This is a genomic window from Vibrio hyugaensis (assembly GCF_002906655.1).
GTDB lineage: Bacteria > Pseudomonadota > Gammaproteobacteria > Enterobacterales > Vibrionaceae > Vibrio > Vibrio hyugaensis.
Map to the genome: position 1 here is coordinate 746,547 of NZ_CP025794.1, position 57,671 is coordinate 804,217.

Consider the following 57,671-nt stretch of genomic DNA (forward strand, 5'->3'; position numbering starts at 1 on the left):
TGGGGAACCTGTCCATGATGACGATAGCGACTCACCGTAAGTGCTCGTCCATCATCAAGATTGAAAACAAACCAGTCCCAGCCTTGTTGTCCTTCACCGATTAGGCCACTACCCCACTCTTTTTGCGTCCACGCAGCCCCTGTCACTTCAATATCCCGACCATTTAAGGTTAGGTTGCCTTTTACATTTAAGAAAGGCGCACTGAAGCTAAAGGATGCGACAGATTGGAGCGCGTGCTTAACTTGAAAGCCTTTATCGCCATTCACGACGAACGGGCCGCTAGTAGTGGTATTTAAATCCATACCAAAGGTATCCGTTGTCACCTCTAAGTTACCCGGAAAGGGCGTAGAACCTAACGCTCGCCACGTCCAATTATCTATCCACAGACGGAACGGGCGATTCGTCATTCCAGCTTGTCCAATTCCACCACGCGCCACTCTTTGTTCTTTCCATACTTTAGAGCCATTGCTAATCACAATATGGGAGATAAAAAGCTGTGGATTTTGCCAACCTCTGGTATCACGCTCATCTGTTGCAACTCTAAAGTAGCTCCATTGAACGTTGTAAACCTTGCCATGCTTATCTTGTAATTTGGCAAAGTAATTCCACCATTCATGTTGATAATCTGGATGGAAGCGAAAATCCTGAGGAAGCGAGACATGTTCATCTGGCAACACTGGTTCAAAGATCGTTTTGCTTTCTCTTTGTAGTACTGCGCTAATGTCACTCTCTTTCGTTGCCGTCGCTTCGGCCCAATGCGTGAAATACAGCGTCGCACCCGTTAATGCAATGAAAGCAATAAACACCAACACTGATATCGAGAAGATCTTTTTCGGCTTCATATTCTTCGTCACAGAGCATCCCTCAACGACTTCATCGGAGTACTCTTAATCATTCTGATCACTGGCAATGCCCCCGCGATCATGATGGCAAACATCGCCCAAGCAATCGTCTGAACATACTCCCAAGGGATCGTTTGCAACTCTAAAGACCAGCCAAAAGATTGCTTAATAATGATATCAACAATCAAATGTGCCAACGCTAATCCGAGAGGGACGGCAATAATGGCGGAGATCATACCAAAAGCAAACAACTGTAACCCACCAAGGAGGACAAGCTCTTTACCCGACACGCCCATACAACGAAGTAAAGAAAAGTGCCTTTGCCGTGAAAATTCGCCAGCAAGGGTGGCAAAGAACAAGCCAAACACAGCAATAATCAACGTAATGTTGCCTAGTGTGCCTGCAATCGCAAAGGTGTGGTCAAACACTCGCATGGCTTGGTTATAGATATTGTTGTTGTCGAAGACTCGGTCTTGTGACAAGCGGAACACGTTTTCTAAGCGACGTTTCAAACCTTCGCCATTCACATTATCTTCAAGTAAAACACCAAGCCCCACGTTGCCCGAACCAGCAAAGGCATACAGCCAATTTCGATGCGACATCATTACTTGGTTATATGGATTCCCGTAATCGTAGTAAACACCGACGACTTGCCACCCTCCACCTAGTGGCGGCTGAAGATCGATATAGTCGCCAGGACGAATATCGAGTTTCAACGCCATGGATTCACTCACCATAAGACTCTTTGAGTGATGTAAGTGATACCAATAATTAGGCACGCCAAGTTTTACCGTTAGTGAATCAAGTTCTCCTTCCGAAGCACCAGTGCTCACCACTTGAAGTGCGCCACGTTCTGTAGGGACGTCTTTTTCCCAACGCCACCAAACGGCATCGACTTCAGGTTGTTCTTTTAACCAAGCACTCATGCGAGCTGCTGAGTTGTTCGTAGGGTAGATGTAGATATCTGCAGCAAGACGTTGGCTCAACCATTTGTCGGTCGTATCACGGAAACTGCCTACCATGGTCTCAACACCAATGTTCGCCGCAAGTGCCAGCATAAAGGCCATCGTAGCAACACCTCGGTAACTCATGCTTGCCGCCGCATCAGCGAAGAACCAACGGACACGAACCCAACGTAGGGAATAAGAAAAGCTTTGGAACATATGCCACATAAAAAACGGCATAAACAACGCAACACTGATCAGCATTAATGCAATGATCGCAAATCCCGATTCTTGCGTTCTCGGTGCTTGGTAAACCGCTACCGCTGCCACACAGAAAGCGCATGCAGCAAACGCCTGCCAAGAGAATTCACGTCCAGCAAAACGCATGAGTGATAAGCGCGAAGAGAGACGGATCGGTTGAGACTTCAGCAGACGAATCAAAGGCCACAAACAAGAAATCAACGCACCCAATGCCGACATAGCCAAGCTGTACAAACTGGATTCCCACGACCAACCAATGGTTAGACCTACATTGGCATCGTATAAATCACTTAGGCTAGATGACACCGCAGGGATAAGCTCATTCGCTAAGATCAAACCGAAGAAGTTACCACAAGCCCATGCAACTAAGACAAGAATGGTCAGTTCCAGCATCAATGCCTGTGCTAACTGCATACCATTCACACCTGTCTGACGAAGAATACCCACCAAACGCTGGCGTTGAATAAAAGACAAAGACATTGCTTGATAGAAGATAAACAGGCCAACGAGGAACGATAACATCCCCATCGCTGTCAGATTCATATGGAATGCTTTAGTCAGTGACTCTAATTCTGTGCGGCTATTGCGAACAAGCGTCATACCGTTGGGTAGCATGTTTTTTAGCGCCAGAACTTTTTCTTCTGGCATTTCACCACAAGCAATAGCGGACAAGCCTGAACTGCGCTGTAGCATTCTTAACAAAGAGATATCGGTCACTAAACGTGTGCCGGAAAGCAAATTGTCGCTGTCCACCTTTAAAGGCCCAAGTTGGCTACCATCATTAAGCGTAATGAAGTCACCATCACTCCATGACATATGTGAGGCTAAATCTTGGCTGACTAAGATTGGATACGGCGGCTTCATTAGCGTTAGCATTGGAAGGTCTTTTAACGATTTACCTTGCTGTAGCGGCAGCAGTGCGACTGGGTCAATGCCAACCAGCATCAAGTTCATGTCTGCTTTGGTGTCCAAATGAAGGACATCGAATGGCGCACATTGGTTAAAGCCAGCCCGACGAAGCTGGATATAAAAGCCTTGCGGAATTTTGTTTGCGGAGTGTTTAGTGCGAATACGGTAAGGCAAAGGGTTGGAAAAAAGTTTCTCACCGGTTTCGTAGCTTTGTTTAGCATGTTGGTTAATTGAAGTCACACCAACAAGGAGCGAAACTCCAAGGGTTAAACCAAGCCAAACAAGAATAATTTGAAGTGGATAACGACGGTAATGACCGAGTAGCGCCTTAACTACGGGCCATAACATGCAGTTGCCCTCCTTGAAGACGGATACGGCCTTCCATGTGCTCAGCAACCTTTTCACTGTGCGTAACCAACAACAGAGTACATTCAAGCTGACGAGCTAAACTGGTCAATAAGCGCATTACCGCTTCAGCATTTCGTTCATCTAAGCTACCAGTCGGCTCATCGGCGAGCAGGATCTTTGGTTCCATATACAGAGCACGGGCAATTGCAGCACGTTGCTGCTGACCACCAGACACTTCTTCAGGGTAACGACCTAAAAGCGGCATAAGATCGAGAGCAGAAAGAATTTGGCGCCACAAGCCTTTGTCTTCTGGTAAGCCTTTTAATTGGCGGCAGAAGCGGATGTTGTCAGCGATATTCAAGGTGGGAAGCAGGTTGAACTGCTGGAAGATATTACCAATGTTGTTGCGGCGGTAGAGTGTTCTAAGGTGTTCAGGTGCGCTATGCATTGCAAAGCTTGGGTATTGGATCTCGCCCGAATCGGCAGTATCAAGACCTGCGATAAGGTTAAGGAGCGTACTTTTCCCCGATCCACTTTCACCCATTAATGCGACTTGTTCACCTTGTTGTAATGTTAATTCTGCCCCTTGTAGTACAGGATGAAACTCTCCCCCGTCTACATAGCCTTTACATAGGTCTGACAGTTTTAACATTGATTTTGCCGCTCAAATGGTGTTTAAAAATTGGAATCAGAATCTACACTAAAATCCTGTTGGTAGGAAGTATTTTGAATAGTTGATCACACTATCAGAGTACAAATGCAACTTGTCTCGCGACCCTTCCTAAGCATCGATCAAATTTTTCATCCATTTCTTGCTCGCCATGCGGTGTGGGCATGTCCCCCACTTCACCACTTCTTCGGTCAAAAACAGTAAATAAACCCACTGTGACTCAAAGCCTAGGTAGGTAGCGCTAAAGGTTACGTTTAGCTTTTCTGGTTCGCAAGTTCATGAAACGGAGGCATTGAAGTGAAACAACTAGACAGAATCTATCTTAGTTATTATTGGATGCAATCTACTTGTCCACGTCGATAGCAACCGCGGTAGCTTTTGAATCTAGGTCAGAACACATTATGATGCTCATTATGGGTGGCTATAATATTCTCTTACGAAAAGAGGCTCATCCTAAGATGAGCCTACTGAGTAAAAACCCCCTACTAACCTAGGTGTTCAGGGTAAACGTTACGTTTATAGGTAATTCTTACCAAGCGTATGACAGACCTGCACCTACAGAGTAGTCTACTTCGTTGCCGCTCGTACCAGATAGGTTCGCATTGGCAGTCCAGTTCTCGTTGATGCGATGAGCATAACCTACTGCAATCGCGTTTTGTGAACCTGAGTTACCCAAGCCAACGCCAATTGCGTTAGTCTGGTTTGAAGACAGGTATGGACGCGCCGCTGTTACTGCTTGTGATGTTGCCATCACTGTTTCTAAGTCTTCTTCGATCCCGTCGATACGTGAGTTAATACCAGCAATTTGAGTATCAGTGTAAGATTTAGCATCACTCAATGCCTTATCTGCGTATTGTTGTGCCTGCTCGTTACCAGTATTGTATAGCTCTTCAAGACCATTTTGCACATAAGCGACTGCTTGACCTTCACCAATTGAGCCAAGCTCATGAGCCGGGACACCCTGTGATGGTGGGTTGATACCGAAGTCTGGGTCTTGTGGTGCAAGCTTAGAACCTTTCTCTTGAAGAGTCTTAGCGGCACCTTGTAGCTTGTTAACTGCAACGTCCATCTTAGCTTGTAGAGTAGCTGACGCATCACGTAGTGCTGACTCTGCTTCTGGAGAGATACCAGTGCTAGGTACTTGTGGGTTCTCACCGTTCTGGAGTTCAGCAATTAGTTTAGCCTGTTCGTCTAGCTGCTTTTGCATCGCTGCGAACTGCGCTGCCATCTGTTCAGTTGCACTTTGTGCAGCTACTTCTAGCTCAGACTTACCAGCAGTAAGGTCAGTCTTTAGAGTTTGACTAGCTTCCATTAGGTCTTCAGCACCCGCTTTGATACCTTGAGCACCAGCTTGTAGTTTAGCTTTAGACTCTTGGCCTAGTGCCATTAAGTTCTCACCAGCTTCAGTCAGGTTAGTCACTGCATCAGACCAACGTTCACCACCAAGCTTAGGTGCATTGTCCAAGTCGCGCTCTGTCTTACGCTCTGTTTGTTTGGTAAGTGCAGCGGCTTTGAATTCATCAGCAGATACTCGCAGTACGTTACCTTGCTTATCTGTAAGCTCAACATAACTCTCACCGTCGATAGTCAGGCCAGCATCAGTGATTTGGTAGTTAGAATCTCCGCGTTCAAGCATATTGTTAACCAAACGCGCTTTTGATTCACCGTCCATGTTATCCACTTTATGCTTAACAATAACTGTTGCAGCTTCACGGATGTTGTCAGGGTTGCTCTTCATGTCACGGTCAACACGGCGCTCTTGGCGACGTTCTTGACCACGCTCTTTTCTTGCAATTTGGTTGTCATCTTTGTTGTTGTTCCAAGCTTTGAGAAGTAGGTGTTCAACATCAACTTTTTCGCCTTCTTCATCAGTCACGACTAACTCCCCCCCAATGACACGAACATCATACTCGTCAGTCATATCAGCTTTTTCTAGAATAAATTCAACGCCAGCAGCTTTTTGCTCAACAGTAGTCTGACCACCAAACGTTGGCTTTTCAACTGGTAAACCATCTTCAAGTGGAGGATTAATTCCAACTGGCGGGCGCTCTATTGATGGCTCCTCAATGATATCACCAGCAGAGTCACGAACCACGTATGACGTGCCGCCATCGCCATCAGTCGTCATTTCAACTGAACCGTTAGCTCCTTGGAAAGTAACAACACCATCTGAACTTACAGACTTAGCGAGAACATACTCACCACCATCTGAGCCAACCGCCTTCAAGTATGATACTTCGTTACCACTAGCATCCACTGTCTTGTTAACGCTCAGACTACCATCTTCGTTAGCCATCACCTTAGATTGGTATATAGTACCGTTGACGTCTTCCGCCTCAATAACATAGCCATTATCCATAAGCTTTAGTTTAGCTATTTCACCAGTTGTCTTATTAACAAGTGTTAGTTCATTCTCGCCTTCAGCCCCAAATACAATTGAACCAAAACCATTTGAGCCTTCAATAATGACGTTGCCCTTTTCGATGCGGCATTCACCTTGGAACTGATCGCCAAACAAATCACATGGTGTTGCTTGTGAAGCATGAGCCGCACCCATTGTCAAACCAAGTGTTGTTGCTACTGCTACAGAGAGAATTGTCTTTTTCATAATACTTTACCTATATCGTATTAGTACGTTTTAATTTTAAAATAAAGGCGAACGCACTTAAAGAATGCTGTTCGCTATCTACAGGTGGGCATTATAAAGATTCAGCAAAAACCGTCAAGCGTATTAGTACGAATTAGTTTAATTATTTACTAACCAACTGTTCCATATAGATAAAAATTATCTTCCCGAAGACTATTTCCATTGTCTTTCTAGCCTCTTCCTTACCGATATTATTAGACAAGACCGATTCAATCTGATTAATCGCCCTCTTAATCTGCACTGCACCGCTGCCAGAATCTACGACGCTAGTCACTAACATTCTAACAACTTCACGGAACACGTGATCCTCATGATCCCAGTAAGCATCAAACCAACTCCTGATGAATCCTTCACTACTGTTCACATCAAGCTTTTGCATCACATGAGGTAATATTTTCCCCTGTAAGGCCGTAGCGAACATCAACCTATTCTCGTAGTAGCCCTGTAACGTACTTTTGCGGATGCCTAGCTCTTTGGATAGCCTGTCATAAGTGACGTGATCCCATCCCTCTTCCACAAATATACGGAGTACGAGCGCGTCATACTCCGCTTTATTCGAAGCTCTTTGCTCTGCAGTTATACGTGCCATAAATCCTCCTGAGGTTTCCGGTATTATCATGTAAAAAAACCTCCGTCTGGGAGGCTTTATTAACATTGGTTAATATGACTGATGGATGCTGTGGCAGAACATAAACAATGAGAACACGATTCAAACCAATGGAACCGTTCGATCATTCAGTTCTTATTGCGTTCTGACATCTATTATATTCTGTGCTTGCTCTCGTGATGACTCTACACGCTGCAGTTCTGAATGTCTCTCACAATACGTACCGACACACATAAATAGTAAGCAAAACATACAAAGCACTGTATGCGGATACAATATTATTTGCATTCACCCTTAATCATTAGTTTGGTTTTTGACCGATTATCATTGGAGTGCATCCCTTTATAGCTCCTGTCACCCTTGCCCAGCAGATTTGACACCAAAAGCGGTCATTTCCCGTAATGTTCAAGAAAGGAAACAGCTGAATTGCTTTCACCCATTAGTGCAACTTGTCTCGCGAGCCTTCCTGAGCATCGATCAAATTTTTCATCCATTTCTTGCTCGCCATGCGGTGTAGGCATGTCCCCCACTTCACGACTTCTTCGGTCAAAAACAGTAAATAAACCCATTGCGGCTCAAAGCCTAAATAGATAGCACCAAAGGCAGCTAATGGAATACTTATTACCCATTGCGCGATCAGATCTTGGTACAAACAGAACTTCACATCCCCACCTGCGCGAAGCACACCGACAATAGCCATCATAGGAACAGAACGAAGTACCACCCCGACAGCAAGAATCACCATAAACTGTTCAGCTAGGTGGCGCGTTTCTGGCGTCAGAGCCCTAAAGGCATCGAGAATAAGTTGGTTTGAGAGCAGAAGTAAAATCGCGACAACGACGGCAATCAACACATTGAGAATCACGGTTGCCCACGCTTGGTAGTAAACCGGACCAAAATTCTTGGCGCCCAATTGATTACCCACCAATACCGCAGCAGCGTTAGATGAACCGATCATCATAGCAAGAGCAATCGACTCTACCGGCGTCATTACTGACAATGCCGCTAAACCCTGCACGCCTGCTTGTCCCATAATCGCGTGATAAGCAAACAAGCCGCCCGCCCATGCTAGGAAGTTAAATGTTGTTGGAAGAGAAAGTTTTAAGAAACGGGTGATTTTATCCAACACTAAGCTGGCACGAATGTCGTCCAAACCGAAAGCAATGATGTGTTTTTTAAACCACAGGTAACTGAATAAACAAGTTACTTCAATAGCACCACTGATGACGGTTGCAATAGCAGCCCCTTTAATACCCATCGCAGGAAAGCCAAATTGACCAAAAATAAGCACCCAGTTAAGGAAGATGTTGGAAAGAATGCCGATTCCGCTAAAAAACGTACTTAGACCCGGTTGATGCATAGCACGCAGACCCACTGCCATACTTGCGACACAGGCAACAGCAAACATGCTAACCGATGAAATAACGAGATAATCAGCACCAAGCCGAATCACCTCTTTTGAATCCGTCGTTAAGCGCATGATGGGTTCTGGGAACAGAACGAATAACACCACCGTTAGGGCCGCAAATACCATGGAAATCATCCACGTCAGCGATGTGCTTTGCCTTACACCTACTTTGTTTCCCGCTCCCCAGTACTGCGCTGTTAACAACGCACCGCCAGTTGTTACGCCAAGGAGCATGATGGTCGTAACGAATGTCGCTCTTGCTGCAACGCCGACCGCAGCAATTTCCGCCTCGCCCAATTGACCGAGCATCAGTACATCCACCAAGCTTCGGCTGGAGAACATCATGCTCTGTAAAGTTATGGGTAATGCGATGGCAAATAGTCGACGTAAAAACGACTTATCGGCATGAGTAACCAGTTGTGAGAAAAAAGTCATGCACGCTCCGACGACAACTTATTGATAGAACGAGAAAAGTGTCTCATGATTATACCCAGTGGTGACTAATCCACCAGCAATAAAAGGACTCAGAATGAAAAAGGTGTTGGTACTTGGGGCTTCAGGATACATTGGCTCACAGCTTCTTCCACAGCTGCTTGATGAAGGTTACATTGTCACAGCAGCCGCGCGTCATATAGACTATTTAGAATCTCGAACTCAACCACACCCTAATCTCACTCTCACTTATTTAGACCTCGCAGATGCAGAAGCGACACTCGAAGTCGTGAATGATTTTGATTTGGTGTTCTTCCTTGTGCATGGTATGGCGAAAGGTCACGACTTTGTTGAGTACGAATTAAACCTCGCAGAGAACTTCAAGAATGCGCTTGAGAAAAGTCGCGTAGAACACGTGATTTACTTGAGTGCGATTCAGCCCCAAACCGGCAACTCTCAACACTTAGCAGCACGCAAAGCGACGGGAAAGATCATTCGTCAAGCCGGCGTTCCTGTCACCGAGCTTCGCGCGGGAGTGATTATTGGCCCGGGGTCTGCGGCATTCGAGATCATGCGTGACTTCGTCTATAACTTGCCGATTCTGATTGCGCCTAAGTGGGTCGACTCCAAAGCGAACCCAATCGCCCTACCCAACCTCAATCACTACTTGCTTAAACTGGCAGAAACCAAACCAGCAGAAAGTGAAATCTACGAAGTCGGTGGGCCGGACACATTAAGTTATCGCGAGCAATTTGAAGTCATTTGTAAGACCACGAAAAAGCCTTACCGACTTTGGTCAACCCCACTGCTGACACCCCAAATGGCGTCGTATTGGTTAGCTATTGTGACGTCAGTTCCTGCAAGTATTGGTAAAGCGCTGCTTGCTGGTTTGGAGCACGATTACATTGCTGATACCAAAGCCATTCATGAACGATTTCCGCAAGAGTTAATCAGCTATGAACAATCCGTAGCGGACACCATCGCTACGGAAGGGACTTTTGTGCGCAGTAACGTATGGGGGTTTGAACCAGCAGCACTCAAACGTTGGCAACCAGGCTACGGCTATTACCCAAAACAGGCAGGAGCCAGCATTAAGACAAAAGCTTCTGCAGAATCACTTTGGAAGGTCGCACAAAAGATCGGGAGCCCTGAAAAAGGCTATTACTTTGCCAACATCCTTTGGCGCACCCGAGAGTGGCTCGATATCTTCTTTGGTGGAGGGAAACCCATTCGAGTTTCACCACCGGGGCCAGAGCTCAAAGTGGGTGATTTCATTGATTCATGGAAGGTTATTCGCTGCGTAGAGAACCAGTTCCTTTCACTGTTTTTCGGTATGAAAGGCCCGGGACTTGGCCGTTTAGAAATTACGATCAAAGACGATGGCGAAGAGCGCGAATTCGATATCACCGCATGGTGGCATCCGCAAGGCTTCCCCGGTTTGCTTTACTGGTTTGCGATGATGCCTGCGCACCTGTTCATCTTCAAAGGCATGGTCAAAGCCATCGCTAAAGAAGCAGAAGCTTTGGAGAACCAATCTAACAACTAAGGCAGTAAACGGCGGATATTCTCTAGATGCGCGAGTATTTCTTGCTTGTCATAGAGCGTGTCCGCCTTTGCTGATGTGCTTTGTCGTTCAACCAAGCTGATTGGCAATACTTCTGACACAACGCCTTGCCCTTTCTCCATCTGGCTCAGTACTACTTTGACCGCCCTTCGTCCAAGCTCATTGAAATCTTGCTTAACCGTCGTCAGAGGGGGTGAGAAAAATTGGCTGTCTTGAATGCCATCGAACCCAACCACAGAGACAGTTTTAGGTACATTAATACCCGCTTCCGAAAGCGCGCATAACACGCCAAGCGCCATCTGATCATTCGCCACCAATACAGCATCAAAAGGTACACCTTTTAACACGGCGTCTTTAACTGCGTTGTAGCCACTGGCTGCTTGCCAATCTCCCTCATAGTATGCCGCTTGCACCAATTCATGTTGCTGAATCTGTGATTGCCACTCTTGGTAACGAATCTGAGAAGCGGTAGATGCCTTGGGTCCGGAAATGCACACAAAAGACTCGCGTTTGTGCTCAATCAAATGGGAGATCGCCAAATTTGCCCCAGCTTTATGATCACAACTGAGAGAGTTGACGGGCGTCCCCTCTGGTACATCAATAAAAACCAGCGTGAGCTGACTAAACTGCTCCACTAGGTTGTCTGCCATCTCTCTGGTTACCGGGGCGTTGATGATAATGGCATCAACTTGTTGGGCAATGAGCTCTCGGATTGCACTACGGAATTCCTCAATGGAGTTGTCACCTAACACTGCCAGCGCCGTCGCGTAATCCATCTCATGCGCTTGATTGCGAACGCCATTAGCAATAAGAGCCACACCGTGCAGTGAGATATCCAAAGAGACAATACCGATGATCCGCGACTTCGCTCGGCTCAACATTTGTGCCCCTTTATTCGGCACGTATCCAAGCTTTTTGATTGCGTCGTTGACTCGTTTTCGTGTTTCTTCTGCGACGTTATCTGCGCCATTGGTTACGCGCGATACGGTTTGCGTCGAAACCCCAGCTAACCGTGCAACATCTTTAAACGTAACTGCCACTGCGTTCTCCTATTCTGATTTGCTGTTCACTCTACCAAATTCATTCGAATATTCTCGTGAACAATGTCGTAAAAAACATGAAAAAATGTTCCCGAAAACAGCAGATCCAGCACACAAAACCAAGTTCCAAAACCTGTTCAAAGTCACATTTAAACGGCTATTCAATCGAAATAAAACCAAACAAGCGCATGATTATTTGCAGATTAAATGTTTGCGAAAACAGAGAAACAACATGCAAAAAATTGTTCACTTAAAATCCAAGAATCACAGCATGATCATTAAAGTGGATCGTGTTCCTGAAATCCTTCATTGGGGAGCCAAGATCGCTCAGATCGATCCCGATTTAATGCTCTCAACCGAACGTCCTATCTCGCAGGCTCGTCTTGATGTCGACGTACCCTTATCACTCTGTCCTGAGCTTGGTAGTGGTCACTTTAATGCGCCAGGGATTGAGGGGCATCGCAATGGCGAAGACTGGGCGCCAGTGTTCACAACCACATCCATTGAGCACGATGACAACAGCGCGACATTTACTCTGCAAGATGACATCGCTGGTCTTGAATTATTGATTGAGCTACAACTGGACTTTAACAGTGACGTGGTACAAAAACGCATCACCGTGAAAAACACGACTGCCGGTGAGTATTGCTTGGGTAAGCTCTCCTCTACTCTGCCACTTCCTAACCATGCAAACGAGCTGATGACGTTCCACGGGCGTTGGTGTCATGAGTTTCAAACTCAGCGTTTGAGCTTTGAGCATGGTGGCTTTATGCAAGAAAACCGTCGCGGTCGCACCTCTCACGAAAACTTCCCAGGTTTGTTCGCGGGCACTAATGGCTTTAGTGAGCAATTGGGGCAAGTTTGGGGCTTCCATCTTGGTTGGAGTGGTAACCACCAACTTCGTGCCGACGTTCGCAGTGACGGTCGTCGCTTTGTTCAAGCTGGTGAACTGTTACTGTCTGGTGAAAAGCGTCTACAAAGCGGTGAAACCTACCAATCACCATGGCTTTACGCGACATACAGTAACTCGGGGTTGAATGGAATATCAGAGCGATTCCACGAGTTCGTTCGTGCCAATATTATCCAATTTCCAAACAACAAACCTCGCCCTGTTCACTTAAACACGTGGGAAGGCATTTACTTCGATCACAAACCTGAATACATCATGCAGATGGCAACCGAAGCTGCTGAGATGGGTGTCGAGCGCTTCATCATTGACGATGGTTGGTTCATAGGCCGTGATGGCGAACGCGCAGCGCTTGGTGACTGGTACTTGGATGAAACTAAGTACCCAAATGGTCTTGAGCCGGTCATCGAGCACGTAAACAACAACGGCATGGAATTTGGTCTTTGGGTAGAGCCAGAGATGGTCAGCCAAGACTCAAATCTATATCGCCAACACCCAGATTGGGTATTAGGTCTGCAAGGCTACCACCAACCTTCAGGTCGCTGGCAATACGTGTTGGATTTGCAAAACCAAGATTGCTTCAACTACCTGTTTGAGCGTTTGAATGACTTGCTGACTCGCTACAACATCGGCTACCTGAAATGGGATATGAACCGTGAATTGGTTCAACCAGGGCATCAAGGTAAACCTGCTGTGCATGGCCAAACGAAAGCGCTTTACCGCTTGCTAGACGAGCTTCAAGCTGCGCATCCGGCGGTTGAAATTGAGTCTTGCTCATCGGGTGGTGGTCGTATTGATTTTGAAATCCTTAAACGCACTCAGCGTTTCTGGGCTTCTGATTGTAACGATGCGCTGGAACGTCAGGCGATTCAACGTGGTATGAGCTACTTCTTCCCACCTGAAGTCATGGGCGCTCACATTGGTCCTGCAGAGTGTCACTCAACCAATCGTCGCCATGCGATCAACATGCGTGGCGTGACAGCGTTAAGTGGTCACATGGGTGTGGAGCTCGATCCAGTAAAAGAAAGCGCGGAAGAAAAACAAGCGTTTGCTCATTACATTCAACTGCACAAACAGTATCGCGATTTGCTTCATTCGGGACGTACTTTCCGCATTGATCCTGCCGATCAAAACCAGAACATCTATGGCGTTGAGAACGGGCAAGAAATGCTGATTACGGTGTGTCAGTTGGCAATGCCAAATCATGCGCTGCCATCTCCACTTCGCGTTAGCTGTGCGGATGAAAATGCCCGTTACGAAGTCAAGATTGTTGAAATGCCAAAAACCAGCTTCCAGTTGATGAAACAACGTCCGCAATGGCTAGACAAAACCATGACACTAAGTGGCGATAACTTAAAGGAAATTGGGGTAACGCTTCCGATTCTCGACCCAGAATCGGCACTGATTGTACACCTTAAGAAAATGTAAACCTCTATCTATGCCCTCTAGCGACCGGGTTTCAACTTCGCGTTGTTCCTGATAAAACACTCCTATACGCGCTAGAGGGACACCCTATAACTAACAAGCAAAACTTAATTGCTTAACTTGTTAAGGAAACAAAATGTCTATTACAGTATTACTTTCGTTCTTGCTGTTTACAGGCTTTGTTGTGGTGTTCACTTACAGCAAAGTTAAAAACGATAAAAACACCTCTCAAGACGGCTTCTTCCTTGGTGGACGAAGCTTAACAGGCGGGCTCATTGCCAGCTCTTTAATTCTTACCAACCTGAGTGCCACCAGCTTTGTTGGCATGAGTGCGCAATCCTACACCCACAACATGAGTGTGATGGGCTGGGAAGTGGCCTCTGGCGTTACACTGGTTATCATTGCGCTGCTGCTTGTCCCTCGCTACCTTAAGCAAGGCATCACCACCATTCCTGACTTCTTAGAAAGTCGTTACGACATGTCGGTGAAGAAGTTCGTTACCCTGTTGTTCTTGTGCCAATACGTCATCAACATTCTACCTACCACTCTTTACGCTGGCGCAGTGGTACTGGGTGAAATCTTTGATGTACAAGGTTTACTGGGCATTTCTGAATTCAGCTCTATCGCCCTTATTTCTGCCACTATTGGTTTGTTGGGTTTCTTCTACGCGATTTACGGCGGTCTAAAAGCCGTGGTAATTGCAGACACGATCAACGGCGTAGGCTTGATCACCGGCGGTTTGATGATCCCTGTATTTGGTCTAATGGCATTAGGCGGCGGTAACTTTATGGAAGGTTTAGACGTATTGCTGACAGCCGCACCGGAAAAGTTGCAATCCGTAGGTAAAGAGACCGACCCACTGCCTTTCTCTACCCTGTTCACAGGTCTATTGTTGGTGAACTTGTACTACTGGGGTACTGACCAATCAATTATCCAACGTGCACTTGGCGCGAAGAACCTGAAAGAAGGTCAGAAAGGTGTCATTCTGGCGGGTGCGATTAAAGTTATCTCTCCACTTTTCCTAATCATTCCCGGAATCATTGCGTTCCATATGTTTGGCGCAGATGCGGGCAACCCAGATACGATGTACACACGCTTGGTGAACGAAGTGTTGCCTAAGCCTCTTGTTGGTTTCTTCGTTGCGGTCATGTTCGGCGCAATCCTAAGTACCTTTAACGGTGTATTGAACAGCTCAACCACCTTGTTTGCTTTGAACGTTTACAAGCCACTATTTGGCAAAGATAAATCGGATGAAGAGTTAGTCGGGAAAGGTCGTATCTTCGGCGTTATCATTGCGATCATTTCGGTCTGTATTGCCCCTTTCATTATGTACGCACCAGAAGGCTTGTTCCAATATCTACAAATGGTTGCGGGCTTCTTTAGTGTACCTATCTTCACTATCGTGTTTGTGGGCTACATTTCCAAACGTGTTCCTGCTATTGCCGCTAAAGTTGCTTTGGTCGTGTTTGTTAGCTCCTACGCTGCGATGCAATTGGTCTTTGGTACACCAATTCACTTCCTACACCAATTGGCGATTCTATTCGTCGTGTGTACTGCTCTGATGTTTGCGATTGGTTACTTTATGCCACGTGATACTGACTACGTAATGCCAGTGAATGAGAATATCGATGTGACGCCGTGGTCATTCCGCTTCGAAGCATCAGCGGTCATCATCTACATGGTATTGGGTGCTTACGTGATGTTCTCAGACTTTGGCTTTGTCTCAAGCGATCCGACTATCATGCAAGTGTACGGCTTCTGTGGTCTGGTCTTGATGTTTGGTGTGGTTTCTAACTACTTCATCAAACGTAGAAAGCACAAAGAAGTGTCAAAGCTTAATGACATGTACATGCCTTAAGTCGACTTAGGTTGCACACATAAAAATCGGAGCACTGGCTCCGATTTTTTGTATTCCGATGAACAAGTTAGTCCGCTTTAAATGACAGTGGAATTTCTGCTAACTGGTTACCTTCGTTGGCTGGGAAGATCAGGTATTCACCGTGGTACTTCACCATTGACTTGTAATCGGTCACCTTGTGAACCATGTAGCCAGCTTGTGTTGCTTTCTCGACAAATTCAGCGTGGTTACCGCGAACAAACCAACTCATCGGTTTAACAAGCACTTCACCATCAAAACAGCTTTCACATTGGTCTGCACAAAGCGCAAGCGAGTTTTGACCCTCGGTGAAGATTTGTACTTTGCCACAACCAATCAGTTGCTCAGAAGTTGAAACTTCCCATTGAGCTTGCTCCATAAGATCCAAAAACGCTTCAATGTCTGAATCTTTGATCACTTTCGACTCTTCGCCTTCTGGGAAGAATTGTGCGTAATAAGCAGAGATACGTTTGAAGATAAACAGCAAGCCTGCATCGTTCCCTTTTGAACGACCCGCTTTTTGCCAACGCGTTAAATCATCCCCAACAGTGCGACCGAAACGCTGTGATTTTAGCGCTTTGGTTACCCAACGAACCAAGTAATGATTGTTAGCAACTGGCGCATTCGCCAATTTACCTGAACGATGTTCCTGATCCAGTTCTTCCAGAGCAGAGTTAACCAAGTGTTGAATTTCTTTGGTGTAATTAGACATTACGCCTTTCTTCCTAAAGTCCAATAAAATAGTGCAGACAGCACTGAACAAGCAAACATAACGATGATCATCGGCCATGCAACACCGCTCGGCATGGCAGCAACCAGCGCACCAATAAGTGAACCAGTACCAAAACGCAAGGTGCCAGCAAGTGAAGATGCTGTGCCAGCCATGGTTGGGTAACCACTCAACAACAACGCCATTGAGTTACTACCAATCGTAGACAAGGTACCAATAAACAGCACGACAAATGGCACCATACCCCACAAACCAAGGTTGAACATCCAACCAACAAACAGACCAATACCCGCGGTTAATTGCACAGCTAAACCAAAACGAAGCATGGCATGAGAGCCGACTTTTTTCACCAAACGACCGTTGATGCTGGTCATGATGATCATCGCCACGATGTTCAAACCAAATAGATAACCAAATTGGTCCGGTCGAACACCATACAAATCTATATAGATAAATGAACCCGCCGTCAGGAATGCAAACATACCTGAGAACGAGAACGCCCCAGAAAGCATTAAACCTAATGCTTCAGGATTTGAACACAAACGTGCATAGTTGCGAATCGTTGTTCGGAATCTTAATGGCTGACGGTTTTCTGGTTTTAGCGTTTCCGGAATCATCCATAACACCAGCAAAATCACCACAACAGCAAAGATAGCCAATACCCAGAAGATAGAGCGCCAACCGAACCAGATCGCTAAGTGACCACCAATCATAGGCGCAACAAGCGGCGCAATAGTGATAACTAGCGTCACGAACGACATCGCACGCGCAAAGTCCTCGCGATCAAACATGTCACGAACAACTGCTTGGATAATGACAGCTGCCGCTGCACCAGCAAAGCCCTGTGCAGTACGCACATAGGTCAGCGCATCGATACCATTCGTGGTTGCACTGACTACCGCTGCCAAACCAAAAAAGAACACACCTAAAATGAGTACAGGTCGGCGGCCGTAGCTATCAGCTAGCGGTCCATGAAGCAACTGGCCTAACGCAAAACCTGCGGTGTACGCCGTTAACGTAATTTGCACTGCCCCTGCTGTCACGCCTAGATCTTTCGCGATAGTAGGCATAGCTGGTAGATACATATCGATAGCAAGCGGGGTTAATGCACCGATTGCACCGAGAACAAGAAACAATAAAAAACTGATTTGTGACTGGGGAGCACTTTGGGCTTTTTCTGTCATTGATTTACCTCTTGTTGTGGTCCTCCCATCAACATTCCACATTGATTGAGACAGATGAGTGACACTTCTCGAACACTGGCTTCATAACAGAGTTACAAAAAGCAGTGCATAGTATCCATACTATTGAGAAATACAGATGCCCAAGTACTTTTTCACTTTTTTAGTGTCACTTGAGCATTACTGACGAAAGTATACCAAGGCGGTCTTGACTAACTCGACGCTTAAACCTGCATGATGATTATGCGCAGCGACAATATAACCGAGCTAAAACGAAGAGGCGGTGACGTTAACACCGTCTGTACTTATCGTCAGTAAGGACCAACAAGAGAAAAGGTTTTTCTCAGATTAAATACAGTTCAGCCTGCGTTTACGAGCAGCGAATACATGACTGGTTCAGTCATTAACACAAATTTGGTAGGAAACCCCATTCTGAGTGATTTCCTACCAAAACACTAGTTCCTATCTAGAACTAAACAATTTCCCAGAACAGCGATTATTTCCAATCAGAAAGAATTACTTTAATACCGATTCGACTTCTTCTTCGGTTAACACACGGTAATCACCCGGCTCTAGTGCCTCATCCAGAACGATAGAACCAATACGCTCACGGTGAAGGTGTTCAACCTTATTGCCAAGAGCAGCAAACATGCGCTTCACTTGGTGATATTTGCCTTCCACTATCGTCAGAAGCACTTCATTTTCCGCTTCGTTCACGATTTCTAGTTTGGCAGGTAACGTTGCTTCACGCTCATTACGTAGCTCGATACCTTCAGCAAACTTCTCCACGTAGTCTGGCTCAATCGCATCCACCAACCAAACACGATAGGTTTTCTCACACTTGTGCTTAGGTGAAGTAATACGATGAGACCATTGGCCGTCGTCAGTGATCAAAACTAATCCTGTCGTATCGACATCCAAGCGACCAGCAAAGTGCAAGTTTTCTACTTTCGGCTCATCGAGCAAAACGAAAGCGGTTGGGTTGTGCCCATCTTCATGCGAACAAACAAAGTCCGCAGGCTTATACAACATGATGTAACGTGGGCCTGGTTTACCAACGTCACGACCATCCCACTGGACGACACCACCTTCTGGTACTTTAAAGGAACCACTTTTTTGTACTTCACCATCGATGGTGACTTCGCCACTTTTGATGATCTTTGTTGCCTGCTTGCGAGTCGCACCCAGAGCATCACACAAATATTTATCTAAACGCATGAATACCTCATTGAATTATACCCAAATGACCTCTGCCCAAGCCAATTAAGCCAAAGATCGGTAAGTAAAACCGCACTCAAAAGTCACTTGGGTATAAAAGTCGGGTATTATAACGATCCTAATTCGAATAGTTGAGCAATTTCACAGATTTTCATGTACACCCTTCGCCCTTACCAAGCCGACTCTGTAAAAGCGGTGATTCATTATTTTCGCAAACACACCACACCAGCGGTCATTGTACTGCCAACAGGTGCTGGTAAGAGTTTGGTTATTGCAGAACTGGCGAGACTTGCCAAGGGACGCGTATTGGTGCTTGCGCACGTTAAAGAGTTGGTGGAACAAAACCACGCCAAGTACGAAGGCTACGATTTAAAAGGCTCGATTTTTTCGGCGGGCTTAGGCAGAAAAGAAACCGATCAACAGGTGGTATTCGCATCCGTTCAATCAGTCGTACGCAATTTAGATTCATTCAAAAACCAATTTTCTTTGCTGGTCATTGATGAATGCCACCGCGTACCCGATGATAAAGACAGCAGCTACCAAAAAGTCATCACTCACCTAAGAGAGCTCAATCCAGGTATCAAGGTCCTTGGCTTAACCGCAACGCCATATCGTCTTGGGATGGGTTGGATTTACCAATACCACACTCGCGGACAAGTTCGTACCGAAGAACCTCGTTTTTTCCGTGATTGTATCTTCGAACTACCGATTCGTTATTTATTGGATGAAAACTTCTTAACACCTGCTCGTATTATGGATGCGCCAGTACTTTCCTATGACTTCTCGCAGCTTAAGCCAGCCAATACTGGACGATACAAAGAAGCCGAAATGGATATGGTGATCGACAAAGCCAAACGCGCCACGCCACAAATCGTTGAACAGATCATTCAATACGCCAAAGAACGTAAAGGTGTGATGGTATTTGCTGCGACGGTACGACACGCTCAAGAAATTCATGGTTTATTACCTGAAGGGGAAACATCCATTGTGATTGGTGATACACCAACTCCAGAGCGAGATGCGATCATTCAGTCGTTTAAAAACCGTGAGATTAAATACCTAGTTAACGTCTCCGTGTTAACAACCGGCTTCGATGCACCGCATGTAGATTTGATCGCGATTCTACGGCCCACGGAATCAGTCAGCTTGTATCAGCAAATTGTTGGTCGTGGTCTGCGTTTGTCAGAAGGCAAAACCGAATGTTTAGTGCTCGATTATGCCGGTAACAGCTATGACTTATACCAACCAGAAGTGGGCGACCCAAAGCCAGACTCCACCAGCGAGATCATCACCATTCCCTGCCCTGCTTGCGGATTCAACAATAACTTTTGGGGCAAGTTAGACAGTAATGGTTTCTTGCTTGAGCACTTTGGCCGTCGCTGCCAAGGCTATTTTGAAGATGACGAAACCGGAGAACGCGAGCATTGTCGTTATCGGTTTAGAGCAAAATACTGCGGCGAATGTGGGGCAGATAATGATATTGCTGCTCGTATTTGCCATGAGTGCGACGCCACACTCGTCGATCCAGATAAAAAGCTGAAAGAGGCATTGAACCTCAAAGACGCGCTTATCTTTGAATGCACAGAAATGGACTTGTCGGTATTCAAATCCAGTGATGGAAAGTCGCAACTGAAAGTCACGTACTCTGGAGAGTCTTATCAAGGTGAAGGGAATGCATTGGTGCATGAGTTTTGGTCTTTAAACACCAAAAAGCAAAAGCAAACCTTCAAAGATCAATTTGTTCGCCCTCATTTAGCCGACAAGCATCGCCCATTTGAAGAGGCTTCACCAACCAAAGTGGTCTCGAATCAGCATCGCTTTCGCTTACCTCAATTTGTGATAGCGAGAAAGTCTGGACGTTTTTGGAAGTTACGTGACAAGATCTTTGAAGACGAGTTGAAGCAATAAAGCGTAAACCACGGCGTCGAAACTCAGAGTAAGACGCCGCGATTGTCTTTAAAACAGGTCTATCATTTAGAGCGGTACATGTCTTGGTCAGCAAGCTCAATGACATCCATGAGTGACTCATTCCCCGTTGCTTTTGCCACGCCAGTAGTAACTTGAACCTCTACGTCATATTGAGTCAAAGGTCGCTCAGCAATGCTTTCTCGTAAACGCTCAGCTAACCTTTCCGCCGCGTCAAGTGGACACGATGGCATAATGACAACAAACTCATCTCCTCCAAATCGAATCAACCAGTCGCTTTGTCTGAACGTGGCTTTCATCGTCCGAGCAATATGAATAAGCGCTAAATCCCCCGCTTTATGTCCGTGCGTGTCATTAATTTGCTTGAATTTCTTACCGTCTATCAGAATAACAGTGTAACGACCTTGCTTGATCGCATTTTCAAACTCTTTGTCTTCAAAAACTTTTCGATTGTACAAAGAGGTTAGTTCATCTTTACTAGCCCTTTCAATTGCGCTAGCCAGGTGGCTTTTGTGTTGCATATTGGATGAATAAAGTCTATGAATTACCCATATCACGATCCAAGTAACAAATAGCACCCACAGATTATCAATGAGTACTTTAATAATGGGCAACTGATAGACTATAGCAGTGTCACTGTCTATCGGAAGAATCAACCCTCCAGCTAGGTTAGATAAAGGGTAATTATCATAGCCAATCTTATAGTAATGAAAGTCCCCTACCAACTCTGTTCTAATCGTTCGCCCATCTAAATTTTTGTAAGAAATACGGAGATCTATCACGAAATCACCAATGATAGTTCCATCTACATAAACGGGACTCATTATCTCGATAATATCAACATTTGGGTTTTCCGATTTATATATATCTGAAACAACAAGTCGGTCTACCAATTCAGTCTTGTGCATATTGAGAGAGCAAGTTCGAGTGGATGAACATATAAGTGGATCAAAAAGCCGTTCAGAAACAGGGTAATGCTCAGTTGGGGCCGCAGCAAACACTAGCTTTTTACCTACATACGAGCGGTAATAAATATTGACATTTTCCTTACGAGTCAGTTTATCGCTAAACATTAAAAAATCATCTAGCACGTCAAAGGCCACAAGTTCACTATTCGTCATTACAGAGTCATTTAATGATAGAACTCTGTCTGAAGTATCAACTTCTTCCGTTAACTTTATGTTGGAATTATTATCTAATTTGGCTTCCATTAGTAAACCTGCCAACACTGCAGAAGTTTTGTACAAGTCAAGAGTGTTTGCAACAGAGTTAAATTCTCTATTGGTCCTGTCTATCTCTATTATAGAGATAAAAGATACGGCTATAACGTATACAGCCAAGGAAATAAGTGACGATTTTTGGGATAACTTTAAAAATAACATTCTATAACTGCCTTTGTTTGACTTGAAGACGCCTTTCAGCCAACGTCTCCACTAAGTCCCTCCTTAACCCCAACTATTAACAACAATGCCAATTTAAAGCTGGGGTGAAAATATACATGCGACAGCCTCGACAATTATAGGCACGCCAACAAATTAGAGCATCAAAATGCCCAGCAAACCAACTTAAGGCTTTTTATCAATAACTTATAAAGCCCTAGCCATATCAAACGTGTTATCAAACTTATTGCCACATTCACTTTCCATTCATGTACAAGCGGATATAATTTTGCTAACTCTCCCAAAAAGGCTTTGCTATGTCTAAATCCTTCATTACACGCAAGCTTCCTATGCTGATAGGTTTAGTGCCGCTTTTATTGTCCGCGCCAAGCTTTGCAAATCATCACGATCATCATGACGGCAAAGATGGGCATGCCATTGTTCGTGATGTTGAAAAACCGGGAACCCGAATTGAATTCGATGAAGATCAAGATGAAGTCTACCGCGCGGTACAGAAAGGCTATATTCGCCCTTTCTCAGAAATGTACGAAGCGGTGGAGAATGACCTTTATGGGCGTATTATTAAAGTAGAGCTAGAAGAAGATGACGATGAATGGGTTTACGAGCTAAAAATCCTGTTTGATGACAGCGTGATAAAAGTGGAATACGACGCCGCTACGCTTGAAATGTTAGAAATCAAAGGTCGTAACTTCAATAAAGCGCTCAAACCGCAATAATCCATCAAACATAATAAGAAGAAAGAACATGAAAATACTTGTTGTCGAAGATGAACCTCGCCTAGGCGAACAAATTATCGAAACTTTAGAAAATAATGGTTGGGTACCAGAACTTTCCCAAGATGGCATTGATGCCCTTTATCGCGCTACCTCTGAAGAGTGGGATGTGATTGTGCTTGATCTAGGCTTGCCAAAACTGGATGGTTTAACGGTACTTAAAGGGATTCGAGATGAGAACATCAACACCCCCGTTGTCATACTCAGTGCTCGCGACTCCCTATCCCAACGCGTTGAAGGCTTAAACGCAGGCGCCGATGATTACTTGACTAAGCCATTTGAAATGATGGAATTAACGGCTCGCTTACGTGCTCAATTGCGTCGGGCATCAGGTAATGCCTCTCCAGTCATGAAAATTGGAGACTTAAGCTTAGATACACGTTCTTCTAAGGTATTGTGGCAAGGGCAAGCTGTTAGCCTAACTGCACTGGAATACAAAGTGGTCGCATATTTTATGCATAACCCAGAAAAAGTGATTTCACGTACCGAGTTGGTTGAGCATATTTACAAACAAGACTTTGATCGTGACTCGAACACCATCGAAGTGTTCATCGGTCGAATTCGTAAAAAAATTGCTCCGAAGATCATTAAAACCGTACGTGGATTGGGGTATCAGTTGAATGCCGAGTAAAAACAAACTACCAATGCATGTTCTCAAGCGTCTTAGTATCAAAAGCCGCTTAGTACTTGCGGCGGTGGTTTGGCTCACCGCCATGATCCTCGCCGCTGGCGTGACCATTCCAACTCAAGTTTATAACTACATGGTGGATGATACACGTTCACAGTTGAATGTTTATATGGACGAAATTGCCGCCCAGTTAGAGGTCGGCAGTAAAGGCCAACTATCCCTTTCCACCCCGCTTTCCGACCCTCGATTTAGTCGCCCATACAGTGGCTTATATTGGAGCGCCTCCACGGAAACCAGCCTCGAACGATCACGTTCACTATGGGATAAAAAAATCACTTATAAAGGGCTCGATAAAAATGCGTTTGGGGCCCGAGATGAAAAGCTCATCACGTTAAAAAAGACGCTTTATCTACCAGATTATGATGGACCAATCGATGTCATCATCGGCATCGATAAAGACCCAATTGAGGGTACCATTCAATCTTTGACAGGGCAGCTTTGGATTATTTTAGGTTTGCTATTTGCCGGCGTACTTGCCGTTATCTTACTGCAAATTGCATGGTCATTGAGCCCGCTGACCAAGCTGCAAAGAGAACTGGCAGAGCTTAAATCTGGCAATAAGAAAGGCTTGGAAGAAGAATATCCAAAAGAGATCTCTCCTTTGATTTCTGATCTGAATGCCTTGCTCTTCCACTATCAAGAGCTGCTGGAACGTGCTCGTAATCATGCAGGAAATTTATCTCACGCGCTGAAAACGCCACTTTCTGTTTTAAAAAATGAAGTGCAGAACTTAAAGCCTGAAGAACGAGAGCGCCTAAATGCACCGATTAGTCAGATTCAGCAGCATATAGATTACCACCTAGGCCGAGCGCGGATGGCCGGCTCAATGAATATCCTCTCTGTAAAGTCCAACCCTTCAGAATGTGTTGACGCGATTTCTATGGCGTTCGATAAAGTGTATGCCTATAGAGAAGTCACATTAATCAATGAACTTGATTCGGAGTTGAATGTTGCGGTTGAGAAAACGGATCTTGATGAGATGGTGGGTAATCTACTAGAAAATGGTTACAAATGGGCAGCGAGCATTATTCGTGTCCATTCCACGCAAGACAAAGACAACATTCAGATCATCATTGAGGATGATGGGCCTGGTATCCCCGCCGAGCAATTATGCCAGGTCATCAAACGTGGTTACCGATTGGATGAAACCACTCCTGGCTCAGGTTTAGGCTTGAATATTGTGAGTGAAATGGCCCACAGTTATCGTGGCCAGCTTGAGCTATCAGAGAGCAAAATGGGCGGTTTGAAAGCCACCCTAATTCTGCAAAAGAGCCGAGTTTAAATCACACCAGGTGAGAGTTCCGAAATGGCACTTGTCGATGCTTCATCGTTAGGTGCCATTTTTGTGTCTGGGTTCTGGTTGAATACATTAAGCGCTAACGATGGCTCACTAATCAGCAATACATTGCCATCTGAATAATAATCATGCTGATTGTCCATCGCAGTCGGCATGGCAAGTGAGTGTAACTCCCCTACCAACACTAAATGGCTCAACGCAATCTGTTTTGCAAGACGGTCTCTCTCGCTGTCAACATTTGGGTCAATACGATGAAGTACCGTCAAAATCCCCGAGTAATGCGCCAATTTAAGCCCGTCGTCATAGCTAATGGCTCCAACCCAGATCGGTACTCCTGACTGCGAATCCTGTCCTGCTGACCACCAGCGTATGTGGGAACGCTTCAATAGACTGCCTGGTTCTTGAAACGCCATGACTTGAGGTTTCCCGTTCCAAAACAGATCCGAAACCGGTGGCACTTGCTGCTTCAACAGGGAAATATAATCTGACAACTTGATATTATTTCTTGAGAAGGTTTGGTTCTCTAGCCAGCCAAGCTCTTGCATTAAAGTTCGGGGTGATTCACCAACGTACACCACATTAGCCGCTTGGGCGTCGAACACATTCGAGCGACCCGGGTATACTTTAAAATTCAACGTTTGAAGTGATGTTGGCATCGTATCCGCGCTTTCTACTTGCTTAAGATTATCATCAGCCAAATAGAAAAAATGACCATAATTCGCTGCCACTAAGCACAATATCAAGGCCGAGAAAGACTTGGTCCATTTTCGTGACCAATTCTTTTTCCATGCAATAACACTAAACACCATTGTCACCGCAATAGAGGCGATCAACAGTTTATGTTCAACTAAAACAAGTTTGATTGAATCGATAGGTAGCCAAGCCTGCAAGCCAGCGGCCAACAAATACCCCACTAAAACAAACTGCCCTATGCCAAATATTAATCCAATAGACGAACAAAGGGTAAAGCGCTTCCAAGCAATGTTCACCGAGCCGGCCATAAATGGCACAACCCAAGCAACAGGGCCAAGTAGACGCGCGAAGATCAGGATCGCGTTACCGCGTTTTTTCATCAGCAAACGGCAACGAGCAATTGGCCGCCGTGTTTTCACTTGCCAACGGATGAGTGCTCTCTGCGCCTTTGAGCCTGAACGCCGGCCTATAAAGTAGCTGAGTTGATCCCCCAACCAACCGCCTGATAAAACGGCAATCACACCCCAAATAATGCCTTGATGTAATTGATAGCCCGCGGCGAGCAAAAACGGCTCACCGGGAACAAAGAGATTTGGTCCAATCGTCGCATCTAGAAATGCCCCGAAGAACAGACTGATTGCTTCCAGCATACAGCCTCCGACGATTATGAATGTTGATCTTTGTAGTGACCGAATTTGTATTCCATTTCGTTATTGCGCATTTCACCGAAGAAGAAACGACGCACATTGGCTTTAAAATACGTCATCCCCATGTTGAAGAAACCATCTTGCTCTAATCGACGTGGATCAAATTCAAATGTCATAGGTAAGAAGCGAAAACGCCACGTTTTTGAAGCGCGCTTTACGTAATCACAATCCTCACATAGCGTGATGGATTCATCAAAGCCGTTAAGCTCTTTATGCGCACGCTTGGTCGAGAAAATACACGCACCAACAGCGGTTGGGAATGTGTATTGGGTAATGAACAAGCCTGTGTTAAACAAGCCGTAGCCAAGTTTGTGCGCCATTGGTAAGTCCTTTGCCCCCATGTACACACCCGCGACTTCTAGCTTCGCGTCTTCAAGCTTGCTCATCGCGCGGCTCAAGAAATCACTCGGTAAGCGAACATCTGCGTCTAAAAACAGAATGCGTTCATACTTAGCTAGGTTTGCGCCAGTGTTACGGCCAAGGCTTACGCCTCGGGTTTCCATGTGATGGACCGTTAATTCTGATAAAGAGCTTTCATACGCTTGGGCAACCTCTCGAGTTGAATCTTCACTATCCGAATCCACCACAACCACTTCAAATTTCTGATGTGTTTGCTTAGTTAAATCTTCGAGTAGTCGACCAATACGTTTTTCTTCATTTAGGGTAATAATCACGATACTGACTGGGTTCATAATGTGCTCCATTGATGCTCTCGTTAGGTGTTGGGCCAAGAATAGAACCGAGTGGCTTAACGGTTACTGAGGTCAGCATTCATTTTGCGTTCATTTCGTTAATAACAGATGTCGATGATTATCCATTCACAAAAATGATGCCTGTCGAGAAAGGGAAGAAAAACACAAGTAAAGGAAGGTAAATAGGTTAAAATCGCCTCAAAGTGAACAAACTTTTATCTAAGCGATAAAACTTGCACTCTTACTACCCAAAGATTGCTGTCTTTTTATTGATTTGGGTGCATTTATGGTTGCTGAACCCAGAGCAGGATGATAGTATCCGCGCTCGCTTGAACAGTTCCTGTTTCAAGCTTTACCACGAACTCAAGGTCGCATTGTGGTTCGTGAAGTTTAATTTTTACTAATTTGAGAGTAAATACTATGAAATTCGAAGCAGTAGTACGTACTGAACTAGGTAAAGGTGCGAGCCGCCGCCTACGTCACGCTGGCAAATTCCCTGCAGTTGTATACGGCGGTGAAGCAGCAGCAGTTGCTATCGTTCTTAACCACGACGAGATCGTTAACCAAATGGACAAGCCTGAGTTCTACGAAGGTATCGTTCTAGTGATCGACGGCGCTGAAGTTAAAGTTAAGCCACAAGACGTTCAACGTCACGCGTTCAAGCCAAAAGTTGAGCACATGGACTTCATCCGTATCTAATTCCCTACCAAGGAATTAACGGATAAAATCCAAACCTTTTGCATAAAAAGATTATCGGACTTACCAACCGAGATATCTAAAAAATTCAAAACCCCGGAGCCTTACCATCTCCGGGGTTTTACTATATATGGCCGATGAAAATTCCCACGCAAACTCCAAACACAAGAGAGCCCCAAACATGGGAGCGCCATGGATTCGAACTAACTATGTTCGTGCGATGTACTTCACCAAAGTGAGGTCATTCAACACCATGCCCTCAATGACCTCTGCCTCCTCCTCTCCAGACCACACAAAGCCACATTTTTTATAGAAGTTCAGCCCCTGTTGATTCGTATCCAACGCTTTAAGGCTGATTTGCATCACCGGTGTGGACAACAAACGCGTTTCTAGCTCATCAATCAATGCACTACCCACACCTTGCCCGTAGTAAAGAGGCGAAACATAACAACAAGTGACAACTGCTGTCTTATCCTCACTAGAATGGTTCGGTAGCTCGTAGCTGAGAAAACCAACTATCTCTTTACCCTTCTCTACCACAATCAAATTTGCCAATTGTTCTGTCATCACTCGTGTCCACATCTTTTCTCTGCGCTCAAGAGTAAACTGACAAATATAACTTTCAGGCATCAATCCTTTATAGGCGACTTGCCATGAATCGACATGAATCTTGGCGATAAGCCTAGCTTCGTCTCTTAGTGCGTTTCTTACTGTATATCCCATTGCGCGCCTTTCTTATAACTCTTGAGTAAACACTCTCTGACGACTGTATGCTTCAAATCCCAGTGATTGGCACAACTTTATTGAAGGTGTATTTTCAATGTTTACTCGATACCTAACTTTACGCTGTCTTGCCTTCACCTCACGGACTAAGTGAGCAAGCAGCCGCTTCCCATACCCTTTCCCTCTCGCATATGGAGAAACCAATATGGACAAAGATTCAAACGGTTCCTTTCCCGGATAACAATATGACGCCAGTACCGCAACGAGCTTTTCATTGTCGAAGATGCCATAAAAGAAATGACTATCCAGCTCAAAGTCCGCTTTTTCTATATCCTCACTACTATTCTGGCTTAAAAAGAATTCAAGTAATGAAAGATCGGATTCGATAGTAAGCGGAATTATTTCGTCATCATTGTTGACGTTATCGTCATTAAATAAATAGTAGTCGACATCGTCATAATCACAGAAGAATTGCTTATTATTTAATTTCCGTTCGATCTCACTCGGTTGAAAATGTCTTATTTTATTCCATAGCTCTTCGGGACAGGATATAAACGTCGTTGCATCGGATTGGTATAAAAAAACCGCAGCCTGATCGGAGAACTTTTTCCAATATCCAGGGTCGTAAGAGTAACCGTTGTACATTTTATCGATGGTTGTGAACTGCTTCTGCCAAGAGCAATCGATTTCCGCCGTGAGCGCGGCTGATTTTTTGAGCATCCCTACCTCTCAACATGCTGTACAGAAAAATCTTAACTATATGTTTCGCATACATTATAAAAACATGAATCTGGTAAAATAATAATCAATCCTTGGTTCATATCTCGCCAAAATACGTATTGATTCACACTAAGAAAACACATTCAATTGAGCTGCTCACAATTTTAATAAACCACCTCGCAAAAACCTTTCTAAATACGATTTCTGTTTATTTGTCGACATCCATTGCAGGCTTGTTATTTCCTTTATTCAACAAAACTATAAATAAGATATAGATCACTAAAGTTTCACACTAATTCCGTATATTTCACGCCGTAATAAAATCAAAATCACAAAGAAAGGATCCCTTATGAAGTTTTATAAATCCCTCTTGGTACTTTCTGTCGGTGCTGCGCTAGCTGGATGTGGCTCAGACAGCGACAACTCTCCAGTTACCTGTGAGACCGCTGACTCTTGTACTAAATTCACTGTTCTTCATACCAACGATAACCACGGTCGCTTTTGGCACAACAGCGATGGCGAGTATGGTATGGCAGCACGTAAAACGCTTATCGAATCTATTCGTGCAGAAGTTGCTGAAAACGGTGGTGAGTCAATCCTGCTGTCTGGTGGTGACATCAACACAGGTGTACCAGAGTCAGACATGCAAGATGCCGTGCCAGACTTCGTAGGTATGAACCTTATTGGTTACGATGCAATGGCTGTCGGTAACCACGAATTTGATAACTCTCTAGACGTATTAGACATGCAGGCAGAGCTTGCTGACTTCCCGATGCTAGCTGCAAACATCTACAAGAAAGATGCAGACGGCAAAGTAACTGATGAACGTTACTTCGACCCTTACAAAGTATTCACGGTTAACGGTCTTAAAGTGGCGGTTATCGGTCTTACAACAAAAGACACAGCAAAACTGGTAAACCCAGACAACGTTGCGGATATCTACTTCGAAGATCCACAAGTTGAAATCCAAAAAGTACTTGCAGAAATCGAAGCAAACGAGAAAGTTGACCTAGTGTTCGCTACAACACACATGGGCCACTACCAAGATGGTCAACACGGCAGCGAAGCACCTGGTGATGTTCTACTTGCACGTTCTCTTGAAGAAGGTGAGCTGGACGCAATCATCGGTGGTCACTCTCAAAACCCAGTATGTATGGAGCCTGGCACAAACAACTACGCTGACTTCAAACCAGGTGATGACTGTGCTCCAGACCAACAAAACGGTACTTACATCATGCAAGCGCATGAGTGGGGTAAATACGTAGGTCGTGCAGACTTCGAATTCTACGATGGCAAACTGCACCTAGCTAAATACGCACTAATCCCTGTAAACCTTCTTGATGACAACGATGAAGTGATCGGTGAGTACATCAAGCACGACGCAACAGTGAAGTCGATCCTTCTTCCTTACCAACAACAAGGTCAAGACTTGTTGGATGTTAAAGTTTCAGAAACTGACGGCAAACTTGAAGGCGACCGTGGCGTAGTTCGTTCAGAGCAAACTAACCTTGGCCACCTATTGGGTGAGGCGTACCGCACTTATGAGCTAGTTAACGCTGACTTTGGTGTAATGAACTCAGGTGGTGTGCGTGACTCAATCCAGAAAGGCGATATCGCTTACCGCGATGTACTAACCGTACAACCTTTCGGTAACTTCGTAACCAAAGCAACGATGACCGGCCAAGAAGTTAAAGATTACCTAGACGTAGTTGCAACGAAATCTGCGGGCTCTGGTGCTTACGCTCAACTAGACAACATCACGCTATCTGTTGATTGTGACGCAAGCGATGTCACTATCACAGACATCAACGGTAAGGGCTTCAACCTAGCGGATACTTACACGTTCTCTGTGATCAGCTTCAGCGCGGCTGGTGGTGATGATTACCCAGTGATCGATGTTGAATCAACTCAAATGACAGATGCTTCTGTACTGCGAGAGTTCTTCGTTAAAAACCCTCAGATCTCTGCTGCAGACTTTGACAAGAATTTAGGCAATATCGAGTACTTCAGCAACGGTCAAGCTGTGAAAGGTTGTCCTGCTTCAGGTAGCTAATCTACTGAGACCTTGTCTACATTTAGATGTTGACAGCCATTCGGTTGCATAACAATCGAAACAAAGGCGTGTCAGACTGACTCTAAGACCAACCGGAGCCCAAGTGGCTCCGGTTTTTTTATTGGTGCTAAATCCCTGAAAAAGCAGACCCTTCACAAATCGTTCAAAAAATGTTCATTTGTGTTATTGACGCCCATGTGCGGGGCTTCTATGTTTGATAAGGTCTTTCAAATAAGCAGATTCATTGACTAACTTTCGCGATTCATTTTTATTCGCGCAGCTAATGATTCTGAGAAAGATGTGAATGGCGTTACAAACACTGCTCTCAAACAATTTGTCTTTAGGACTTCAAACGACGGCGTTGTGCCTCCACGTGCACGCCAATGAGCAGCGATCTGGACGTCAATGTGTTCAAACTGCTGCCATCGAGTTCTGGAGGTCAAAAATGAAACGAGCCAGCAACAGCTACAGACTGCAACTGATTAAAGAAGTGGTAACTCGCAGAGAACGTGAAGCATGTACTGATCCCATGGCAAACTATATTCATCAACTGATGGATGAACTGCCAACCAGTCGATTAGAGGTGGAGCAAAACCACCGCTTTGCCGGAAGCCACTTTGACGAACAAGCAGGAGGCTGGGTCAGTGACCAATGGTCAATGAAATAACGCCAACCACTTTTTCAGAGGTGGGAAATGGATAGGAGCTTCCCGGCTCTTATGGATAAGTATCTCAGACTGGGCCGGGAATAGTTGAATCCCACTATCAACTAAAACAAATCTTGCTGCGGTGACGCTCCATCCTGTGGCAATTCTGCTTTTGCCTTCCCTACCAATACCTTTCTTCTATAACGTTGACGACATAGCTTGATCACGTGTAACTGTTGTGCAGGGGTAAAGCTTAGCCAATTAAACCGCTCTTCTCTCTTACGCATGCATCCCTTGCAATACCCTTTTTCGTCGGAAGTGCAAATTCCAACGCAAGGACTTGGGACGGTAAAAAACTCCAGTTGCTCCATGCTCAAACCGTTCTATCGTTAGCTTGTTTAAATCCAATACGTTAATAGTCGAATAACTGTAAGAAATTTCTAAGTTTTCGGTGAATATCAATACCGATAATGGGATCTCTGTTATAAAATACGCTGTGTTTAAAAACATACGAAACCATAACCGTATGCTGACAAAAACAGTGTTTTATTACCTATACTTACCACGTTTTCTAAAAACGGAGTCAATAAAATGAAGCTTAGCCTAAAAACGTTAGTAGCAGCAATCTCACTTCCAGTTCTAATGACTGCATGCGCTAGCAACGGTGATAATGTGAAAGAAATTACGGCTCAAGATCTACAGCACCATAACTGGGAGCTGGTTCAAATCGATGGCAAAAACATTGCATCGGAAGAACAAAAGAAAGCCCCTCGCTTAGAAATTGGTGAAAACCTAACAGCGAACGGCAACGCAGGTTGTAACAACTTCTTCGGTCAAGCAGAACTGAAAGACAACCAACTGCGCATTGAGAAAATGGGTATGACCATGATGATGTGTGTAGGCGATCAAATGAAGATTGAAAAAGTAATGTCTGAAACGCTTTCTGATTGGAGCGACGTTACTCTAACTAACGACGGTCTAGTACTGAAAAACGCAGATCACGAACTAACGTTCACACTGCGTGACTGGGTAAACTAATCCCATATTCAGTTTCTAAGACAATACGTCTCTGAAATGATGAGTCTCTAAAAAAGCAGCCATTGGCTGCTTTTTTTGTTTCTAATGTCCGACAGATTGCTTCGCAAGCTTTTCAGGATCGTCATACACCGCATGACGGTCAATCATATCCAATGTGGCTTCGTTCATGCCTCTCACTGCGACAATAGCCCCCCCTTTTCGGAACTTCATGATGGCTTTATCAAGCGCAGATATTGCCGTGATGTCCCAGAAATGCGCATCCGATAAATCAATCGTGATGTACTTCGTGGCATTATCGAAGTCAAACATATCCGTAAAGCTATACGCAGAAGCAAAGAAGATTTGCCCATGCACTTTATGAATGGTGTGGTCGTTATCTATGATCACCTCATCCGACACTTTCATTAGGGTTCGACTCTGGTTCACATAAAACACACACGCCAATAGCACCCCGACTAACACACCTATTGCTAAGTTATGCGTCGCAACAACCGCAATCACGGTTGAAACCATCACAAGGTTTGTGGACAGACTGTGCTTACGCATTTCGGCAATCGAATTCCATGAAAATGTGCTGATAGAAACCATGATCATCACCGCTACCAACGCAGCCATCGGGATCTGTTTTAGGTAGTCACCCAAAAACACCACCATGATAAGTAGAAACACACCAGCGCATAACGTAGACAACCGCGTACGTCCGCCAGACTGAATATTGATCATTGATTGGCCGATCATAGCGCAACCCGCCATACCACCAAACAACGACGAGACCATATTCGCAATCCCTTGTCCTTTACACTCATCGTTATTTTCACTTTCCGTGTCTGTCAGCTCATCCACGATGGAAGCTGTCATCAACGACTCCAGCACACCAACAACAGCGAGTGCTAGTGAATAAGGGAAAATGATTTGGAGTGTTTCAAGGTTAAAAGGAATATCTGGGATCATAAAGACAGGGAGTGAATCAGGTAACTCTCCCATATCGCCTACTGTCCGAATATCAATATTGAACATTAGGGCAATCACAGTCACTACGACGATACACACTAAAGGTGAAGGTAGCATTTTTCCTATTTTAGGAACATAAGGAAACATGTAGATGATGGCCAACCCTAATCCTGTCAGTGCGTAAACAGGCCAAGAAACATTGGTTAGTTCAGGCAGCTGCGCCATAAAGATTAAGATAGCCAACGCGTTAACAAACCCGGTCATGATCGACTTTGAGACGAAACGCATTAAATCCCCTAGCCTCAAATAACCGATCAACAGTTGAAGTACGCCAGCGAAAAACGAAGCGGCCAACAGATACTGTAAACCATGGTCTTTGACTAAGGTTGTCATCAACAGCGCCATAGCGCCCGTAGCCGCGGAAATCATTCCGGACCTTGAGCCTGTAAACGCAATCACGACACAGATGGAAAACGAGGCATATAGACCAACTTTAGGGTCTAATCCTGCGATAATAGAGAATGCAATAGCTTCTGGTATAAGTGCCAGCGCTACAACAACTCCTGATAAACAATCTCCTTTAACATTGTTGAACCAAGTATCTTTTGTAAATTTAAACATAAATCTCTCATAAACGTATTGCCTTAGTTGGTGCATTGCGCACGGTGAAGGGAGTGATGCAAACGCATCTGAGAGATCGTTCTAAGGCGGACTAATGAGCAAAAAGCACCTTCCTTTTCCTGTTGATGAGCCAAAAAATGAGGACAAACAACGAGAGCGCCCCCAAGAGAAGTGTGCTTTATATCACTATAAAAATCTAAATTGTAATAAATTCTTACAAAACGAAGTCAACAGTCCTACAAAGAGCCACAAAAAAAACGCCTCACAAAGGAAGCGTTCTTATCATCTCTATGCCTTATAGAATAAGGGATTATCGTAACAAGCGTTTTTAGAATGACTGCTGAGAGTACCTTTCTCCATCAAAGCCACTTAATTGCTCATAAGCTTTGGAAAGAATCGCAATACCGATAATCGTCACCAAGAAACTCAACAGGCTCATTAAGAAAGGAAGCTGTAAAAACGCAAGTGGTGACATAGCCAAACCAAACAGAAGCGGCACGATAATCACAACGCTCATCATGTACCAAGTATGGCCTTTGGTAAGGTTCCACGCGTAAGGGAAAGAAACACCTTTACCAATCGCGATGGCTGGAAAAACCAAGACTAATCGACAACACACTACACTTAGCGCCAATAACGCAATAGCAGCAAGGGCGACATTAATCATCGCGAAAAGCGCAGCCACAGCGACCACCGCTACGGTCATGACCAAGTAATGGCCGATAAACCACATTTCGATTTTTCCAAACGTGAAACGTCCCCACTGAGGCACAGACTGAGGGCCTTTCAAAATGATGCTGTGAACGTTGATTGCAACGATTGCAGATAAAAGAGCCATCAAGATCTGAACGAGAATAGGAGCGATATCCCCTTGCGCTGAGTTCAAAACAAGATCCAGCATCAGAGAAAGGAGAATGGGTAACGCTGTTGCTTTCGCAATAGCCTGTTTATTTGCACTCAATGATGAGAAAGCGCTTTTAACGGTATCGACAAACATAGTTGGATTCTAATTAAGAGTAAGGTTTATTCTGGTTACTGATGTTATCTTCCAGATACTAAATGAGCAAACCTTTCCCTAATTATCATTGAGTTACCGTAATTACTTCGACCTAAATAGATTCATTTCCCAACAATGATACGCTTTGTTCACCGAATACGGCTTTGTTAGATTAAATGCCCGACTTTACGAATCAGTGCAGCAAGGCTTTCCGATTCGAGTTTCTTCATCACGTTGGAACGGTGTACTTCAATCGTTCGTAAAGAGACACACAACAAGTCCGCCATCTCTTGGTTTTTCATCCCTTTAACCACTAAGCCAAGCACTTCTCTTTCACGCTTAGTAAGGTTCTGTAGAACTTGTTTTGCACTGAGCTTTTCACAGTTTTTGATCGACTGTTCCATGGCATCTTCAATCGCTAACACCAGCGCATTGCCATCAACTGGCTTTTGGAAAAAGTCTAACGCACCATCTTTGAGCGCATCCACCGCCATTGGGATATCGCCATGTCCTGTCAGGTAAATCACACTGATTGGACTGAACTTCTCGTTCATGAAGTGGTGAACATCTTGGCCTCGCATCTCTGGCATGCGGCTATCAAGCAAAACGCAACCGGGCGATGATAAATCGGCACCATCGAGAAACGCCATCCCGCTAGAGAAAATCTCAACCTCATAACCATAGCTTTCCAACATAAATGCCATGGATTCCAATACTGGCTCTTCATCATCAACGATATAGAGCGGACAAAGGTTACGACTCATGACAAGCCTCCTGATACGGTAATACAATGGTCACCTGACAACCCGTCGGCTCAATTGACCTAAATTGAATGCTGCCTTGGTGAGCATCAAGCACATCACGACAAATCGCCAAACCTAAACCCAACCCATTCTCTTTGGTGGTGTAGAAGGCTTGGTCAAGTGGCGTGCTCTCTTCTTCAATACCAATGCCGTTATCGGTCACATCAATGATGACCATCTCATCACAAAAACTGACGTGCAGATCCACATACAAGTCTTTTCGTTTCGGTGAATGGCTCAAACAGGCGTCTTTGGCATTGTTCAGAACATTAAGAATGACTTGCTGCAAACCGGTAACGTCGGCAAACACTTTTTGCGGTTCGCCGGAGTACAGCACGCCAAGTTGGATACGATGGCGCTGGAATTCGTAGTCCACCAGCTTCATCGCTTCTTCGATTAAGAAAGGTAAATCTACCCAGCTCTTTTCAATCGGCGTTTTGTTTATCAAGCTTCTAAGGCGCTGAATAATGCCGCTCGCGGAAGTAACTTGTTGCTGAATCTTATCTAGGATTGGCGACATTTCTTCTGCTGTCGCGCCCCGTTCCATTCGCACTTTCGCGCCCTGACTGTAATTCTTGATTGCTGCAAGCGGTTGATTTATTTCGTGCGCAAGGCTACTTCCTAACTCACCAACAATCGTTATGCGCTGGGCATGTTCAAGCATCGAGCTCTTGCGACGCAGATCGTTCATCGTTGCTTGTAGCTCTTCTCGGCTACGTTTGAATTTCCACTCCAACCAGAAGTGATAGCCAGTTAATAATAATAAAGTCAGCAAAGAGGCCATCGCAATCGCTTGGTTCTTATACAGCCATTCTTGTGCTTTTTGTCCCCAAGATTTTTGTAATGGATGCATGTCTAAGTGCTTGTAGACTTTATCGACATTGATGCTCGGTGCTGGCAACATCCATCCCACGTTATTCGCAGCAATCGCTGCAGGGTGCTCTTCAGGCATTGCGAACAAGGTTTGCGCCACCATTTGTCCCACATCCGCAGGCGCTCGCTCTGTCATTGCCATCGTCCAGTTTGGGTACAAAGGTGTACTCACCGCACAAACAGAATCGGCAGGACGTTTTTCATTTAGAACTCGCAGGTTATGCAGTTGAATACGCCCCTCTTTCGCCATGTTCTCCAGAGTACAAGCAGGAACGATCGCAACATCGAGATCATTCTTGATCACGTCCAAAATCAGTTGATCAGTCGGCGGGCCAGTAAAGTGGATCTTTTCGAAGAAAGAAGAGTTGAAGTAACCCAATTTGTCTAGCTCGTAACGTAAGGCTAAGAATCCACCAAACGCTTTTTCTGATACTGCCGCAACGTTAGCTTTATTGATGTCACGCAGCGTTTTATATGGTGAAGCTTCACGTACCACCACGACAGATGCGATCGATTTGTTCGGCAAATTACTATAGGCAGTTTTCTGCGTTGCCAACCAGTTGATTGGGTACTCGCGAGCAAGTTTGGTCGCTTGCCCCGGACTGGTCAGGATGAAATCGAGCCAACCGTGCAAAAACGCGTCTTCGAGTTGGTCAAAGTCGTAAGTATGTAAGTTGAATTTATAACCAGGATTTTGAGCCTCTAACCAATCCAAAGTCGGTTGCCATGCTTCTCGCGCATGTGCGTGCCCACGCAACGCCAGCACACCGACGTCATAAATCATTCTTTGCGTTTTTTGCTCGTCCGAAAAACTAAAAGAAGAGAAGAAAAGGAAAACAAGGAGTATCAACCGGACGAATTTATGAGAATGGTTATTAATCACTTAATAAGTAATATGAAAATTTATTTGTAGCACATTTTACCATCACATCCCCCTATCAGTTTGTTGCTTTAGATCAATTCGAATTCATTATTGTGGGAAACCACAATACCCCCTAAGTATCGATTTCCTCAAAATGCCTACCAACAAAGGGCTAGATACGAATGCACTCTTTAAGAGTGTTAATACACCATGAACACTTATGAAAAATTACAAAGTTCATGCCTCTTCTTCCTAGCTGCAAAAAATTCTAACTGCCGAGCAAAATGACTCGTCAGGAAAACTTTAAATTAAAATATGGAAGCAACTCATGAAAAAATCGACGATTGCGTTGGGTGTGTTGGCGGCTGTCGCAGCTGTTGGCTACTCAGCTTACAATACGATGTTCTCAGCTGAAGCAGTGACAGTGGATGCCGCAGCACAAGAGCAAAAGTTCACTGAATACGCTCACCCAGAGCACTTCATCTCTGCACAACAACTGAAATCGCTGATGGACAGTGATAAAGACGTGGTTGTGATCGGCGCGCTAAACCCTATCAAGCCAGACAGCCCTATCTCTGGTTCTTACACTATGTGGCGTAATGATTACTCTGCGGCTGAAGGCGTTTACGATTTCGGCGGTATGAGCAACAGCACGGAAGAGATGGAAACCATCTTAGGTAGCTTTGGCGCAACAACAGACAGCACAATCGTCGTTTACGCCGCAGGCTCTCACCACGATGCTGCGCGTCTTTACTGGCAAATCCATAACCTTGGTCACCACGACGTTCGTTACCTAGATGGTGGCTTAAACGCTTGGATGGGCGCAGGTTACCCAACTGGCTCTGCAAACCAAAGTGTTGCTGCTGTTGAGTACAAAGCGACAAATACAGAGCAAGACAACAATACACTAGCAACGCTAGACATGGTTATCGCGGCACAAAACAACCCTGATTGGGTAATCCTAGATACTCGCGGCAACGACGAGTTTAGCGGTGAAGTAGCGGTGTCTGGCGCGTACGGTCCGGGCACTATCCCAAGCAGTGTTCACATTAACTGGACCAAAGCGTTGAACGAAGACACAACGCTGAAGTCAGCAGAAGAACTGCAAGCCCTTTACGGCGACATCATAAAAGGCAAGAAAGTTATCGCTTACTGCCAGTCAGGTGTTCGCTCTGCCCACACCACCATGATTCTTACTGAAGTATTAGGTGCAGAAGGCGTCTACAACTACGACGGCTCATGGATCGAGTACAGCCATGCTCACTACGAGCAGAAGAATCCTGAAGTGAACGTTATCAACGGCAAGAGCTAATCAACACGGAAACCGCAGTTAATGAACAATGTAATTTTTAGCCAAAAGCTATACGACACCGCGCAAATGATTGTCGATGGCTGTATGGGTGATGCCGATCCGGCATGTCAAACCGCATGTCCAATGCACACAGACGTAAAGCAATACGTTCGCATGGCTGGCGAAGGTGATTTCCAAGGTGCTTTGGATCTGATCCGTAGCAAACTATTCCTACCTCAAACGCTTGGCCGCATCTGTGCACACCCTTGTGAAGCGTCTTGCCGTCGTAACACTGAATTCGGTCAACCGATCAGCGTTGCAGGCATCAAACGTTTTGTCGCAGAAAAACTGGATAACCAAGATCACTGGGATCTTAACATTGCCCCCCTAACCAACAAGCACATCGCGATTGTGGGTGCAGGTCCTGCTGGCGCGCAAGCAGCTATTGAGCTTCGTCGTCAAGGCCACGAAGTAACGATTTACGAAAAGCTAGACGTATACGGCGGCATGATGCGTGTGGGTATCCCTGAATACCGTCTACCACGCGACGTTATCGACTTCGAATACAGCTACTTAGCAATGCTAGGTGTGACGACTCGTTTCGGTGTTGAAATCGGCAAAGACATCAGCTTCGACACTCTGCGTAGCGAACACGATGCTGTGATTCTGGCTCACGGTGCACACGTAGGCTCTATCATTCCGCTACCAGGTCACGACAACGATGGCGTGTTCTCTGCGGTTGAATACTTGAAAGAGATTTCTGAAACTCGCCAATTCCCACGTGCAGGCAAACGCGTGATGGTTATCGGCGGTGGTGACGTTGCTATGGACTGTGCGCGCTCTTCATGGCGTATCGGTGCAAGCGAAGTTTACCAATGTTCGCTTGAGAGCCTTGAAAACCTACCTGCAAGCCAAATCGAAATCGACGAGTCGCTAGAAGAAGGTGTCGAGTTCAACGCAGGTTGGGGTCCAGTTGCTATCGAACACGAGAACGGCAAAGTAACCGGCATCACTATCAAGAAAGCACTGTCTATCTTTGACGAGCAAGGCAACTTTGCACCGAAGTACAGTGACGAAAGCAAAACGATCTTTGTCGATACGGTTGTTTTCGCTACGGGTCAAGTTGTGGCTGACATCACTGGCGGCGCCCTAGAACAAACTCGCGGCGGCCGTTACGTAGTCGATAAACAAACACTAGCTTCTAGCCTAGAAGACGTCTTCGTAGCTGGTGACGCGTGTGGCGGTAACATCGTGATTGAAGCGATGGCATTAGGTCGCAAGGCAGCAATGAGTGTTGAGCGTTTCCTAACGACTCGTCCACTGACTGAAGGTCGCGACTTCGAGCAAGAATACAGCTACTCATCTCGTCTAGACGTACCACTACCAAAAGGTATGGTAGATACCCCTCGCCTACACGGTGAATTGCGTAACGCAGAAGAGCGTAAGCAAGATTTTGCACAAGTGGATTTAGGCTTTACTGAAGAGCAAATCAAACAAGAAGCATCTCGCTGTCTGCAATGTAGCTGCAAGCTATGTATGACCGAGTGCATCATGATGAACGACTTCAGTGACTGTCCGAAGACCATCTTCTCTGACTTCGTGAACAACAAGTCAATGGACCCATTGATGGCTTACTCATGTAACGCCTGTGACCAGTGCACCATCGTATGTCCGAAAGACTTCCCAATGAAGGAAATGTTCTTAGGCGCACGTGCTGACTTTGTTAAGGCAAACAATGGTGAATCACCAATGCCGGGTCACAAAGCAATCAACATGCACCAGAAGCTGGGCTTCTCAAAAATCTTCACTATGGCAAAACGAGCGGTATCGACAAAATGAGTAATAAAGTATTTATGCCAGGATGCAGCTTGCCATCCTACTCACCAGAAGGCGTAGCAGCAATTGCGAGCTACTTAAAAGAAGTGTACCCAGACATGGGCGCAGTGCAGAAGTGTTGTGGTAAACCAACCGCTGCTATTGGTCAAACAGATAAGTTCAAAGAACGCTACGGCCAACTTCAAGCAGACTTCGATAAACTAGACGCACAAGAAGTCATTGTGGCGTGTCAAAGCTGCTACGGCATGATCAAGAAATCTGGCGGCACACAAAAGCCGGTTTCATTATGGAAACTGCTTCCAGAAATCGGTCTGCCAGAAGCGCTACGCGGTAAAGCGAAAAACAGTGACGTGGTATTCACCATTCACGACTCTTGCTCTACTCGCTACGAAAAAGAACTGCAAGACGGTATCCGCTGGATCTTGAACGAGCTTGGTTACAAAACCTCAGAACCAGAACACACACGTGAAAACACACGCTGCTGTGGCTTTGGCGGCATGGTAGTGCCAGCAAACCCAGACGTCGCAACACGCGTAATCAAACGCCGCGTGGAAGAGTTTGAGACAGACTACGTGGTGGTTTACTGCTCCGCTTGTCGTGCATCCATGATGGGTGTTGGTACGAAATCTTGGCACATTCTGGATCTGATGTTCGGTCCTGTGATCATGCAAGGTGATGAGCCGCCAGTAAACGTGCTCGCTAGTCCTGTGAAAGCTTGGTTCAACCGCTACAAATCGAAAGCGGGCCTAATCAAGTGTATGTCTGTTTAGCTATGTCTCTGTAGCTACGTCTTTGTAGCTACATGTTTTTAATTATTAGGTTTAAGTGAAGTTGAACTTATGAAATTCGTAAAAATTGCTCTTATTGTTGCTGTTATCGCTCTCGCTCTATTCGCAGCAAAACAAACTGGCATCCTTGAGATCATTACAGACATCAAGAGCCTACAAGATTGGATCGCAAGCTTTGGCGTTTGGGGTTACGCAGTATTCGTAGCAGCATTCGTGTTTGCGTGTGTTTTCCTACTACCAGGCAGTGCGTTCACTATCGTGGCAGGCATCGTATTTGGCCCTATCAAAGGTGGCGTTTTAGCGCTATTTTCTGCAACGCTTGGCGCAGTGGCGGCATTCATCGTGGCACGCTTCCTACTGCGTAACACCATCATGAAGAAGTTTGGCGATAACCCAATCTTCAAGAAAATCGATGATGGTGTAGCAGCAAACGGGACAAGCTTCTTGATCTTAACGCGTCTAGTACCTGTATTCCCATTCAGCCTACAGAACTACGCTTACGGTCTAACAAGCCTAAACTTGGGCACTTACGCTCTAGTTTCTCTACTAACGATGGCACCAGGTGCATTCATCTTCGCTTACATGGCGGGGGATATTGCAACAAACGGTGTGTCTGCAATGCTGCTAGTGAAGTTTGCGGTTGCAGGTCTTATCCTGTTTGGCATGTCTCTGATTCCAAAATACATCGCGAAGAAAAAAGGCATCAACATGGAAGAATTAGCGAAGTAATCCGGTCTATCCATTATTGACGCCAAAAGAGTGCGACTTATCGGGAGTTGCACTCTTTTCATTCATATCAGCTTGGTCATATTTTATGCCCTTATTGCTCACGTTTAAGGCCAAAGATAAATGTTGATCGGTATGACCTCACAAGGCGAGTAATTCTCTGAATCTATTGTCAAATTCGCGTTGATAATAAAGCAAGATAGATTACTATCCATCTAGAGGGAACGGAGTATTCAGTTGATGAATAGCCCTATGTTGAGTGCCGAAAATAAACGGTTGCCACTTCATAGCGGAACAAAGCTCCAAAATGAAAACGAAGATAAAAACACGGATTACGTATGAAAAAGCTACTTAGCACCATTGGCATTTTAACCGCCACTTTTGCCACCTCTTTCTATGCCTCTTCTAACACAGAAGGATGGCAAAAAATCGAACAACAAGCCGACGGTCAGACTGTTTATTTCCATGCTTGGGGTGGTAGCCAAGAGATCAACCGCTATATCCAATGGGCAGGCAAAGAGCTTAAATCTCGCTACAACGTGACGCTTAACCACGTAAAAGTCACCGACATTTCTGAAACCACCACTCGCCTTATCGCAGAAAAAGCCGCAGGGAAGAACAGCGGTGGCAGCGTAGATATGGTTTGGATTAATGGTGAAAACTTTAAATCAATGAAAGACAACCAACTGCTGTTTGGCCCTTTTGTTGATGGTCTACCAAGTTGGCAATATGTCGACAAAACACTACCGGTAGATGTTGATTTTTCAGAACCGACTGATGGCCTTGAAGCGCCATGGGGTGTTGGCCAACTTGTTTTCATCTACGATGAAGAGACGCTAAACAACCCGCCAAGCTCTTACGCAGAAATGCTAAGTTACGCAAAAGCGTTTCCTAACCGTCTTACTTACCCTCGCCCACCAGAGTTCCATGGCACTAGCTTTATTAAATCTCTGCTCATTGAGTTAAGTAACAACGATCCTGCACTGCAAAAACCAGTGACCGATGAAGCATTCAAAACCGTTACGCAGCCTCTATGGGCTTACCTAGATGAATTCCACACTGTTGCATGGCGCGGCGGTAAACAGTTCCCAGGCGGAACAGCAGAAACCGTACAACTGTTAGATGATGGTCAGATTGACCTAGCCGTAACGTTCAACCCGAACGCGGTTTTTTCAGCACAATCAAGCGGTAACCTAGCAGAAAGCACCAAAGCATACGCGATGGACGCTGGCGCATTATCGAACATTCACTTCTTAGCGATTCCTTGGAACGCAAACGCCAGTGCAGGCGCGCAAGTTGCTATAAACTTTTTATTAAGCCCTGAAGCACAGTCTCGCAAAGGTGACATAAACATCTGGGGTGATCCTTCAGTGCTAAGCAGCCAGTACCTAACCGGCACGGCTAAAAATACTCAACAGTTCAAATCTATCGCGGAGCCACACCCAAGCTGGCAAGCCGCATTAGAAAAAGAATGGCTGAAACGCTACGGAAATTAATACACACCCATGTTAAGAGCGCTGTATCTAGTTATTATCGCAGTTTGTATATTACCGACCATCCCGGGGCTACTCGGGGTGGTGGTGTCTGCGCTCGGCTATGTACCCCCTATTGGTTTGCACCACTTTTCACTGGATGGCTTTCATGCTGTCTTTGACTGGGAAGGTGTGTGGACGTCTATTGGACTGACTTTCTATTCCGCCATTTTCAGCAGCTACCTTGCTTGTTTGATCACTTTCGCGATTCTTCAAGCTTCATGGGGCGGCAAGTTCTGGCGCAAGATTGAAATGAGTCTTTCCCCTCTTCTTGCTATGCCGCATGTCGCGTTTGCCATTGGCTTCGCTTTTCTATTCGCACCCACAGGCATGGGCGCTCGTGTACTCAACCAAATGTTTGGTTACGATCCAAATGCTCAAACAGTGAATGACTTAGCGTTGTTGATCAAAGACCCACACGCACTGGGTTTGATCGTCATGCTTGCTATTAAAGAAGTGCCGTTTTTATTGTTGATGAGCATTCCTATTCTTCAGCAATTAAAAGTTGAGAAGATTGAAAAAGTCAGCCATTCGATGGGTTACAGTTCCGCGCAAGCATGGTGGAAATGCGTTTTCCCACAATGGTTAGCGAAGCTGCGTTTCCCAATGTTGGCTGTTCTGGCTTACAGCTTATCCGTTGTGGATGTGGCGCTCATTATTGGCCCAACCAACCCTCCTACGTTTGCAGTGTTGGTATGGCAGTGGTTTAACGATCCTGATTTGTCGCTCCTACCAAGAGCAGCGGCAGGAGCGGTGGTACTGTTTGCCATTGCGAGCCTTTTGATTGGTTTTGCACGACTTGTTGAATGGGGCATAACCAAAGGCTTTAAACGCTGGCAATACTCTGGTCGCAGCGGTTTCCGCTTGCCGGGTAAGACCTTGTTCTCTTTGATTGCTCTGCTTGCTCTTTTAATGGTGCCATTGATGGTGGTCTGGAGCTTTGCACAGCGTTGGCGTTTCCCTGACTTATTACCAAGCCGTTATAGCTTACGTTTTTGGGAATACGAGTGGCAAAGCATTCTTGGCACGCTAGAACAAAGCATGTTGATTGCAGTTATCAGTGCATCTATTGCCCTTGTATTGGCGCTGATCGCTCATGAGTACCGCCTACGATACCGTTGGCAGGTGCCGGGGTACATCATCGCTGTACCTATGTTGATCCCGCAACTTTCTGTGTTGTTTGGTATGCAGGTCGCCACTCTGTATCTCGACAGCAATGCGTATTTCTTCTGGGTATGCTGGGCACATGTCTTCTTTGCCTTTCCATTCGTTTACCTGTCATTGGATGGACCTTGGCGCAGCTTCGACAACGGTTTGACTCGTGTCGCTCTTAGCCTTGGTAAATCACCAATGCAAGCTTGGTTGAAAGTGAAGTTGCCTATTCTTCTGCCTGCAATAGCCTTTGCTTGGGCAGTGGGTATTAGTGTGAGCTTGGCGCAATATCTACCAACACTAGTGCTGGGTGCAGGTCGCATCAGCACAATAACAACAGAAGCGGTAGCCCTCTCAAGTGGCTTCGACCGTCGTGTCACCGCGATTTACGCAATTTGGCAAGCTCTCTTGCCGTTAATGTTCTTCTCTTTTGCGATTCTACTTAGTCGTTTACACGTTAAGTATCGCCGGTTGTCTATTAAAGGTTTACTACCGAATGAGTCTTTGTCTCGAAAACCTCGCCATCCGTAAAACCAATGGCGACACACTTTTCTCTGCGTTCAACATGACCGTAAAGAGAGGTGAAATTGTTACCCTGATGGGCCCAAGCGGCTGCGGAAAATCCACCTTGTTGGATGCGATTGCTGGTCACCTGTCTTCCGAGTTCGACTATTCAGGCTCAATCACGCTCGACAACGAAAAGCTGGATGCTTTACCTGCGCACAAACGTCAGGTAGGTATTCTGTTCCAAGATGACTTGCTCTTCCCGCACCTCACCGTGTGGGAGAATCTGGCCTTCGCGCTACCCGACTCAATCAAAGGCGCAGAGCGCAAAGAGCGTGCCATGCAGGCTTTGAAGCACATCTCACTAACTAAGCTCGCAGAATCTTTCCCTGATCAAATCTCAGGCGGCCAGCGCGCACGTATTGCTCTCACTCGCATGTTGTTGGCAAAACCGAAAGTTGCCCTACTCGATGAGCCATACAGCAAGCTAGATAAAGATCTGCGCGTACAGTTTCGTAATTGGGTTGTGGAGCAACTTCAAAAAGCCAATATTCCTGCTTTAATGGTGACTCACGATGAGGATGATATTCCTGAGGGCAGTCGCTGCCTGAACTGGCCTTGGGAGACAAGCCATGCTTGATAGCCTGAGTATCAAAATCATTAAGTGGCCATTGGCACAGAGTGCGAAACTGATCGATAAATGTGGCGTGACGGCTAATCAAACCACGCTGTTTGGTTTCGCCCTTGGTTGTTTTGCCTTACCTGCATTGATGGCAGAGCAATACACGCTTGCATTAGCGTTTATTCTGCTGAATCGAATCTGTGATGGATTGGATGGTGCTTTAGCGAGGATTCAAGGCATCACCGATGCGGGCGGCTTCCTTGATATAAGCCTAGACTTCTTGTTCTATTCTCTGATTCCATTTGGCTTTGTGTTGGCAAACCCAGAACAGAACGCCGTCGCGGGCGCGTTCTTGATCTTCTCGTTTATTGGTACAGGAAGCAGCTTCTTAGCATTTGCGATCATGGCGGGTAAACGTGGTATCGATAACCCTGTCTACAAGCACAAATCTCTGTACTACATGAGCGGTCTGACAGAAGGCACTGAGACCATTGGTTGCTTCGTCCTGTTCTGCTTGTTCCCGCAACATTTTGCCGTGATTGCGTACATCTTTGGTGCGGCATGTTGGTTTACCACATTTACGCGTATTTACTCTGGATTTCATACGTTGAAACCGTAAACAAAACTTAAAGAGAGATTCCTGATAGCGACGAAGGACCGCAGTCGGGAATCTCTTTTCAATCCTCCCTCAATAAAGCATTCCACTCACCACCAGTGTCACCACAATTCCAGAGACAAAACTCGGAAAATGCCACGTCCGTTTCTTAGCGCGGTAAAACTCTTTTTGTAGATCCTCTTGGTAGCTCTTTACGGCTAATTCTTTAATGTAGTTATTATGCATACCCTGTCCTCCTGACGTGTTTTACAGATGGAGGATAAAAGCTCAAGTTAACTTCAGGTCAACGGAAAAAGTTCAATTTCGGATAATATTATTTGCGGAGGCTGAATCCCTCATTCCTAGCTCTTAAGATCAACCAGTTGCACATATTTGCATCACAGTTCTGTTGTGTCACTTGATCGTCGTCAATGGAACATCAATCTCTCACACCTTTCGATGTTCAAATGACATCAAGTTGCTAGCATGAGCCCATTCAAGATAACTCTGGGCTTGTTATGACTCCTACTGTCGACCACGTACTTCTCAATATCGCACTCAATCTGAGCTCAAATCGCTCTCATGAGCAGCAATACCAAAACCTGATTGATGGAGTGGCGCAAGTGTTCCCTTGTGATGCGAGTTGTCTGTTTATCTTTGATGAAGATGGCTTCCTTACGCCCGTTGCAGTAAAAGGTTTGTCGAACTCAGTTCTCGGTCGCCGTTACTTTCCTAAAGCTCACCCGCGTTTAGATGCCATCATTCATAGTCGCGAGCCTGTTCGCTTCGACGCTGATTGTGCCCTACCCGATCCATTTGATGGAACACTTTTAACCGAAGATCAATGCATTGACGTCCATGACTGCATGGGCTTTAGCTTGTACGTTGAGGGGCAGCTTGTCGGCGCATTAACCATGGATGCGCTAGCTGTTGGCGCGTTTGACCATATCGACCCGGTCGCAATCGAAACATTCGCAGCACTAACGGCGGCAACACTGCGTAACATTGCGCAATTAAAAGCCCTTAAAGCGCAGAACCAGAAGCAAAAGAGCGTCACGCAAACCCTGATCCAACAGGCACGCTCACAACACGGTGACATGGTTGGTTTAAGCCCACAAATCAATCAATTACGAAACAACATTGCGACCGTTGCTCAGTCGGATTACGCAGTATTGGTAACGGGAGAAACGGGGACGGGTAAAGAGCTTGTTGCTCACTCTGTCCATGCTCAATCTCATCGTAATGATAAACCGATGATTTACGTAAACTGCGCCGCCCTACCCGAAGGTCTGGCGGAGAGCGAACTGTTTGGCCACGTGAAAGGGGCTTTTACCGGAGCCAATAGTCATCGTGCAGGTAAGTTCGAATTGGCTGATGGCGGTACAATCTTCTTAGATGAAGTGGGTGAATTGCCATTGATTTTGCAGGCAAAACTGCTGCGAGTTATCCAGCAAGGTGAGTTGCAACGTGTGGGTAGCGATCAGCATTTGATGGTTAACGTGCGCATCATCGCAGCCACCAACCGACAGTTAGAAAAAGAAGTGGAAGATGGCACATTCCGTGCGGATTTGTTCCATCGTTTAAACGTGTTCCCAATCAAAGTGCCACCACTTCGCGCTCGTGATGGCGACATTCCAGTTCTTGCAGGATATTTGTTAGAAAAAGTACGTCAACAATTTAACGCACCAAACCTTCACGTTCACCCTAAGGTACTGACTCAACTAGAATCTCTGCCTTGGTATGGTAACGTTCGAGAACTTGAGCACACCTTAACGCGAGCTGCGTTACATGCGATTCAACAAGGTGCGAGCACCATCATGCTCAATCACTTTGATACTTCACTGGCATTGGATGATGTAAAAAACACATCACATTACTTGCCGAAAGAGAGTCAGCCAATGCGTGAGTTAGTAGAGAGTTATCAACGAGACTTGATTGAACACGCTTTAAGCCAAACTGGCGGTGTTTGGGCAAAAGCAGCGGAGTTTTTACAGATGGATCGGGGTAACTTATATCGCATGGGTAAAAAGCTCGGCATTAGCAAATAACACTCCGATTTACCTCTCTCATCAATTCACTCTACTCAACGATTCCGGGTGGTTTGCTCAGGCTCATCCGGAGCACCTAGTTCCGTGTATTCTTCAATAACACCAAGGCATTCCTAAATGCTGCAAAGAAACGCGATTGGGAATCTTTTGTCTTTACAAAACCACACTAACTTTTCTCCTGTTTAACAAGCACTTCCACTTTCGACTGTTTAAGCGTTTCTCGCGCGTTGCTTTTCTCATCACATCTGTATTTTTGTTGTCATTTGCACATCATTCACGTTGTCACAATTACATCAATCACAAATTTAAAACGGAACAAAACCATTTAAAATCAACAAGATAAAAATTGGCACGCATTCTGCTTTATAAGGAAAAACAAAACGACTATTACTACAATCACTGGAGAACCCAATATGTTCTGTATTCAATGTGAACAGACAATCCAAACCCCAGCTGTAAAAGGCTGTTCTTTCGCACAAGGTATGTGTGGCAAAACTTCAGAGGTATCCGATCTACAAGACGTGTTGGTTTACACTTTGCAAGGGGTTTCTTTTTGGGCAGCACGCGCGCTTGAATTCAACATCATCAATGATGAAATCAACCAATGGGCTCCAAGAGCATTCTTCTCTACGTTGACCAACGTAAACTTCGATCCAGAGCGTATCCTTGAACTGACTTCTCAAGCAGCCACTTACAAAGCGCTGCTAAAAGACCAAGCGACGACAGCAGCAACCCTTGCAGATGAAGTGCTAGTGAACATTCCTGATGTAGCAAACTTCGAGTTGCCAAACAGCGCAGAGGAAATCTTGGCGTTTGCTCCTCAAGTTGCGGTAAACCGCGGTAGAGACCAAGTACACGAAGACGTTATCGGCCTGCGCCTACTTTGCCTGTACGGTCTAAAAGGTGCTGCAGCGTACATGGAGCATGCTCGAGTATTAGAGCAAACCAACAATGACATCTTCGCGGAATACCACGAAATCATGGCTTGGCTTGGAACTGACCCTGAAGATCTAGGTGAACTGCTAGACTGCTCAATGCGCATCGGTCTTATGAACTACAAAGTGATGGAAATGCTGGATCATGGTGAAACAGCAACGTTCGGTCACCCAGAGCCAACCACCGTTAACGTGAAGCCAGTGAAAGGCAAATGTATTCTTGTTTCTGGTCATGACCTTCACGACCTAGAAAAAATCTTGCAACAGACTGAAGGCAAAGGCATTAACGTTTACACCAACGGTGAAATGCTGCCTGCACACGGCTACCCAGAGTTGAAGAAATACCCTCATCTAGTGGGTAACTACGGTAGCGCATGGCAGAACCAACAGAAAGAGTTCGCTAACTTCCCTGGCGCGATTGTGATGACATCAAACTGCCTATTGAACCCGAACGTTGGCCAATACGCAGACCGTCTATTCACTCGTAGCATTGTTGGTTGGCCGGGTGTCGCTCACCTAGAAGGTGACGATTTTAGCCAAGTCGTTGAATGTGCATTAGCGCAAGAAGGCTTCCAGCATGACGAAATCGAACACAACATCACGGTTGGCTTCGGTCGCAACGCACTAATGAACGCAGCCCCAGCGGTTATCGACCAAGTGAAGCAAGGCAACATCAAACACTTCTTCCTAGTAGGTGGTTGTGATGGCGACAAAGCAGAGCGTAGCTACTACACCGACTTCACTGCAGAAGCACCAGAAGATACGCTGATCCTAACGCTGGCTTGTGGTAAATACCGCTTCAACAAGAACACATTTGGCGACATCAACGGCATCCCTCGCCTATTGGATGTAGGCCAATGTAACGATGCGTACTCAGCGATCCAGCTTGCACTAGCGCTCGCGAAAGAGTTCGATTGTGACATCAACGAACTTCCTCTAACGCTTGTTCTGTCTTGGTTTGAGCAAAAAGCGATTGTGATCCTGCTTACGCTATTCGCTCTTGGCGTGAAAGGCATCTACACAGGTCCAACGGCGCCAGCATTCCTAACGCCGAACCTAATTGCGATTATCCAAGAGAAGTTCGACATGCGCAGCATTGGCAACGTTCAGGACGATCTTAAAACTATACTAGCAGCGTAATCGCCTCGCTTATCACGCGCCTCCTTAATTGGGGGCGCTTTTATCTATCGAGTACTCGACAACCAAAGAGATTGATATGTTTTTTGAATGGCAAGGCAGTCAACCTGTCACGCTACGCTGCGTAGATAAATACCATGAGACTGACGATGCAGTGAGCCTTAAGCTGGCAGACCTGTCAGAATCGCTCTTGTTTGAATTTAAAGCCGGTCAGTTCATCAACCTTGGCGTTGAAATCGATGGCAAGATGGAGTTTCGTGCCTACTCACTCAGCTCTCTTTCTGGTGACGACTGTCTACAACTGACGATCAAGCGTGTCGACGGCGGTAAGGTATCCAACTACATCATCGATAAGCTCCTCATTGGAGATACGGTTCAAGCTCTTCCTCCTACGGGTGATTTCAACTGCATTGATCACCCACCAATCGCGATCAATGGCAGAAAGAAAGCACTGCTCATCAGTGCGGGCTGTGGCATTACGCCTGTATTCGCGATGGCAAAAGAATGGCTAGGTAACGACGCCGGTGTTGATATTGAGTTCCTGCACATTGCTCGCTCTCAACCAGAAACCATCTACTTTGATTTACTAGAAACCTACCATTCGGTTTATCCAGATTTCAATTTGAAATTGCTACTGAAAAACCGTGGTGAAACGCTTTATCCTGAAGGTCGTTTGAATGCTGAGTGGTTAAAAGAACTGGTGCCAGATTTTAAACAGCGCACGGTTTATCTATGCGGTCCAAATCAGTTTATGCTCGATGTCCAAAGCTACTTGAGCGAGCTTGGCTTTGATATGGCAAACTTCTTCCAAGAAAGCTTTACACCAGCAGCAAGCGAAGAAACCGAAGTATCAGATGAATCAGCGAGTGTGTCAGTGCCTGATTTCGCTCAAACGATTGATGCTCAAAAAGGCCAAGTCCTCGCTGATGTGTTGGAAGGCGCAGGATTACCACTGATCATAGCTTGCCGAAGCGGTATTTGTGGCTCTTGTAAGTGTAAGGTTCGCAAGGGCAGCGTGTCTTCAACCAGCCTTGAAACATTAACACCAGAAGAAATTGAACAATGCTATGTACTCGCCTGCTCTTCAATGATTGAATCTGATCTTGAAGTTCAGATTGGTTAAAGTCGTTGATACGAACATTAAAAAAGCGCCGTACTAGGCGCTTTTTGTTTATGAAAAAGTGTTATTAAACTCGGAAGTTTCTTTATCTAAACTCAGCTAAACAGTAAAACCTTCAGTGCAGCTTCGCTATCTACATCCATAAACTCTGGCGGGTTATCCAAACGCTCGCGGAATGTCAGCTCTGGTGCTTCTTCCTTCATGCTTTCAATCAAGAAATCGCTGGTCACCGATGGCGAGTTTACACACGCTAACACCTGACCACCTTCTGCCAATAAATCTGGCAAACGGCGTAGAATCTTTTTGTAGTCTTTGGTTAGTGCAAAGCTGCCTTTCTGGAATGATGGTGGATCAATGATGATCACATCGTATTGGCCCGCTTTCTTAATCTTGCCCCACGACTTAAAAATGTCGTGCCCCATAAAGCTCACTTGGTTGATGTTATGACCATTCAGCTTATGGTTCTCACGACCTTTAGACAGTGATGCTCTCGCCATATCCACGTTAACGACTTTATCTGCGCCACCAGCAATCGCAGCAACAGAAAAGCCACAAGTGTAAGCAAACAAGTTAAGTACGTTTTTGTGCTTAGCATTCTCGCGTATCCAGTCACGGCCGTAACGCATATCAAGGAACAGACCGAAGTTCTGGTTACGACCGATGTCTAACTGGTACTTCAAGCCACTTTCTTCAACCACAGGTCGAGCATCTAGCTCACCCAACAGAATTTCAGAAGGTGCACCGTCAGCGTAACGGTGCTGAATCACGATCGTACGCCCCTGTTGCTCTGCCCACAGAGCAGATTCTGAAAGCGTGTTCAACCCTGCTTTTAATTCAGTAAGAAACGTCTCATCCACTTCTTTAAATAGGTTGATGATCAACTGACCTTGTAACCAATCACACGTGATTTGCTCTAAACCTTCGAAGCGGCGACCACGACCGTGAAACAGTCGGCGAATTTCATTGGGAGCTTGTGTTAGCTCCGCTTCTAGATGCTGGAAAAACAGCGGAAGTTGTGATGCTTGCATCGAAATCTCTTATTCGTTTTCTTTGTGATGGTTATTTGATCGTAGGCCAGTTTAATTCCCACGGGGAGAGCCAAGTGTCGACACCCTGGGATACGGTTTCATTGTGCCATTTATGACCTAGCACTTCATGCTCGCGTGGGTCACAAACAAAGCAATGCGTTTCATCTTGATACGGGAAGCACAATGAAAAAGCATGTAGGTAACCACGATCAGCGTCATTGCCCGCATTATAAATTGGATCGCCAACAATACCTGAACCAACCGATTTCAATGCCACGCGAATTTGGTGAGTCTTGCCGGTGTGCGGCTTACATAAAAACAGGCGTTCTCCCGGCTCTGCGGCAAGCGAGAAGAATTGAGTAATCGCGGGATTTTGTTTGCTGTTGACCAATTTCCATGAAGAACGACGAGAGCGCTCCATATCGCCTACCACCAAGCCTTGCTTTTTCTTTGGCTTTTTCGACCCAATCGCGAGGTAGAACTTCTCAACTTCACGCTCTGCAAATGCTTGAGACAAAGCACTTGCTGCTATCGTATTGCGGCCTAAAAGCAAAATCCCAGACGTCATTTTGTCGAGACGATGGATAAGATACAGCTGCTCATCACCACTCTGCTTTGCCACTTCTTGCAGCAGCATGGTGTCACCATCGTCTTTATGAACAGAGACGTTGGGATGCTTATTGATGATCAGAAAATCTGGATGGGTATGTAGAATGTCGAACATAAAAAACTGGCTCCACGTTTGGAGCCAGAAGTATACCGATTCTAAGCGATTAGGCGAGCTTAAACTTACCCACTAAGGCTTCAAGTTCTTGAACTTTACGGTTTAGACCTTCGACACTTTGCGAGCTGTCATTCGCCAACTGCAATGAGCGTGCTGAGATATCGCTGATCGACGTAATATCCGCGGCAATTTCTTTCGTCACAGCCGTTTGCTCTTCAGCCGCAGTTGCAATTGAGTTCACCATGCTTTGGACGTGTGCCGCGCCAGACACGATTTCTTCAAGAGAATTCACCGCACCTGAACTTTGGCTCACACCGATTTCAACCAGGCGACAGCCATCTTCGGTGTAAGTTACCGCCTCTTGGGTACCCACTTGGATTGCTTGAATGATCTCACCGACTTCTTGCGTTGCTTTCGTTGTACGTTCAGCCAGAGCACGAACCTCATCTGCTACTACGGCAAAACCTCGACCAAACTCGCCAGCGCGCGCGGCTTCAATTGCAGCATTCAGTGCTAACAAGTTAGTTTGCTCGGCAATGTCTTCAATCACCTTAATAACCGCGCCAATTTTCTCACCATGAGAACCCAGACTGTTCATTTGCACTGACATGTCAGTCATTTGTTGTGACACTTGTTGGATGCTTTCAACCATCTCGACAATTACGGCACGACCTTGCTCTGCGGTTGATTCCGATTTTCGCGCTTCTTCAAACGTTGCTGCGCCCTGCTCTGCCACTTGAGAGATGGTCAAGCTCAACTCTTCAGAAGCCGTTGCGATAAGATGAGCTTTGTCAGCCTGGCTGCTTGCACCAACTACGATATCTTGGCTCACAACCGATAGCTCCCCCGTTACGGATTTCACTTCCTCAGACACCAACGAAATTGAACCAATTAAACTGGTTAGCGAAGATTGCATCTTGTTTAACGAATTCGCTAAATTCGCCAATTCATCGCCAGACTTGTCTACAATCGGTTCCACTGTAAGATCGCCTTCAGCTACACGCTGCGCTAATTCATCCAACTTACTCAAGCGGTTCGTAATCGAGTTAGACAACAAGTACGCAATGGCAACTGTTGCTACAAGTGCAATCGAACCTAGCACATAAATCGTATTTTCAATACTGGTGAAGGAATCAGAAAGATTAAGTAGAGCATCACTTGTGCTTTCACGGCCATCCGTCGATGCAGCATCAAGAATCGATTCAATTGGTGTGAGGTTCGCGTCATACAATGCACGTAAACGCACTACGTTCTCTTCTACGTTTGCGGCGCCAAGGTTAGTTAGAATTTGCGACTCAAAACCTTTCTCGAAGGTTTCCATATAACGTTCAATTTTCTCAATGTTACGGTAGTCTTCACCACCCACCGTTTCTAAACGTTTTACTTCCGCAATCGCGGCTGCGAACTCAAGCTTATTAGATTGGTAGTCAGCTTGTGCACCCGCAATATTGACGATACTCCCTAGTGCATCACGATAGATATCACCCGCTTCGTCAATCAGAATCAAGTAGTTGACCGTTTCAGGAACGTCGTCCGTTCTCACCTCGTCAGCCACGTTGTGCGATTTCAATACTTCTAGCGTGATAATTCCAATCATCACTAGCATGATTGCCAAAATGGCACCAAAACTCGCGTACAGCTTTTTACGAACAGACATTGTCACTAATAACCTTCCTTACCGTTGTATTGTGTTTTTTACTGGTTTGAACTACACATTTACACATGCTTTGTAAGGGTTATCGGAACGACTCTCTGCAACTTGAGTACAATTTTTTGTGACCCACCTCCCCTTGCGAGCCACCTCACAATTAACACCCATTATTAATATGAATTCTCTCAATCCTATAAATTATGAATTTAAAAAAAGGAGCCGATTAAGGCTCCCGTTTTTGAATCATCAATCTACTTGGTTATAGCTTCTTAGAGAAGATACCCGCTAGTGCGATGATTCCGATACCCACCAGCATGATTTCGCCTTTACCGCTGTCGAAACCAGACTTGATGCCCATGAAAGCAACGATTGCGATAGCTACTGGGATTACGTACTTAACTAGGTTGTACCAAAGACCGAATAGAGGGAAAGAAACTTTACCGTCGTTAGTGATTTCTTTCTCTAGCTCTGCACGGTTTAGACGCCAACCCGCAAAGATACACACCAACATACCGCCAACCGCTAGGAAGATTTTGTCTGTTAGCAGGTCAAAGATATCGAATGCTCCAGTACCGAATAGCGTTGGACCAACACCGCCAAGTGATAGTGATGCAAACACACATAGTGATGCCATTACTACGCTTGCAGACAATACCGCCGTTGAACGCTTTAGACCTTTCTCATCGATTAGGTAAGAAACCACAACTTCTAGTAGAGATACAGAAGACGTCAATGCCGCTACAGTTAGGCCGATGAAGAACATCAGTGCGAATAGAAGGCCAATAACGCCACCCATTTCAGCAAACAGTTGAGGAACAACAACGAATACCAGACCTGGACCTGCTGCTGGCTCCATACCAAATGCGAACATTGCTGGGAACATTGCCACACCCGCTAGGATTGCAACACCTGTATCCATCGCCGTAACCATACCAGTTGTTTGAACTAGGTTCTCTTTCTTCTTCAGGTAAGAACCGTAAGTCATCATACAACCCATACCTAGACTTAGAGAGAAGAATGCCTGACCTAGCGCCGCCAGAACCACATTGCTGTCTACTTTAGAGAAATCTGGCATGAACAGGAACTCAAGACCTGCCATTGCACCTGGTAGCATCAGACCTTTTACTGATACGACGATCAGGATAAGGAACAGAAGAGGCATTAAGATTTTGCCCGCTTTCTCGATACCGCCCGAAATACCTTTCATTACGATAACAATGTTAAGGAATAGGTAGATGCCCATCCACATGAGCGGTTGAACTGGATCAGAAATGAAGCCGCCGAAACTATCACCAATTGCTTCTGGAGCACTTAGTAGACCGCCACCAACTTTAAAGATGTACGCTAGCGCCCAGCCACCTACTACCGGGTAGAAACCCATGATGAGTAGACCACTTAGTACGCCGATAACGCCGGTAAATGTCCAACGACGGTCAGTCGATTTGAAAGCACCTACTGCAGATAGACCTGTCTTACGGCCAATAGCGAATTCTGTCAGCATTACACTAAAGCCGATAAAAATAACAAACAAAAGGTAGATCGCTACGAACGCACCGCCGCCGCTCTCACCTGCTGTGTAAGGGAATTTCCATATATTGCCTAAACCGACAGCGGAACCCGCTGCTGCCATTACGAAGCCTAGTTTAGACCCCCACGTATCACGTGGTGCTGCTGTATTTGTAGCCACGCTTTTTCTCCAAAATGTTTAGTTGTGTTTGCATAGAGATAGGCGTCTAGAATATGTTCGTGTAAATATAAATGTACACTTTATAAGATGTTTGTGTGACGCTCTATGTATGGCAAGTAAAGCAGTT

The 57,671-nt window shown here is 45.6% G+C and carries 47 protein-coding genes (1 of these 47 only partly in view); 22 read left to right on the plus strand and 25 right to left on the minus strand.

Annotated elements, in window-relative coordinates; genetic code table 11:
- From C1S74_RS04115 to C1S74_RS04140, 6 genes are all read right to left on the minus strand, one after another.
- Window positions 1-842, minus strand: the 5' portion of a protein-coding gene (locus C1S74_RS04115) for a lipocalin-like domain-containing protein (protein ID WP_038868755.1). 274 nt of this gene lie to the left of the window's left edge; only the first 842 of its 1,116 coding nucleotides appear in the window; it begins with the start codon at window positions 840-842; the stop codon falls past the left edge of the window.
- An 8-nt stretch (window positions 843-850) separates the two neighbouring features.
- Entirely contained in the window at window positions 851-3,304 is a 2,454-nt protein-coding gene (locus tag C1S74_RS04120; protein ID WP_045402243.1) for an ABC transporter permease, read from the minus strand.
- Window positions 3,285-3,956: an ABC transporter ATP-binding protein gene (locus C1S74_RS04125; RefSeq protein WP_005428554.1), complete on the minus strand. Its 672-nt coding sequence runs from the start codon at window positions 3,954-3,956 to the stop codon at window positions 3,285-3,287. The genes C1S74_RS04120 and C1S74_RS04125 overlap by 20 nt, the downstream gene beginning before the upstream one ends.
- A 547-nt stretch (window positions 3,957-4,503) precedes the next feature.
- Window positions 4,504-6,582 carry a YadA C-terminal domain-containing protein gene (locus tag C1S74_RS04130; RefSeq protein WP_045402245.1) on the minus strand — a complete coding sequence of 693 codons (2,079 nt, stop codon included), beginning with the start codon at window positions 6,580-6,582 and terminating at the stop codon, window positions 4,504-4,506.
- Window positions 6,583-6,724: 142 nt separating this feature from the next.
- Entirely contained in the window at window positions 6,725-7,210 is a 486-nt protein-coding gene (locus C1S74_RS04135) for a TetR/AcrR family transcriptional regulator (protein ID WP_045402247.1), read from the minus strand.
- A gap of 457 nt (window positions 7,211-7,667) precedes the next feature.
- The gene (locus C1S74_RS04140; protein ID WP_045402249.1) at window positions 7,668-9,071 is read right to left on the minus strand and encodes an MATE family efflux transporter; all 1,404 of its coding nucleotides are present in this window, start codon (window positions 9,069-9,071) and stop codon (window positions 7,668-7,670) included.
- 94 nt (window positions 9,072-9,165) lie between these two features.
- On the opposite strand from C1S74_RS04140, the gene C1S74_RS04145 reads away from it, so the two are divergent.
- Entirely contained in the window at window positions 9,166-10,614 is a 1,449-nt protein-coding gene (locus C1S74_RS04145) for a DUF2867 domain-containing protein (protein ID WP_045402251.1), read from the plus strand.
- Here C1S74_RS04145 and C1S74_RS04150 read toward each other — a convergent pair.
- Complete coding sequence (locus tag C1S74_RS04150) at window positions 10,611-11,672, minus strand: LacI family DNA-binding transcriptional regulator (protein WP_045402255.1); 1,062 nt, start codon at window positions 11,670-11,672, stop codon at window positions 10,611-10,613. The two genes, C1S74_RS04145 and C1S74_RS04150, sit on opposite strands and share 4 nt — an antisense overlap.
- 232 nt (window positions 11,673-11,904) lie before the next feature.
- Here C1S74_RS04150 and C1S74_RS04155 point away from each other — a divergent pair, with 232 nt between their 5' ends.
- A complete protein-coding gene (locus tag C1S74_RS04155; protein WP_045402375.1) occupies window positions 11,905-14,007 on the plus strand; it encodes an alpha-galactosidase in 2,103 nt (700 codons plus the stop codon).
- 133 nt (window positions 14,008-14,140) lie between these two features.
- Window positions 14,141-15,862, plus strand: a complete 1,722-nt coding sequence (locus tag C1S74_RS04160) for a solute:sodium symporter family transporter (protein WP_038871756.1) — start codon at window positions 14,141-14,143, stop codon at window positions 15,860-15,862.
- 67 nt (window positions 15,863-15,929) lie between these two features.
- On the opposite strand, the gene C1S74_RS04165 is transcribed toward C1S74_RS04160, so the two are convergent.
- The 3 genes from C1S74_RS04165 to rsuA all read right to left on the minus strand — a co-directional run bounded on the left by C1S74_RS04165 (window position 15,930) and on the right by rsuA (window position 19,009).
- A complete protein-coding gene (locus C1S74_RS04165; RefSeq protein WP_045402257.1) occupies window positions 15,930-16,592 on the minus strand; it encodes a DUF2913 family protein in 663 nt (220 codons plus the stop codon).
- Entirely contained in the window at window positions 16,592-17,794 is a 1,203-nt protein-coding gene (locus tag C1S74_RS04170; protein ID WP_042604546.1) for a Bcr/CflA family multidrug efflux MFS transporter, read from the minus strand. Before C1S74_RS04170 ends, C1S74_RS04165 begins: the two co-directional genes overlap by 1 nt.
- A 513-nt stretch (window positions 17,795-18,307) precedes the next feature.
- The gene (rsuA, locus tag C1S74_RS04175; RefSeq protein WP_045402259.1) at window positions 18,308-19,009 is read right to left on the minus strand and encodes a 16S rRNA pseudouridine(516) synthase RsuA; all 702 of its coding nucleotides are present in this window, start codon (window positions 19,007-19,009) and stop codon (window positions 18,308-18,310) included.
- A gap of 153 nt (window positions 19,010-19,162) precedes the next feature.
- On the opposite strand from rsuA, the gene radD reads away from it, so the two are divergent.
- Window positions 19,163-20,917: a DNA repair helicase RadD gene (gene radD, locus C1S74_RS04180; protein ID WP_045402262.1), complete on the plus strand. Its 1,755-nt coding sequence runs from the start codon at window positions 19,163-19,165 to the stop codon at window positions 20,915-20,917.
- A 62-nt stretch (window positions 20,918-20,979) separates the two neighbouring features.
- Here radD and C1S74_RS04185 read toward each other — a convergent pair whose 3' ends face one another.
- On the minus strand, window positions 20,980-22,317 hold the full coding sequence (locus C1S74_RS04185; RefSeq protein ID WP_045402263.1) for a GGDEF domain-containing protein: 1,338 nt from the start codon (window positions 22,315-22,317) through the stop codon (window positions 20,980-20,982).
- Between the two features lie 314 nt (window positions 22,318-22,631).
- Between C1S74_RS04185 and C1S74_RS04190 the strand changes: the two genes are divergently transcribed.
- From C1S74_RS04190 to C1S74_RS04200, 3 genes are read left to right on the plus strand one after another with little or no spacing between them, the layout of a single operon-like run.
- Window positions 22,632-23,051: a PepSY domain-containing protein gene (locus C1S74_RS04190; protein ID WP_045402265.1), complete on the plus strand. Its 420-nt coding sequence runs from the start codon at window positions 22,632-22,634 to the stop codon at window positions 23,049-23,051.
- A gap of 28 nt (window positions 23,052-23,079) precedes the next feature.
- Window positions 23,080-23,739: a response regulator transcription factor gene (locus tag C1S74_RS04195; protein WP_045402267.1), complete on the plus strand. Its 660-nt coding sequence runs from the start codon at window positions 23,080-23,082 to the stop codon at window positions 23,737-23,739.
- Window positions 23,729-25,078, plus strand: coding sequence for an ATP-binding protein (locus tag C1S74_RS04200; protein ID WP_045402270.1), 1,350 nt, complete (start codon window positions 23,729-23,731; stop codon window positions 25,076-25,078). The genes C1S74_RS04195 and C1S74_RS04200 overlap by 11 nt, the downstream gene beginning before the upstream one ends.
- Here C1S74_RS04200 and C1S74_RS04205 read toward each other — a convergent pair.
- Both C1S74_RS04205 and C1S74_RS04210 read right to left on the minus strand, forming a co-directional pair.
- On the minus strand, window positions 25,075-26,436 hold the full coding sequence (locus C1S74_RS04205; protein WP_045402272.1) for an LssY C-terminal domain-containing protein: 1,362 nt from the start codon (window positions 26,434-26,436) through the stop codon (window positions 25,075-25,077). The two genes, C1S74_RS04200 and C1S74_RS04205, sit on opposite strands and share 4 nt — an antisense overlap.
- A 14-nt stretch (window positions 26,437-26,450) precedes the next feature.
- Window positions 26,451-27,185 (minus strand): glycosyltransferase family 2 protein, encoded by a 735-nt coding sequence (locus tag C1S74_RS04210; protein ID WP_045402377.1) that lies wholly within the window; start codon window positions 27,183-27,185, stop codon window positions 26,451-26,453.
- Between the two features lie 420 nt (window positions 27,186-27,605).
- On the opposite strand from C1S74_RS04210, the gene rplY reads away from it, so the two are divergent.
- Window positions 27,606-27,884, plus strand: coding sequence for a 50S ribosomal protein L25 (gene rplY, locus C1S74_RS04215; protein ID WP_038868737.1), 279 nt, complete (start codon window positions 27,606-27,608; stop codon window positions 27,882-27,884).
- Between the two features lie 204 nt (window positions 27,885-28,088).
- Here rplY and C1S74_RS04220 read toward each other — a convergent pair whose 3' ends face one another.
- On the minus strand, window positions 28,089-28,604 hold the full coding sequence (locus C1S74_RS04220; RefSeq protein WP_045402274.1) for a GNAT family N-acetyltransferase: 516 nt from the start codon (window positions 28,602-28,604) through the stop codon (window positions 28,089-28,091).
- Window positions 28,605-28,616: 12 nt separating this feature from the next.
- On the minus strand, window positions 28,617-29,324 hold the full coding sequence (locus tag C1S74_RS04225) for a GNAT family N-acetyltransferase (RefSeq protein ID WP_045402277.1): 708 nt from the start codon (window positions 29,322-29,324) through the stop codon (window positions 28,617-28,619).
- 349 nt (window positions 29,325-29,673) lie between these two features.
- Here C1S74_RS04225 and ushA point away from each other — a divergent pair, with 349 nt between their 5' ends.
- A complete protein-coding gene (ushA, locus tag C1S74_RS04230) occupies window positions 29,674-31,377 on the plus strand; it encodes a bifunctional UDP-sugar hydrolase/5'-nucleotidase UshA (RefSeq protein ID WP_038868741.1) in 1,704 nt (567 codons plus the stop codon).
- Window positions 31,378-31,822: 445 nt separating this feature from the next.
- Entirely contained in the window at window positions 31,823-32,044 is a 222-nt protein-coding gene (locus tag C1S74_RS04235) for a hypothetical protein (RefSeq protein WP_038868743.1), read from the plus strand.
- A 101-nt stretch (window positions 32,045-32,145) separates the two neighbouring features.
- On the opposite strand, the gene C1S74_RS04240 is transcribed toward C1S74_RS04235, so the two are convergent.
- Complete coding sequence (locus C1S74_RS04240; RefSeq protein WP_045402279.1) at window positions 32,146-32,394, minus strand: DUF1289 domain-containing protein; 249 nt, start codon at window positions 32,392-32,394, stop codon at window positions 32,146-32,148.
- A 220-nt stretch (window positions 32,395-32,614) separates the two neighbouring features.
- Between C1S74_RS04240 and C1S74_RS04245 the strand changes: the two genes are divergently transcribed.
- The gene (locus tag C1S74_RS04245) at window positions 32,615-33,061 is read left to right on the plus strand and encodes an META domain-containing protein (RefSeq protein ID WP_038874586.1); all 447 of its coding nucleotides are present in this window, start codon (window positions 32,615-32,617) and stop codon (window positions 33,059-33,061) included.
- Between the two features lie 81 nt (window positions 33,062-33,142).
- Here the strand turns inward: C1S74_RS04245 and C1S74_RS04250 are convergent, their stop codons facing one another.
- The 4 genes from C1S74_RS04250 to C1S74_RS04270 form a co-directional block, all read right to left on the minus strand.
- Complete coding sequence (locus C1S74_RS04250) at window positions 33,143-34,633, minus strand: SulP family inorganic anion transporter (protein ID WP_045402281.1); 1,491 nt, start codon at window positions 34,631-34,633, stop codon at window positions 33,143-33,145.
- 328 nt (window positions 34,634-34,961) lie between these two features.
- Window positions 34,962-35,630, minus strand: a complete 669-nt coding sequence (locus C1S74_RS04260) for a hypothetical protein (RefSeq protein ID WP_045402285.1) — start codon at window positions 35,628-35,630, stop codon at window positions 34,962-34,964.
- A 167-nt stretch (window positions 35,631-35,797) separates the two neighbouring features.
- Window positions 35,798-36,394 carry a response regulator transcription factor gene (locus C1S74_RS04265; protein WP_045402287.1) on the minus strand — a complete coding sequence of 199 codons (597 nt, stop codon included), beginning with the start codon at window positions 36,392-36,394 and terminating at the stop codon, window positions 35,798-35,800.
- A complete protein-coding gene (locus C1S74_RS04270) occupies window positions 36,384-38,090 on the minus strand; it encodes a sensor histidine kinase (RefSeq protein WP_425275329.1) in 1,707 nt (568 codons plus the stop codon). The genes C1S74_RS04265 and C1S74_RS04270 overlap by 11 nt, the downstream gene beginning before the upstream one ends.
- 406 nt (window positions 38,091-38,496) lie before the next feature.
- Between C1S74_RS04270 and C1S74_RS04275 the strand changes: the two genes are divergently transcribed.
- The 8 genes from C1S74_RS04275 (at window position 38,497) to C1S74_RS04310 (ending at window position 47,238) form a co-directional block, all read left to right on the plus strand.
- Complete coding sequence (locus C1S74_RS04275) at window positions 38,497-39,480, plus strand: sulfurtransferase (RefSeq protein WP_045402292.1); 984 nt, start codon at window positions 38,497-38,499, stop codon at window positions 39,478-39,480.
- 21 nt (window positions 39,481-39,501) lie between these two features.
- Window positions 39,502-41,298, plus strand: a complete 1,797-nt coding sequence (locus C1S74_RS04280) for an FAD-dependent oxidoreductase (RefSeq protein WP_045402294.1) — start codon at window positions 39,502-39,504, stop codon at window positions 41,296-41,298.
- On the plus strand, window positions 41,295-42,065 hold the full coding sequence (locus C1S74_RS04285) for a heterodisulfide reductase-related iron-sulfur binding cluster (protein ID WP_045402297.1): 771 nt from the start codon (window positions 41,295-41,297) through the stop codon (window positions 42,063-42,065). Before C1S74_RS04280 ends, C1S74_RS04285 begins: the two co-directional genes overlap by 4 nt.
- A 69-nt stretch (window positions 42,066-42,134) precedes the next feature.
- Window positions 42,135-42,812: a TVP38/TMEM64 family protein gene (locus C1S74_RS04290; RefSeq protein WP_038881392.1), complete on the plus strand. Its 678-nt coding sequence runs from the start codon at window positions 42,135-42,137 to the stop codon at window positions 42,810-42,812.
- 335 nt (window positions 42,813-43,147) lie between these two features.
- A complete protein-coding gene (locus C1S74_RS04295) occupies window positions 43,148-44,305 on the plus strand; it encodes an ABC transporter substrate-binding protein (protein WP_045402300.1) in 1,158 nt (385 codons plus the stop codon).
- A 9-nt stretch (window positions 44,306-44,314) separates the two neighbouring features.
- Entirely contained in the window at window positions 44,315-46,024 is a 1,710-nt protein-coding gene (locus C1S74_RS04300) for an ABC transporter permease (protein ID WP_045402303.1), read from the plus strand.
- The gene (locus C1S74_RS04305; protein ID WP_045402306.1) at window positions 45,990-46,637 is read left to right on the plus strand and encodes an ATP-binding cassette domain-containing protein; all 648 of its coding nucleotides are present in this window, start codon (window positions 45,990-45,992) and stop codon (window positions 46,635-46,637) included. The genes C1S74_RS04300 and C1S74_RS04305 overlap by 35 nt, the downstream gene beginning before the upstream one ends.
- Complete coding sequence (locus C1S74_RS04310; protein WP_005450653.1) at window positions 46,630-47,238, plus strand: CDP-alcohol phosphatidyltransferase family protein; 609 nt, start codon at window positions 46,630-46,632, stop codon at window positions 47,236-47,238. The genes C1S74_RS04305 and C1S74_RS04310 overlap by 8 nt, the downstream gene beginning before the upstream one ends.
- A gap of 69 nt (window positions 47,239-47,307) precedes the next feature.
- On the opposite strand, the gene C1S74_RS26515 is transcribed toward C1S74_RS04310, so the two are convergent.
- Window positions 47,308-47,460, minus strand: coding sequence for a hypothetical protein (locus C1S74_RS26515; protein ID WP_167391142.1), 153 nt, complete (start codon window positions 47,458-47,460; stop codon window positions 47,308-47,310).
- Window positions 47,461-47,732: 272 nt separating this feature from the next.
- On the opposite strand from C1S74_RS26515, the gene norR reads away from it, so the two are divergent.
- From norR to C1S74_RS04325, 3 genes are all read left to right on the plus strand, one after another.
- A complete protein-coding gene (norR, locus tag C1S74_RS04315) occupies window positions 47,733-49,262 on the plus strand; it encodes a nitric oxide reductase transcriptional regulator NorR (protein ID WP_045402309.1) in 1,530 nt (509 codons plus the stop codon).
- Window positions 49,263-49,675: 413 nt separating this feature from the next.
- A complete protein-coding gene (gene hcp / locus C1S74_RS04320; protein ID WP_045402312.1) occupies window positions 49,676-51,337 on the plus strand; it encodes a hydroxylamine reductase in 1,662 nt (553 codons plus the stop codon).
- Window positions 51,338-51,413: 76 nt separating this feature from the next.
- Complete coding sequence (locus C1S74_RS04325; protein WP_045402314.1) at window positions 51,414-52,457, plus strand: FAD-binding oxidoreductase; 1,044 nt, start codon at window positions 51,414-51,416, stop codon at window positions 52,455-52,457.
- A 92-nt stretch (window positions 52,458-52,549) separates the two neighbouring features.
- Here the strand turns inward: C1S74_RS04325 and C1S74_RS04330 are convergent, their stop codons facing one another.
- From C1S74_RS04330 to C1S74_RS04345, 4 genes are all read right to left on the minus strand, one after another.
- Window positions 52,550-53,482 carry a class I SAM-dependent methyltransferase gene (locus C1S74_RS04330; protein ID WP_045402317.1) on the minus strand — a complete coding sequence of 311 codons (933 nt, stop codon included), beginning with the start codon at window positions 53,480-53,482 and terminating at the stop codon, window positions 52,550-52,552.
- A gap of 31 nt (window positions 53,483-53,513) precedes the next feature.
- A complete protein-coding gene (locus tag C1S74_RS04335; RefSeq protein ID WP_045402319.1) occupies window positions 53,514-54,206 on the minus strand; it encodes a TIGR01621 family pseudouridine synthase in 693 nt (230 codons plus the stop codon).
- A gap of 49 nt (window positions 54,207-54,255) precedes the next feature.
- Window positions 54,256-55,869, minus strand: coding sequence for a methyl-accepting chemotaxis protein (locus tag C1S74_RS04340; protein WP_167391143.1), 1,614 nt, complete (start codon window positions 55,867-55,869; stop codon window positions 54,256-54,258).
- Between the two features lie 247 nt (window positions 55,870-56,116).
- Window positions 56,117-57,487: a sodium-dependent transporter gene (locus tag C1S74_RS04345; protein WP_045402379.1), complete on the minus strand. Its 1,371-nt coding sequence runs from the start codon at window positions 57,485-57,487 to the stop codon at window positions 56,117-56,119.
- Between the last annotated feature and the right edge of the window lie 184 nt (window positions 57,488-57,671).

Bases quoted from the DNA above. Each gene is read 5' to 3' on its own strand.
- C1S74_RS04155 (WP_045402375.1), top strand. From the start codon at position 11,905: ATGCAAAAAATTGTTCACTTAAAATCCAAGAATCACAGCATGATCATT.
- C1S74_RS04250 (WP_045402281.1), bottom strand. From the start codon at position 34,633: ATGTTTAAATTTACAAAAGATACTTGGTTCAACAATGTTAAAGGAGAT.
- C1S74_RS04220 (WP_045402274.1), bottom strand. From the start codon at position 28,604: ATGGGATATACAGTAAGAAACGCACTAAGAGACGAAGCTAGGCTTATC.
- C1S74_RS04240 (WP_045402279.1), bottom strand. From the start codon at position 32,394: ATGGAGCAACTGGAGTTTTTTACCGTCCCAAGTCCTTGCGTTGGAATT.
- C1S74_RS04310 (WP_005450653.1), top strand. From the start codon at position 46,630: ATGCTTGATAGCCTGAGTATCAAAATCATTAAGTGGCCATTGGCACAG.
- C1S74_RS04165 (WP_045402257.1), bottom strand. From the start codon at position 16,592: ATGTCTAATTACACCAAAGAAATTCAACACTTGGTTAACTCTGCTCTG.
- C1S74_RS04160 (WP_038871756.1), top strand. From the start codon at position 14,141: ATGTCTATTACAGTATTACTTTCGTTCTTGCTGTTTACAGGCTTTGTT.
- radD (WP_045402262.1), top strand. From the start codon at position 19,163: ATGTACACCCTTCGCCCTTACCAAGCCGACTCTGTAAAAGCGGTGATT.
- C1S74_RS04270 (WP_425275329.1), bottom strand. From the start codon at position 38,090: ATGATTTATGACGTCGGTGTGCTGGCGTTGCGTGGGCACGCACATGCG.
- rplY (WP_038868737.1), top strand. From the start codon at position 27,606: ATGAAATTCGAAGCAGTAGTACGTACTGAACTAGGTAAAGGTGCGAGC.
- C1S74_RS04290 (WP_038881392.1), top strand. From the start codon at position 42,135: ATGAAATTCGTAAAAATTGCTCTTATTGTTGCTGTTATCGCTCTCGCT.
- C1S74_RS04225 (WP_045402277.1), bottom strand. From the start codon at position 29,324: ATGCTCAAAAAATCAGCCGCGCTCACGGCGGAAATCGATTGCTCTTGG.
- C1S74_RS04120 (WP_045402243.1), bottom strand. From the start codon at position 3,304: ATGTTATGGCCCGTAGTTAAGGCGCTACTCGGTCATTACCGTCGTTAT.
- C1S74_RS04245 (WP_038874586.1), top strand. From the start codon at position 32,615: ATGAAGCTTAGCCTAAAAACGTTAGTAGCAGCAATCTCACTTCCAGTT.
- C1S74_RS04275 (WP_045402292.1), top strand. From the start codon at position 38,497: ATGAAAAAATCGACGATTGCGTTGGGTGTGTTGGCGGCTGTCGCAGCT.
- C1S74_RS04300 (WP_045402303.1), top strand. From the start codon at position 44,315: ATGTTAAGAGCGCTGTATCTAGTTATTATCGCAGTTTGTATATTACCG.
- C1S74_RS04345 (WP_045402379.1), bottom strand. From the start codon at position 57,487: ATGGCAGCAGCGGGTTCCGCTGTCGGTTTAGGCAATATATGGAAATTC.
- C1S74_RS04185 (WP_045402263.1), bottom strand. From the start codon at position 22,317: ATGTTATTTTTAAAGTTATCCCAAAAATCGTCACTTATTTCCTTGGCT.
- C1S74_RS04330 (WP_045402317.1), bottom strand. From the start codon at position 53,482: ATGCAAGCATCACAACTTCCGCTGTTTTTCCAGCATCTAGAAGCGGAG.
- rsuA (WP_045402259.1), bottom strand. From the start codon at position 19,009: ATGCGTTTAGATAAATATTTGTGTGATGCTCTGGGTGCGACTCGCAAG.
- C1S74_RS04190 (WP_045402265.1), top strand. From the start codon at position 22,632: ATGTCTAAATCCTTCATTACACGCAAGCTTCCTATGCTGATAGGTTTA.
- C1S74_RS04295 (WP_045402300.1), top strand. From the start codon at position 43,148: ATGAAAAAGCTACTTAGCACCATTGGCATTTTAACCGCCACTTTTGCC.
- C1S74_RS04145 (WP_045402251.1), top strand. From the start codon at position 9,166: ATGAAAAAGGTGTTGGTACTTGGGGCTTCAGGATACATTGGCTCACAG.
- C1S74_RS04140 (WP_045402249.1), bottom strand. From the start codon at position 9,071: ATGACTTTTTTCTCACAACTGGTTACTCATGCCGATAAGTCGTTTTTA.
- C1S74_RS04280 (WP_045402294.1), top strand. From the start codon at position 39,502: ATGAACAATGTAATTTTTAGCCAAAAGCTATACGACACCGCGCAAATG.
- C1S74_RS04305 (WP_045402306.1), top strand. From the start codon at position 45,990: ATGAGTCTTTGTCTCGAAAACCTCGCCATCCGTAAAACCAATGGCGAC.
- C1S74_RS04195 (WP_045402267.1), top strand. From the start codon at position 23,080: ATGAAAATACTTGTTGTCGAAGATGAACCTCGCCTAGGCGAACAAATT.
- C1S74_RS04325 (WP_045402314.1), top strand. From the start codon at position 51,414: ATGTTTTTTGAATGGCAAGGCAGTCAACCTGTCACGCTACGCTGCGTA.
- norR (WP_045402309.1), top strand. From the start codon at position 47,733: ATGACTCCTACTGTCGACCACGTACTTCTCAATATCGCACTCAATCTG.
- C1S74_RS04210 (WP_045402377.1), bottom strand. From the start codon at position 27,185: ATGAACCCAGTCAGTATCGTGATTATTACCCTAAATGAAGAAAAACGT.
- C1S74_RS04260 (WP_045402285.1), bottom strand. From the start codon at position 35,630: ATGTTTGTCGATACCGTTAAAAGCGCTTTCTCATCATTGAGTGCAAAT.
- C1S74_RS04130 (WP_045402245.1), bottom strand. From the start codon at position 6,582: ATGAAAAAGACAATTCTCTCTGTAGCAGTAGCAACAACACTTGGTTTG.
- C1S74_RS04235 (WP_038868743.1), top strand. From the start codon at position 31,823: ATGAAACGAGCCAGCAACAGCTACAGACTGCAACTGATTAAAGAAGTG.
- C1S74_RS04135 (WP_045402247.1), bottom strand. From the start codon at position 7,210: ATGGCACGTATAACTGCAGAGCAAAGAGCTTCGAATAAAGCGGAGTAT.
- C1S74_RS04170 (WP_042604546.1), bottom strand. From the start codon at position 17,794: ATGACAGAAAAAGCCCAAAGTGCTCCCCAGTCACAAATCAGTTTTTTA.
- ushA (WP_038868741.1), top strand. From the start codon at position 29,674: ATGAAGTTTTATAAATCCCTCTTGGTACTTTCTGTCGGTGCTGCGCTA.
- C1S74_RS04205 (WP_045402272.1), bottom strand. From the start codon at position 26,436: ATGCTGGAAGCAATCAGTCTGTTCTTCGGGGCATTTCTAGATGCGACG.
- C1S74_RS04335 (WP_045402319.1), bottom strand. From the start codon at position 54,206: ATGTTCGACATTCTACATACCCATCCAGATTTTCTGATCATCAATAAG.
- C1S74_RS04200 (WP_045402270.1), top strand. From the start codon at position 23,729: ATGCCGAGTAAAAACAAACTACCAATGCATGTTCTCAAGCGTCTTAGT.
- C1S74_RS26515 (WP_167391142.1), bottom strand. From the start codon at position 47,460: ATGCATAATAACTACATTAAAGAATTAGCCGTAAAGAGCTACCAAGAG.
- C1S74_RS04125 (WP_005428554.1), bottom strand. From the start codon at position 3,956: ATGTTAAAACTGTCAGACCTATGTAAAGGCTATGTAGACGGGGGAGAG.
- C1S74_RS04285 (WP_045402297.1), top strand. From the start codon at position 41,295: ATGAGTAATAAAGTATTTATGCCAGGATGCAGCTTGCCATCCTACTCA.
- hcp (WP_045402312.1), top strand. From the start codon at position 49,676: ATGTTCTGTATTCAATGTGAACAGACAATCCAAACCCCAGCTGTAAAA.
- C1S74_RS04265 (WP_045402287.1), bottom strand. From the start codon at position 36,394: ATGAGTCGTAACCTTTGTCCGCTCTATATCGTTGATGATGAAGAGCCA.